Consider the following 56,565-nt stretch of genomic DNA (forward strand, 5'->3'; position numbering starts at 1 on the left):
TCTTGGCGCTGGGGAAGAACGAGTCCATTCCGAAGGTCCGGTACTCGTCGGGGGCGATCAGCACGAACCGCTTGCCGATCTCCTTGTCCCGCATGAGGTCCTTGAGAAGACGGACGAAGGCCATCGTCGTGGCGATCGCCTGCTGGCCCGACCCCTTCTTCACGCTCGCGTAGGTCTTGTCGGCCGGCTGCGGAAGCGGCTTGGCCCGCACCACCCGGGTCGGTACGTACCCGCCGAGCGCGCTCCGGCGGTCGTGCATGTACTGGATCTCCTCCGACTCGGGGCCGGGGTGGAAGTACGGCGGCAGGCCGTCCTCCAGCTCCTTGTCGGGGATCGGCAGGTGGAGCCGGTCGCGGAAGCCCTTGAGGTCGGCGACGGTGAGCTTCTTCATCTGGTGGGTGGCGTTGCGGCCCTCGAAGTTGGGCCCGAGGGTCCACCCCTTGACCGTCTGCGCCAGGATCACCGTCGGCTGGCCCTTGTGGGCCTTGGCCGCGGCGAACGCCGCATAGATCTTCCGGTGGTCGTGGCCACCGCGACCCAGGTGCAGGATCTGGTCGTCGCTCATGTTCTCGACCATGCTGCGCAGCCGCTGGTCGCTGCCGAAGAAGTGCTCGCGAATGTAGGAGCCCGTCTCGGTGGCGTAGGTCTGGAACTGTCCGTCCGGTGTGGTGTTCAACTTGTTGACCAGCAGGCCGTCCCGGTCCTGGGCGAGCAGCGGGTCCCAGGAGCGGTCCCAGACGAGCTTGATCACGTTCCAGCCCGCGCCGCGGAACTGCGACTCGAGCTCCTGGATGATCTTGCCGTTGCCGCGTACCGGGCCGTCGAGGCGCTGAAGGTTGCAGTTGACGACGAAGGTGAGGTTGTCGAGTCCCTCGCGGGCCGCGATCGAGAGCTGGCCGAGCGACTCCGGCTCGTCCATCTCGCCGTCGCCGAGGAACGCCCACACGTGCGAGGCGGAGGTGTCGGCGATCCCCCGGGCCTCCATGTAGCGGTTCATCCGCGCCTGGAAGATCGCGCCCAGCGGGCCGAGGCCCATGGAGACGGTGGGGAACTCCCAGAAGTCCGGCATGGAGCGCGGGTGCGGATAGCTGGAGAGACCGTTCGGCGCCTTCGACTTCTCCTGGCGGAAGCCGTCGAGCTGCTCCTCGGTGAAACGGTCCAGGAGGAACGCGCGGGCGTAGATGCCGGGGGAGGCGTGGCCCTGGAAGAAGATCTGGTCGCCGCCGTCACCCCCGTCCTTGCCGCGGAAGAAGTGGTTGAAGCCGACGTCGTACAGGGAGGCCGAGGAGGCGAAGGTCGCGATGTGCCCGCCGACGCCGATTCCGGGGCGCTGTGCGCGGGAGACCATCGCCGCGGCGTTCCACCGGGTCGCGTTGAGGATCTTCCGCTCGACCTCCTCGTTGCCGGGGAAGAACGGCTCGTCCTTGGTCGCGATCGTGTTGACGTAGTCCGTGCTGCGCATCTCCGGGACGGCGACCCGCTTCTCGCGGGCTCGCTCGATCAGACGGAGCATGAGATAGCGCGCCCGCTGCCGGCCGCGCTCGTCGACGGCGGCGTCGAGGGAGTCCAGCCATTCCTGGGTCTCTTCGGGATCGAAGTCCGGGACCTGGCTGGGCAGGCCGCCAATGATGATCGGGTTGCGATCGGGTCCGGAAGCCACGCTGTTCCTTCGCTGTTCGGTCGTGCACGTCAGGGAGGTCGGGCCGCTCCCCATGGTCCATCGGTGGGGCGGTTCCGTCATCTCTACCCGGCGGTAACCACCAACCGGGGACGCCCGGCCGACGGCGCCCCGAGAGCGGGCCGGTGTGAGCCGACCCAAACCGCAACGATACGCCCGGGGCCTCGACGGATATCGCATGGCCGTTCGGTCCGGGCGCCCCGCTGGGGCCGCCGGGAGCACCGATCCGCGCGCTCGACCGTGACCGGCGGCAGGGACCTGCGTAAACTCGTGGTGTCGGATGCGTCGGGACGGGATGGAACGTCACCGTTTCGGCGGTCTCGACGGCCGGGTACTTGCGCGATCCGTCGCGCCCGTGTGGACTACGGCCAATGCTTCGCGCCCGCGCGTGGCAGCAGCATTTCCCGAAACATGATCAGGAGGCACACCGTGAGCGCGACCGCGGACCACGCGGAGGAGCGGACCAACCCTGCCGCAAGGCTGGGTTTCCAGCCCGAGCAGGTGGTCCAGGAGATCGGCTACGACGACGATGTCGATCAGGAGCTCCGTGAGGCCATCGAAGCCCTCATCGGCGGCGAGCTCGCCGACGAGGAGTACGACGATGTGGCCGACTCCGTCATGCTCTGGTTCCGCGATGACGACGGCGATCTGACCGACGCACTGGTCGACGCCTCGCAGCTCGTCGAGGACGGCCAGCCCGTGTGGCTGCTGACCCCGAAGACGGGCCGGGACGGCTACATCGAGCCGAGCGAGATCAACGAGGCCGCCCAGACGGCGGGCCTCGCCCAGACCAAGAGCATCAACGCCGGCAAGGACTGGACCGGCAGCCGCCTGGTCACGCCCAAGGGCGCCAAGTCCAAGCGCTGAACCGCGTCCGTCGCGACGTGGGTGGCGGACCACCCCCCACCGGCGTCCCGGCGCGGCTGTGCCGTCCGCCAGGCCCCCTCGGCCGTGACCGAGGGGGCCTGGCGCGTTCCGGGTGAGGGAGGCGTGCGTAGGGTGGGCTCACCTTCCTTCGGCCGACCGTGGCCTGGAGGGGGACCGCTCACCGGCTCAGTGAAGGGATGCGTACCCATGGCGATCGAGGTTGGCACCAAGGCCCCGGACTTCGAGCTGAAGGACCAGCACGGCCAGACCGTGCGGCTCTCGGAGTTCCGTGGCGAGAAGAACGTGGTGCTCCTCTTCTACCCGTTCGCGTTCACCGGCGTGTGCACGGGTGAGCTCTGCGCGCTGCGCGAGGAGCTGCCGAAGTTCGTCAACGACGACACCCAGCTGCTCGCCGTCTCCAACGACTCGCCGTTCGCGCTGCGGGTCTTCGCGGAGCAGGAGGGGCTCGAGTACCCCCTGCTGTCGGACTTCTGGCCGCACGGCGAGGCCTCGCGTGCCTACGAGGTCTTCGACGAGGCGAAGGGCTGCGCGGTCCGCGGCACCTTCATCATCGACAAGGAGGGCGTCGTGCGCTGGACCGTGGTCAACGGTCTCCCCGACGCCCGCGACCTGAACGAGTACGTGAAGGCGCTGGACACGCTCTGAACGATCAGGGGTAACGGCCGGTGCGGGCGGGAACCCGTCACTAGTATCCAGACGTTCATCCGACAGCACTGAACGACGACAGGGGCGACGGCGCCCGCGGCACCACCGCACCGCGCCACCACCCCCTCGACACGCGAATGGGAGGACTCGTGGGAGTCAGCCTCAGCAAGGGCGGCAATGTCTCGCTGACCAAGGAGGCGCCTGGCCTGACCGCGGTCACCATCGGTCTGGGGTGGGACGTCCGTACCACCACGGGTACCGACTTCGACCTCGACGCCAGCGCCATCCTGACGAACGCCGACGGCAAGGTCACCAGCGACCAGGGCTTCGTGTTCTTCAACAACCTCAAGAGCCCCGACGGCTCGGTCGAGCACACCGGCGACAACATCACCGGTGAGGGCGAGGGCGACGACGAGCAGATCAAGGTGAACCTGGCCGGTGTCCCGGCCGAGGTCACCAAGATCGTGTTCCCGGTCTCCATCTACGACGCGGAGAACCGCCAGCAGTCCTTCGGCCAGGTGCGCAACGCGTTCATCCGCGTGGTCAACCAGGCCAACGACCAGGAGATCGCCCGTTACGACCTCTCCGAGGACGCCTCCACGGAGACCGCCATGGTCTTCGGCGAGCTGTACCGCAACGGCGCCGAGTGGAAGTTCCGCGCCATCGGCCAGGGGTACGCCTCGGGTCTGCGCGGCATCGCGCAGGACTTCGGCGTCAACGTCTGATCCGAGCAGTCTCCAGGGCTGTTCCCGTCCGGCGCCGCACGTTTCGTGCGGCGCCGGACCTCGTCAAGAATGCGCACGCTGTCACATCGGGGAGGAAAGCGATCATGGGTGTCACGCTTGCCAAAGGGGGAAACGTCTCCCTCTCCAAGGCCGCGCCGAACCTCACACAGGTCCTGGTCGGCCTCGGCTGGGATGCCCGCTCCACCACCGGCGCCCCGTTCGACCTCGACGCGAGCGCGCTGCTCTGCACCTCGGGCCGGGTGATGGGCGACGAGTGGTTCGTCTTCTACAACAACCTCAAGAGCCCGGACGGCTCGGTCGAGCACACCGGCGACAACCTCACGGGTGAGGGGGACGGCGACGACGAGTCCCTGCTGGTCGACCTCGCCCAGGTGCCCGCCCACTGCGACAAGATCGTCTTCCCCGTCTCGATCCATGAGGCCGACGTCAGGGGCCAGACGTTCGGGCAGGTGAGCAACGCGTTCATCCGCGTGGTCAACCAGGCCGACGGGCAGGAGCTGGCCCGCTACGACCTCAGCGAGGACGCCTCCACGGAGACGGCGATGATCTTCGGCGAGCTGTACCGGTACGGGGGCGAGTGGAAGTTCCGGGCGGTGGGACAGGGGTACGCGTCCGGCCTCAGGGGCATCGCTCTAGACTTCGGGGTCAGCGTCTCCTAAAGCCGGGTACGGACGGGGGAGCCTCGTAGTACATACAGGGATTGGGTATCCAGTGGTTCTGAAAACCTTCGGCTGGTCCTTCGCGGTCACCGCGCTCGGACTCGTCGCAGCCGTGCTCTACGGGGGGTGGGCGGGCTTCGGGGTCGTGGCGATCCTGTCCATCCTCGAGATCTCGCTGTCGTTCGACAACGCGGTGGTCAACGCCGGAATCCTGAAGAAGATGAATGCCTTCTGGCAGAAGATCTTCCTCACCATCGGCATCCTGATCGCCGTCTTCGGTATGCGACTGGTCTTCCCCGTCGTGATCGTCGCCATCAGCGCCAAGATCGGCCCGATCGAGGCCGTCGACCTGGCGATGACCGACAAGGACCACTACCAGGAGCTGGTCACCGACGCGCATCCGTCGATCGCCGCCTTCGGTGGCATGTTCCTGTTGATGATCTTCCTCAACTTCCTCTTCGAGGACCGCGAGATCAAGTGGCTCACCTGGATCGAGCGTCCGCTGGCCAAGCTCGGCCGCGTCGACATGCTCTCGGTCTGCATCGCTCTCATCGTCCTGCTCATCTCGGCGATGACCTTCGGCAGCCAGGCACACCAGCACGGCGGTACCCATGCCGACAAGGCGGAGACCGTGCTGCTGGCCGGCATCGCCGGTCTCATCACGTATCTGATCGTCGGCGGTCTCTCCAGCTTCTTCGAGGACAAGCTCGAAGAGGGTGAGGAACGCGAGCACGAGGCCGAGGAAGAGGCCAAGCGGCAGGGGAAGCCCGTCTCCGCGGTGAAGCTGGCCGGCAAGGCGGCCTTCTTCATGTTCCTCTACCTGGAAGTGCTCGACGCCTCCTTCTCGTTCGACGGCGTGATCGGCGCCTTCGCCATCACCAACGACATCGTGCTGATGGCGCTCGGCCTCGGCATCGGCGCCATGTACGTCCGTTCGCTCACGGTGTACCTGGTCCGCGAGGGAACCCTCGACGACTACGTGTACCTGGAGCACGGCGCCCACTACGCCATCGGCGCCCTCGCGGCGATCCTGCTCGTCACCATCCGCTTCCAGATCAGCGAGATGATCACGGGCCTCATCGGCGTGGTGCTGATCGGCGTCTCGTTCTGGTCCTCGGTACGCCGCAACAAGCGGCTGGCCGCCGAGGGCGGCGAGGATTCCAAGGACAAGGCCGAAATTCCCTCCGGAGTCTGACTCCGGGCCGGGCCGCGGGTGTGACCGGGCCCGAACTGAGGAACGCTCCCAGCGGGGCGGTTGTCGAGACGACCTCGGCGCCGCCCCGTCGGCATGGGCGGGACGAGAAACCGAAGGTCTGGGGGTGGCATGTCCTTCTGGGACGGTCTGCTGGGTGGTCGCAACGCGGCGGCGCAGTTCGACTCAGGAAGCGTCGGCAGCAACTCGATACGGCTGACCAAGCGCCAGCCGCAGGTCTCCCTGGTCAAGCAGGGAGCCGCCACCGGCAACCTCCGCGTCAACCTCTCCTGGCAGATGCGCCCGGCCGACTTCGGCAAGCGGTCCACCACGTCCTCGCGGGCCCTGCTGCGTCACCCCTTCAAGGCGTTCCAGCCGGAGGTCGTGCAGGCCCACACGCAGGGCGTGGTCAACGTCGACCTCGACATGGGCTGCCTCTACGAGATGGCCGACGGCAACAAGGGCGTCGTCCAGCCGCTCGGCGAACTCTACGGTGACCTCAACACCGCGCCCTTCGTGAAGCTCAGCGGCGACGACCGGTTCGGCTCGGGATCGGGCGAGACGCTCTACGTCAATCTCGACCAGCGCGAGGAGATCAAGCGGCTCCTCGTCTTCGTCTACATCTACGACAAGACCCCGGCCTTCGACCGCACCCAGGCCGTCGTCACCCTCTACCCGGCCACCGGCCCGCGCATCGAGATCGAGCTGGAGGAGCGGGCCCCGCAGGCCAGGTCGTGCGCGGTCTTCTCGCTCGACAACCGCAAGGGCGAACTGACGGTGCGCCGTGAGGTCAAGTACGTCTACGGGTTCCAGTCCGAGATCGACCGGCTGTACGGCTGGGGGCTCCAGTGGGGCCGCGGGTACAAGAGCACCGGCACCCGCTGACGGGTCTGCGGAGCCCGGCCGCCGCCGGGCCGCCCGTGGCCGGTGCTCACGGACGTGGCCCGGGCGTCAGCCGCTGATGAACTGCGGCCCCTGCGGCGGCAGCCGGAACGACCCGGCGGGGCCGCCGACCGCCTGCGGGTAGCCGTAGGCGGGCTGGTGCGGCGGCGGGGTCTGCGAAGGGTGCGCGGGCGGCGGTCCGGGGTGCGGATAGCCGTATCCGGCCGCCGCGGGCTGCGGGTAGCCGTAGGCGGGCTGCGGGGCAGGGGCCTGCGGGGGCAGTGGTGCCCGGGTCGCGTCCGGGTCCGGAGCCGGGGGCGGGAAGTTCGGCGGCGGCGGCACGGCCGGCTGCGCCGGGGGCTGCGGCCCGGCCGTGGTGGGCGGCAGCGGCTGGGCGGCGAGAGGCGCGGGGGTCTCGGGGGCGGCCGGGAACTCCGGGGCGTCCGGAAGCTCGGCGGGGTCCCCGGGGCCGGCGGCCGCGGGCTCCTCCGAGTCGTCGACGGAGATGCCGAAGTCGGTGGCGAGCCCGACGAGCCCGTTGGAGTACCCCTCGCCGAGCGCCCGGAACTTCCAGCCCTCGCCCCGGCGGTACAGCTCGCCGCAGATCAGCGCGGTCTCGGCGCCGGTCTCGGGCTGCACCTCGAAGGTGGCGACGGGGGCGCCCTCGGTGGCGCCGGTCGCGTCGGCGCCGGAGGTGTCGTAGAGGTCGATGCGCAGGGAGGGGACGCGCTCGAAGGGCAGCTCGTCGGTGGAGGCGACCAGGAGTATGCGCCGGACCTGCGGTTCCAGGCCCGCGAGGTCGGCCTGGAGGGTGTCGGTCAGCCCCTCGGGCACACGCCGCTTGCCGAGCCGCCACACCGCGCCGGACGGGTGCCGGGGCTGGTTGTAGAAGACGAAGTCCTCGTCGGAGCGCACCCGGCCGTCGTCGGCGAGCAGCAGGGCCGACGCGTCCACGTCCGGCACGTCCGGGGCGGCCGTCCAGCACAGAACGGCGCGGACGGCCGTCGCGTCGAGCGGGACGTTGGACCCCTTCAGCATGGCGTGCGTCATGCGGTCATCCTGCCTGTTGCGAGGTACGGCGGACAATGCGGGGGGCGGGTCGGACTTGGCGGGAGCGCTGCGGCGACGCGCCCGGGTTACCAGAAATTCATGGTGGACGGGAACCCTGGATATGCGCTCCTACGTACTATTACCGGCCACATATTCGCGGCCACCCAGGCACTACGGGGGATTTACATGCGTCATTTCGGGCATCTTGCCCCTGAAGCGCGGCGGCGCCTCTTCCACCGGGAGCCCGCCGTCTTCACGGCCGAGTCGCCGGCCCCCATCCTGGCCACCGCCCTGGGGGCGACGCTGTACAGCCCGGCCACGCGCCCCACCCTCGCCGACGACGTCCACAAGCAGGCCGCCCGCGGCGTCGTCTCGATGGTCCTCTGCCTGGAGGACTCGATCGCCGACGCCGACGTCCCCGGCGCCGAGGCCAACCTCGTGGCCCAGTTCGCCGACCTCGCCGCCCGTGCCGAGGCGGGCGAGGCCGAGCCCCCGCTCCTCTTCATCCGGGTCCGCGACCCCGAGCAGATCCCCGACCTGGTGCGCCGCCTCGGCCCAGCCGTCCGCCTGCTCTCCGGCTTCGTCCTCCCGAAGTTCACCGAGGAGCGCGGCGTGCCCTACCTGGAGGCGCTGGCCACCGCCGAGGCCCGCAGCGGGCACCGCCTCTTCGCCATGCCCGTCCTGGAATCCCCCGAGCTGCTCCACGTCGAGACCCGCACCGCCACGCTCACCGGGATCGCCGGCACCGTCGACAAGTACCGCGACCGGGTCCTGGCCCTGCGGCTGGGCGTCACCGACTTCTGCTCCGCCTACGGGCTGCGCCGCCCGCCCGACATGACCGCCTACGACGTCCAGATCGTCGCCTCCGTCATCGCCGACGTGGTCAACGTCCTGGGCAGGGCCGACGGCACCGGCTTCACCGTCACCGGGCCGGTCTGGGAGTACTTCCGCGTCCAGGAGCGCATGTTCAAGCCGCAGCTGCGGCGCAGCCCCTTCCTGGGCCGCGCCGAGGAGCTGCGCGCCTCGCTCATCGAGCACGACATGGACGGCCTGCTCCGGGAGATCGAGCTGGACCGGGCCAACGGCCTGCTCGGCAAGACCTGCATCCACCCGTCCCACGTCCTGCCCGTGCACGCACTCTCCGTGGTCAGCCACGAGGAGTACAGCGACGCGCAGGACATCCTGCGGCCCGAGCGGGACGGCGGCGGCGTGCTGCGTTCCGCGTACACCAACAAGATGAACGAGGTCAAGCCGCACCGGGCCTGGGCGGAGCGCACCCTGCTGCGCGCCGAGGCCTTCGGGGTCGCGGCGGAGGACATCGGCTTCGTGGAGCTGCTGGGCGAGGGGCTCGCCGTCTGACCGGCCCCCGGGCCCGGTGGCCGTCACGACCGCACAAGAGGAACACGGCGCCCGACAGGCGCACCCTGGAGTACGCGCCCCCGGCGCGCCCTGAGAAGAGAGAAGAGACGAACGACGTGGTGTGGACCGGAACCTGGGTCTCCGACCGGCTCGGCATAGAGCTGGCCGGCGACGACGAGCTGCGCGGCCTGCTGGGCCTCGCGCTGCGCCGCAACCCCAAGCGGGCGCACCTGCTCGTCTCCGGCGTCCTCGGCAAACACGTCCCGCAGCTGCCCTCGGTCGTCCACGGCCACGGCGTCACGCTCGGCCGGCGCGTCCGCGCGCTTCTCGGCCCCGAGGAGGCCGCCCGCGCGGTCGTCCTCGGCTACGCGGAGACGGCGACCGCCCTCGGCCACGCCGTCGCCGACGGCCTGGAGACCGCCCCCTACCTGCACTCGACGCGGCGGCCCGTCGCCTCGGTGCCCAGCGCGGGCGGTTTCGAGGAGTCGCACTCGCACGCCACCTCCCACCTGCTGCTCCCCGAGGACCCCGCCTTCTTCGACCGGGGCGGGGAGGCGGGCCGGGGGCCGCTGGTCCTGGTGGACGACGAGTTCTCCACCGGCAACACCGTCCTCAACACCCTGCGGGACCTGCACGCCCGCCACCCCCGCGACCACTACGTGATCGTCGCCCTGGTCGACATGCGGGCCCCGGGGGACGCCGGCCGGCTCGCCGCCTTCGCCGAGGAGACCGGCGCCCGCGTCGACGTCGTCGCCCACGCCCGGGGCACCGTGCGCCTTCCCGAGGACGTCCTCGCCCGGGGCCTGCGACTGGTCGAGGAGCAGGACGGCCGCACCGCCGATCCCCTCGTGCCCTGCGCGCCGGCTGTCGCCCCCGTCCGTCTGGAACTCGGCTGGCCCGCCGGTCTGCCCGACGGCGGCCGCCACGGCTTCACCCCGGACCACCGGGCCCGCCTCCGGGAGGCCCTGCCCGCGATGGCCGCCCGGATCGTCGACGGGCTCGGCGGCCCCGAGCAGGCCGGACGCGTCCTCGTGCTCGGCTTCGAAGAGCTGATGTACGCCCCGCTGGTCCTCGCCAGGGCCCTGGAGGAGGCCGGGCTCGACGTGCGGTTCTCCACCACCACCCGCTCACCGGTGCTCGCCGTGGACGACCCCGGCTACGCCATCCGCACCCGCCTGGCCTTCCCCGCCCACGACGACCCGGCCGACGGGCCCGGCGAGCGGTACGCCTACAACGTCGCGGGCGGCGGCTTCGACACCGTCCTCGCCGTCGTCGACAGCGCCGCCGACACCCCGGCCCTGCACGCCCCCGGCGGGCTCCTCGCCCAGCTCGCCACCGCCGCGCCCCGGGTGGCCCTCGCCGTCGTCCCCGCCCACACCCCCGTACCCCGCACCCCCGACCGGCAGGAGCCCCCTGTGCTGCCCGCGCCCCTGCGTGGCCCCGACTTCTCCTCGTACGAGCCCGACGACGTCGGCTGGCTGCTCCAGGACCTCTCCGCCGTGCGGCTGGAGGCGCCCGTGGAGGAGCGCGAGGAGGCCGTCCAGCGTGGCGGGGCCCACTACGCCGAGTCCCTGCCGGTCGAGTACCAGCCGACCGAGGAGTACCAGGAGCTGTACCGGGACGCCCTCGCCGGGTCGGTCGCGCGGATCGCGCGGGCGGTCGGCACCGTCACCGAGCTGGTCCTCGCCGAGCGCTCGCCACGGCCGGTGCTGGTGTCGCTGGCGCGGGCCGGTACCCCGGTGGGTGTCCTCATGCGGCGCTGGGCCCGTCACCGGCACGGCACGGAGCTGCCGCACTACGCGGTCTCCATCGTGCGCGGCCGGGGCATCGACGCCAACGCGCTGCGCTGGCTGGCCGCGCACCACGACCCGGCGGACGTGGTCTTCGTGGACGGCTGGACCGGCAAGGGCGCCATCACCCGCGAGCTGGCCGACGCCCTGGCCGGGTTCCCCGGCTTCGACCCGGAGATCGCGGTCCTCGCCGACCCCGGCTCGTGCGTGCGCACCTACGGCACCCGCGAGGACTTCCTGATCCCCTCGGCCTGCCTCAACTCCACCGTCTCCGGACTGATATCGCGCACCGTGCTCCGCGACGACCTGGTCGGCCCGCACGACTACCACGGTGCCAAGTTCTACCGCGAGCTGTCCGGTTCCGACGTCTCGCGGGACTTCGTCGCGGCCGTCGAGGCCCGCTTCGACGAGGTCGCCGACGCCGTGGACCAGCAGGTCAAGGAGGCGGCCTCGGCCGACCGCGCCCCCACCTGGGAGGGCTGGGCGGCGGTCGAGCGGATCAGCGAGGAGCAGGGCATCCACGACGTCAACCTGGTCAAGCCCGGCGTCGGCGAGACCACCCGTGTCCTGCTGCGCCGCGTCCCCTGGAAGATCCTGGCCCGCCGGGGCGCCGGCGCCGACCTCGCGCACATACGGCTTCTCGCGGAGCAGCGGGGCGTGCCGGTGGAGGAGCGCGACGACCTCCCGTACACCTGCGTCGGGCTCATCCACCCCCGCTACACCCGGGGCGCGACCGGTGCCGACGGCAAGGCGGTGGGGAGCGCGTGACCACCCTCGTCGCCAGCGACCTCGACCGCACCCTCATCTACTCGGCCGCCGCACTCGGCCTCACCGTGCCCGACGCCGAGGCGCCCCGGCTGCTCTGCGTCGAGGTCTACGAGAGCCGCCCGCTCTCCTACCTGACGGAGACCGCCGCCGGGCTCCTCGGCGCGCTCGCCCGCGAGACGCTCTTCGTCCCCACCACCACCCGGACCAGGGAGCAGTACCGCCGCATCCGGCTGCCCGTGCCCACCCCCGGCTACGCGATCTGCGCCAACGGCGGGCACCTGCTGGTCGACGGGGTCGCCGACGAGGACTGGAACCGTTCGGTCCGCGGCCGCCTCGACGCCGAGTGCGCGCCGCTCGCCGAGGTCAGCGCCCACCTACGGGCCACCGCGGACCCCGCCTGGCTGCTCAAGGAGCGCGTGGCCGAGGACCTCTTCGCCTACCTCGTCGTCGACCGGGCCGAACTCTCCGCGAGCTGGCTGAGGTCCACCGCCGCCTGGGCCGGGGAACGCGGCTGGACCGTCTCCCTCCAGGGCCGCAAGGTCTACGCCGTCCCGCGCCCGCTGACCAAGAGCGCGGCCATGCGCGAGGTGGCCCGCCGTGCCGGGGCGGACACCACGCTCGCCGCCGGGGACTCCCTGCTCGACGCCGACCTGCTGCTCGCCGCCGACCGCGCCTGGCGCCCCGGCCACGGCGAACTCGCCGAGGAGGGCTGGACGGCACCCGGCCTCACGGTGCTGCCCGAGCGGGGCGTCGCGGCGGGCGAGGAGATCCTGCGCCGGTTCCTCGCGGCGGCCAGGGGCGACAGCGGCAGCTGACGGTCAGGGCTTCCGGCAGCGGTCGTGGGCCGCGAGCCAGTCGGTGGCCGCCGCCAGCACGCGGTCGCTGCCCCTGACCCACTCCACCTCCACGTCGGGACGGAGCGGGCCGTCGTGGACCCGGCCCGTGCGGTCGGCCTCGCGAGCCGTGGTCAGGACGACCAGGGCGCCGTCGGACAGGGGGTAGGGGGTGTTGGCGGTGGGGACGCCGAAGGTCGGCTCGCCGAAGGTCCGGGTGTCGGGGCGGCCCCGGAAGGCGATCGCCACCGCCTCGCCCGCGCTCGCGGTGCGCGGCCCGGTCAGCACCGCCACCGGCGGCCTGGGGCGGGCCGGCGGCTCGCCGGAGCCCCACCGGTCCGCGTACTGGCGGGGTGTGCCGTTCTCGATCGTCCACGGGGTCCGTGTGCCGTCCGCCTCGACGAAGGCGCCCACCTCGCCGTCGCCGAGGATCGGGCCGGCGGAGGCGAGCGGCGTCCACATGTCGCCGCCGGTGTTGGTCCGCAGGTCCACGACCCAGCCGCAGGCGCCCGCGCGGTCCACCTCGCGCACGGCGGCGCGGGCGGCACGGAGGTAGGGCCCCGCAGCGGCGTCCGAGCGGATCGGGGGCAGCGTGAGGCGGCCGAGGCCCTCGGGGAGCCGTCGGGCCTCGGGGAGTACCTGGTCGTCGGGTGCCTCGTCCTCGGCCCGCTCGGCCTCCTCGGGGGTGAGGAAGGTGCTGTGGCCGTCGCCCAGCTCCCGCAGCGCCTGCTCGATCGCCTCGTACGTGCCGGCGGGTTCCGTGGCCCCCTCGGCGCGTCCGAGGGCGTCCCGGCGGAGCTTCGGCCAGTCCACCTCGTCGCGGACCAGGGAGTGCCGCTCCATCGTGTCCAGCGCGGAGAGGAGATAGGTCCGGGCCTCGGGCGCCATCGTGGAGCCGGGCCCGGCTCGGTCGCCCGCGGTGCAGGCAGCGGTGGCGAGGAGGGCCGCCGCCAGGAGCAGTGAGCCGCCGCGCCACGGCCTGCCGGGTCCGGTCCTCGTGGTGCGCACCTGACACGCTCCTCTGCTCTGTGGCCTGCGGGCCACGACCGTGCCCCGACAGTGAGAGAGGGCGTCCGCCCCGGGGGTTCCCGGAGCGGACGCCCGTCAGCCTCGTGGGAGAGGATCAGCCGCGCCGCTGGCCCCCGCCGGGCCGGAAGACCCGTACGCCGAGGAAGATCAGGACGGCCAGGGCGGCCACCGCGAGCACCACCTTCGAGTACACCGAGACGTACTCGGTGACCGTCTCCCAGTTGTCACCCAGCAGGTAGCCGGCCATGACGAAGAGGGTGTTCCAGATGGCGCTGCCGAGCGTGGTGAGTCCCAGGAAGATCGGCAGCGGCATACGCTCGATGCCCGCCGGGACCGAGATGAGACTGCGGAAGATCGGCAGCATCCGGCCGAAGAAGACCGCCTTCGTGCCGTGCTTGTTGAACCACGCCTCGGTCTTCTCGATGTCGGCGACCTTCAGCAGCGGGATCTTGGCGGCGATGGCCACCGTCCGGTCCCGGCCGAGCAGCGCGCCCACCCAGTAGAGCGCCACCGCTCCGACCACCGAACCGATGGTCGTCCAGATCAGCACCGCGACCAGATTCATCTGGCCGGTGGCGGCCGTGAACCCGGCCAGCGGCAGGATGACCTCGGAGGGGATCGGCGGGAAGAGGTTCTCCAGCGCGATGGCGATGCCCGCTCCCGGCGCGCCGAGGCTCTCCATCAGGCCGGTGATCCACTGAGGTGCGCTGCTGTCGCTCATGGCGGCCACGCTAGAGCGCCGAAGCTGAAGAGTTCCTGAAGCCCGCCGGGCGCCGTCCGATCACTCCGGCATGCCCCGTACGAGGGGTTTTCGCTTCCGGCGCCGGTGTGTCGGGCCGTCGCGCCGACGGGAAGGGCGTGCCCTCGCGTACGGTGCCCGCCGCCCGGCCGGTGGGACGGGCGGCGCGGCGTCCCGGCGCTCAGCCGCAGCACCCCCCGCCGCAGCAGCCGCCCCCGCCGCCCGAGGGGGCCGGGGCGGGGCCCCCTCGGGCGGGGGAGTCCGCCGAACCGCCCACGGCGACGGTCGACAGCAGCTTCACGGTGTCGGCGTGACCCGCCGGGCAGGACGCCGGGTCGGAGGACTCGGCCATCGGCCGGCTGAGCTCGAAGGTGTCACCGCAACTGCGGCAGCGGTATTCGTAACGAGGCATGGGCACAGGCTAGCCGCAGGGCCGGCGTCGGCGGGGTGCTGATCCCGCCCCGTTCCAGGGAGCCCGGCGCCGGTCAGCCCCCGCCGCGCTCCTCGCGTATCCGGGAGACGACCTCGGCCACGGTGGTCCGCACCGCCTCGGTCTCCGTGAGGAAGTGCCAGTAGTCCGGGTGGCGCCCCTCCAGGCCCGCCAGTGCCTGTTCCAGGCGGGCCACCGAGGCGTCGAGCGGACCGGCGTGACGCGGGTCCGGGGTGTTGCGGCCGGCCATCGCCAGCCGCTGCGCGTCCCGGATGGCGAAGCGGGTCCGCTCCACCTCCTGCTGCGGGTCCTTCGCCACCTCGTTGAGCCGGCGGAGGCGGTCGCCGGCGGCCGAGACGGCCTCGTCGGTGGAGTTCAGCAGCGCGCGCACCGTCGACAGCAGGGAGGTCGCGTCCGGCCAGCGCTGCTCCTCGCGGGCCGTGCGCGCCTCCCGGAGCTTCGCCTCCGCCTGCCGGACGCTCTCCGCCGCCTGCTGGGGGACCGGCTGGAGGTCCTGCCAGCAGGCGGCCGAGAAACGTCGCCGCAGCTCGCTGAGGACCGGCTCGACCTGGCTCGCCCGGGTGGTCAGTGCCTGTGCCCTGGTCCTGAGGCTCACCAGCCGACGGTCGATCTCGGCCGCGCGCTCGGGGAGCCGCTCGGCCTCGGCGCGGACGGCCTCGGCCTCCCGCAGCACCTGGTCGGCGCGGTGCAGGGTCTCCTGGACGCCGTGCCGGCCCGCGCCCTGGTTCAGCTTGGTCAGCTCGGGGCCGAGGGCGGCCAGCCGCGCCGCCAGGTCGTCCGCGCGCAGCCCCGACTCGCGGGTGGCGTCCAGCGCCTGGCTGGCGGCGAGCAGCGCCTGGCGGGCCCGCTCGACGGCGGGGGCCAGCCGCGCCAGCTGCGTCTCGGCCTGGTCGAGCAGGGGGGCCAGGCCGCGCTGGAACCGGTCCAGCTCCTGGCGGACCCGCACCAGGTCGTCCTTGGCGCGGGTCAGCTGCGTCCTGGCCTGGGTGGCGACGGACGCGTCCAGGTCGTCGCGGTCCAGGTCGTGGGCGTCGACCGCCTCGATGTAGAAGTGGCTGACCTCGTCGATGCGCTGCCCCAGCGCGACGAACTCCTCCTGGGCCCGGCGGGCGGCGGGCGAGGGGTCGACCGCGCCGATGGTCTCTATGGAGATCCGCAGATCGCGCTGGGCCGTGTCCAGCTCGTAGAAGGCGGCGGCCGCCGCGTCCTTGGCGGCCTGGGCGTCGGCCCGCTGGCTCTCGCCGCGTCCGCCGAACCAGCGCCGGGTGCCCCCGCCGGTGAACGCGGCGGGCACCGCCGCCAGCAGCAGGGGAAGGGGAAGCAGCGCCAGGGTGAGGGCGTCCCGCAGCGCGGAGCCCCGGCGGGCCCCGTCCCCCGAAGGGGTCCGGCCGCCTGTCGGTGTGTCCGGCTGCGAAGGTGTCGCCGTCATCCCTCTCCCGTGCTGGTTCCGCCCTGCCCGGCATCATTCTCCCACCGGTTAATGACGAACACGGGAGCCGGAAAGTTCGCTCACGGGGCCGCCGGTTCTCCGCTCCGCGCCCTGGCATGCGCCCGGGCGCCCGGAACGGCCCGCTCCGGCGGGGTCAGCCCGCCGGCCGCACGGTGATGTTGCCGTCCTCGGCGGTGACGGAGACCACCCGGGAACTGGCCGGGTCCTCCAGCACGGAGACGTTGGTCCGGCCGTCCTCGACCTCCGTCCGCACGTCGTAGGCGGCCTCCGGCAGCTCCACGGTCACCGAGCCGTCCCTGCTGCCGGCGTCGACGCGTTCGGGCGCCTTCACCAGCGCGAGCACCAGCGAGCCGTCCTCGGTCCGTGCCCGCACCCGGGAGGAGGAGACGGAGCGGGTGGTGATCGCGCCGTCGGCGCTGCGCAGGTCGAGAGGGCCGGAGACGTCCTCGACGGTCAGCGGGGCGTCGGAACCGTGCAGGGTGAGCGGCGCGCTGAAGCCCTTCGCGGTGACCGCGCCGTCCTGGGTCCGCAGGGCCACGGCGGTGTCGGCGGGCACCTCGATCCGGTGCCTGGCGTCGCAGTGCGCCAGGAGACCCGCGCAGCTGACGCGGAGCGTCAGCGCGTCCCCCTCCACCGTCCACTCGGCGCGGGGTGTCGACCCCAGCAGGACCCGCCCGCTGAACCAGCGGGTCACCCGCACCTCCTCGCCGTCCCCCGGCACCAGCTCGATCCGTGAGTCGTCCGAGTCGACGGTGAGGGTGCGCCCGGTCAGGGCGAAGCTCTTGTGCTCCGGCTCCGCACCGCCGTCGGCCGAGGCGTCCTGGCCGCAGCCCGTGGTGAGCAGAACGAGCGCCACCGCGCCCGCGCCCAGTGCCGCCGACCGCCGGGGCCGGGACGTCGTCCGTACGCTCATGAGCCATTCCTCCAGGTCGGACCGCGTCTCGGCAGGCGCCGGCGGTCCGCCCGGAGCTGCCCGGAACCCGGTACGGCCGGGCTTCCTCATGGTGCAGAACCCTAGGAAGCGGCGGCCTGCCCGGACATCCGGCGGACCACCGGACCGGGCTGCGGCGGACCACCCGCGCGAGGTGGGGACAACCCCCGTACGCCGACGTCGCGGGCCCCCTGTCGCCGCCGGAACGGGTTTGCCGGGCAGCGGCGGCGGCAAGGTAGGCTGTCGATTCGTCCCGGGCGCGTAGCTCAGGGGTAGAGCGCTGCCCTTACAAGGCAGATGTCGGCGGTTCGAAACCGTCCGCGCCCACCAGCCCGAGGCAACGAGAAGGCCCGGCTCCCCGGTGTGAAACCGGAGGGGCCGGGCCTTTCTCACGGGGCGAGCCGGACCGGTGGCCGGTTCAGGGCAGGTCCTCGTCCGGCCGCCCGGTGCGGCGCAGCACGTGCGCGCTACGCCTTGGTACGGGCGGAGGACCCCGAACCCCGTACCTCCAGGTCCGCGAGGAGTGCGCGGGTGGCGTCGGTGACGGCCTCGACGGCCGTGTCGAACACCTCCTGGTTGTGCGCGGCCGGAGCCCGGAAACCGGAGACCTTGCGGACGTACTGGAGGGCGGCTGCGCGGATCTCGTCCTCGGTCGCCTCCTCGGGGAGCGCGGGCGGGCGGAGGGTCTTGATGCTGCGGCACATGGTTCCAGTGTCGCGCGGAAGCGCCCGCGCCGCGGAGTCCTCCGGGGAAAGGTCTCAGCGGGCCGTGGCCGGGCGGCGCATCAGGTAGGCCGCGCCCGCCCCCGCGGCGAAGAGAGCGAGTACCGAGACGCCGGTGGCGAGCCAGTTGGCGCCCAGCCAGTGGGCACCGAAGTAGCCGAGGCCCACGCTGTAGCAGGCCCAGGCGACGCCGGCCGCGGCGGACCAGGGGAGAAAGTCGCGGGTGCGCCGGTCGGTGGTGGCGCCCGCGCCGAGCGACATCAGGGAGCGTCCGGCCGGGGCGAAGCGCGCGAGGACCACCAGCGGGCCGCCGCCGCGCGCCAGGGCGCGGCCGAGGCTCTCCTGGGTGTCGCGCAGGCGGCGCGAGCGGGCGAGGGCGCGGTCCAGGCGGACGCCGCCGCGCCTGGCCAGCCGGAAGGCGGCGAGGTCGCCGAGGACCGAGGCGGTCGCGGCGATGGCGATGAGGGCGACGATGTCGGGCACCGTGTTCATCTGCCCGGCGGTCCCGGCCGCGGCGGCGGTGGCCGCGGCGATCACCAGGACACCGCTGGGCAGCAGCGGCAGGAAGACGTCCAGCAGCACGGAGGCCGCCACGACCGCGTAGATCCACGGGCCGGCTGTCAGCGGCCCCATGCTCTCGAACACCCGAAACTCCCCGGTACGGACAGCTCCGCGATGTCGCGGGGAGCGGCAGGAGCGGCTGTCCCTCGGCCGCCCAGGTTACGCCGCGGAGAACTCCTGGGGGCCGTGGGGCGCCCGGTTGTTCGTCACAGAGGTTTCACCCGCCCGCCGTCACCCGTCCGGGTCAGCCGATGCGGTGTACGGACCGGTAGTCCCGTAGCAGTGAACCCGACGCGTACGTGTCCGCAGCGGGCACGGTCGGACACGAGGAGTGAGCGCGATGGGTGCTGGGACCGCGGGACTGCTGGCCGGAGCCGCGCTGGCCGCGCTGGTGACCGCTGCGGGGACGGGCGCCGCCGGGGCGCCCGCGCCGGCGGCGGCACCGGTGACGGGCGGGCTGGTGGCCGCGCCCGGGGGTGAGGGGCCGGGGGCGCGCTGGGTGCGTGACGAGGCACGGTTCGCCCCGGTCGGCGCCTTCGTGCCCTCCGAGGCCGTCACCTACGACCTCGACCTGCTGCCCGCGGCCGCCTGGATCAGGGTCAACCAGGCCGTCTCGCGGTCGGAGACGACGGTCGTCGCCGAGGTGCGCGGGCTCCGCCCGGGACGCGCCTACGGGGCGCACGTCCACACCGGTGTCTGCGGCGCCGACCCGCAGGCCGCCAAGGGCCACTACCAGCACAAGGTGGACCCGGTGCAGCCCTCCACCGACCCCGCCTACGTCAACCCGTACAACGAGGTCTGGCTCGACTTCACCACCGACGCCGAGGGCGCGGGGCGGGCCGTGGCCCGGCACAGCTGGGGGTTCCGGCCCGGGGAGGCGGCCTCCGTGGTGATCCACGACCAGCAGGGCGGGGCGGGGGCACGGCTCGGCTGCTTCAGCGTGCCGTTCGTCTCGCCCGGGGACGCGCCGGGCCGGAGCTGAGGACCGCCCCGGACCGTCCGGTCGGCGTGGGATGGACGGACGGTCCGGGGCGGGGTGAGGGGCGGGATCAGGCCACGCTCGGGGTGCGGTCCCGGGGGCGCGGTCCGGGGACCGCCGCCCGGCCGCCGAGCGCGCGGTCCAGGCCGAGGGCGCCGGAGCCGGTGAAGACCAGGAGCAGCAGGGCCCAGCAGAAGACCGCGGACAGCTCGCCGCCGTTCTGCAGCGGCCAGAGCGCCTCCGGCTGGTGCACCACGAAGTACGCGTACGCCATCGAGCCCGAGCTGACGAAGGCGGCGGCGCGGGTGGCCAGGCCGAGGGCGACGAGGCCGCCGCCCACCAGCTGGATGACGGCGGCGTACCAGCCCGGCCAGGCACCGGCCTCCAGGGTGCCGCCGCCCCGTGCGCCGCCCAGCACCCCGAAGAGGGAGGCGGCGCCGTGGCAGGCGAAGAGCAGGCCGATCACGATGCGGTAGAGGCCCAGGGCATAGGGCTGGGCGCTGTCGAGACGGGACGTCATGGGGAACTCCCTCGGCTGGAGTGGGGTGGAGCCGGGCGGAGGAGCGGTGGAGCGGAGGAGCGGGGAGGCGCGGCGGGACCGGAGGCCCGAAGAGAGGGCCGGTGAGTGAGGCCGGATGCCGCCGGAAGAACCGGAGAACCAGGAAGGGGACCGGAGAGGGGGAAGGCTGGATTCCGGGCGGGTACGGGCGTCGTCGGCCGTACGGGCGCCGGGCGGGGCCTCTGGGGGCCGCCGGTACGGCGTGGGGTGGGGCGGGGCGCAGGAGTGCGGACCGGAGCGGGTGGTGCGGGGACGGAACGCTGTTGACCAGCGGGGACTGTTATTTGTCTAGACCAAGTCCGCAGGGCCGTCAATCATCGGGGGCCGACATCGGCCGCCCCGCATCCGGAGTGGCGTGGACGCGTGCCCTCTGCACGGGCCGGGTGGCCGGCTGCCGTCCGGTACGGCGCCCGGTGGCCTCCCGGGGCCGTCAGCTGCGGGTTCCCTGCCGGGACGCGGTCCCCGGGGCGCGGCCGCGCCGACGTCCGCGCGGGGTGTGCGGGGAGCGTGGGAGCGCGACCGCCGAGAGGGTGCGCATGGCTGAAAAGTGCCGTCGGGAAGCGGCGGGGAAAGCCCCGGAGAACGCCGGGGAAACCGAGGCCGGGACGGCCCCTCAGCCGTCCAGCCGTCCCTCCCACACCCGCTCCAGGCGGGCCGGGCCCCGGCCGGTGCGGGCCTGGTCCAGGTGGAGGTCGGCGCGGCGGCCCCGCAGGGTGAGGGTCATGAGCTGGTTGCCGAACCAGGGGCCGCCCGAGCGCCGCCAGGTCACCGGTGCCCGGCCGGTGCGCCCGTGCCGGGCGAACACCCTCCCGAGCAGGCCGCCCGCGCGGCTCCAGCCGAGCCGGAACCCGGCCCGTATCGGCAGGGGGATGGCGTTGTGGACCGGCGAGCAGGTCAGCTGGTGGACCCGGCCCCGGCCGGCGGGCAGGGCTGTGCGGGCGGTGCCGGCGGGGCGGCTCTCGGCGGCGTAGGCGTGGTGGACGTCGCCGGAGAGGACGCAGACCGTGGCGGGACCGCCGGGGGCGGTGGCGGCTTCCTCGGTGAGGTGGGCGAGCCGGTCGAAGGAGGCGGGGAAGGCCGCCCAGTGCTCCAGGTCGGCGGCGCGCCGCAGCCACTCGCCGAAGCGGGCCCAGCGGGGCCCGCGCTCGCCCCCGCAGAGCGCGGCGTTCCACCGCTCCGCCTCGTGGACCAGCCCCGGGAGGAGCCAGGGCAGGGAGCTGCCGATCAGCAGGTGGTCGTGGCCGCCCGGGTCGCCGAGCGCCTGCTCGCGCAGCCACGCCTCCTCGTCCGGGTGCAGCATGGCGCGCTCCTCCTCGGCGAGGACCCGGGCCATGCGGGTGTCGACCATCAGCAGGCGGACCCGCCCCAGGTCGCGGCGGTAGCTCCAGCGGGTGCCCGGCCGGTCGGCGTCGGCCCGCGTGGCGAAGGAGCGCAGCGCCTCGGTGCCGTCGGGGGCCGAGCGGACCGCCTTGTACAGGGGGTCCGTGGCGAGCTCCGCCGGGCCCAGGTTCCCCAGGTGCTGGTAGATCCAGTACGACATCAGGCCGCTGACGATGCGCTCCTGCCACCAGGGGGTCTCGCGCATCTCGGCGAGCCAGGAGGCGCTGGTGTTCCAGTCGTCGATGACGTCGTGGTCGTCGAAGATCATCAGGCTGGGCACGGTGGAGAGCAGCCAGCGGACCTCGGGGTCGGTCCAGGACTCGTCGTAGAGCCGGGTGTACTCCTCGAAGTCCGCGACCTGCTCGCCCGGGGGTTCGGCGAGGTCGCGCCGGGAGGCGAGCCAGCTGCGGGTCTGGGGGGAGGTCTCGTCGGCGTAGACCTGGTCGCCGAGGAGGAGGAGCAGGTCGGGGCGGTCCGCGCCGGTGTCCCCGGCGATCCGGGCCGCGAGGGCGTCGAGCGCGTCGGGCCCCACCGGGCTGTCCTGGCCCGACGGGGGTGAGGACCAGCGGCAGGAGCCGAAGGTGACGCGGACGGGGCGGTCCCCGTCGCTCTCGCGCGGGGCGGTCCTGATGGTGGAGGGCGGGAAGGGGGAGTCCGGCGGGGGCCAGACCGGCTCGCCGCCCAGGTGCACCTCGTAGGGGGTGTCGCTCCCCTCGGGCAGGCCGGTGACCGGGATCAGTGCGTAGTGGTGGCCCGCGACGGAGAAGGTCGGGGCGGAGCCGCCTCCCTCACCGCCGGGGCAGCGGACCTCGGCGGTGCACGGACGGTCCGCCTCCACCCACACGGTGGCGGAGTCGGTGTCGGCGTACCGCAGTACCGGTCCCAGGCGCAGCCCGGCCACGATGGCTCCCTTCGTCAGCTCGCCAGGGTACGGAACGCCCCGGGGTGGGTGCGAGGTTCCCGGTTCCGTTTCCGTTCCGGCGGGGAGCCGTGGCCGGCGGCGGAGTCCGCCGCCGGCCACGGGGAGGCCGTGAGGGTCAGCAGCTGTTGAGGGCCGTCTGGAGCGCGGACTTCTCGGCGGAGTCCACGGAGAGCCCGTAGTGGTGCTTCACGTGGACCCACATCCGCACGTACACGCACTTGTACGAGGCGAGCGGCGGCATCCACTTGGCCGGGTCCTTGTCGCCCTTGGACTGGTTGACGTTGTCCGTGACGGCGATGAGCTGCGGGCGGGTCAGGTCGTTGGCGAGCTGCTCGCGCTGGGCGTTGGTCCAGCCGCTGGCGCCGGAGCGCCACGCCTCGGCGAGCGGCACCACGTGGTCGATGTCGACGTCGGACGCCTGGGTCCAGGTGGCCCCGTCGTAGGCGGACTTCCAGGTGCCGGAGACGGCCTTGCACGCGGAGTCCTGCTCGACACCGGTGCCGTCGCGCTTCAGGACGACCTCGCGGGTGTCGCACTGCCCGCTCTGGGTGGACCAGTGCGGGAACTTGTCCCGGCTGTAGCCGCTGGAGGAACCTTCCGCCTTCTCGGTCAGGCCGGAGAGGTACGTCTTGGCGGTGGCGACGCTCACCGGGGTGGGGGGAGCGGCCTGGGCCGGGGAGCCGGTGAGCAGGACGGTGGAGGAGACGACCGCCGTGAGCGTGGCGAGAGCGGCGGGACGCATCCGGCGACGCGCGTAGATTCCTGACATGCGAACTCCCTGTGGTGTGGGGGACGACAGCCGCTACCGGCCCGTCGGGCCCGGCCATCCTGGCGCCCGTGGGTTTCGTGAGGGTGGGTGCCAGGTAACAGAGTTGCGTCATGCGCACGACACATCAAGAGGTCTGGCGGAAGGTCATCCTCCTTTCGGAGCAGCATCATTGGCGTACGTGGTGGTGTGTCCCGGCATGGGGGAGTGGGTTCCGCGCGGTGGTGAGCGCGGGCGCCCCGGCGCGTACGACGGGGCGCGCGGAGGGCGCGACGAGGGCGCGGCTCCCGTCCGCGCTTGACCTGAAGCGGAGTTGAGGCCGGAGCCTGGGCGGAAGAGGGCGGCCGGTGCAGACGGCGGCCCGCGTCGTTCCAGGAGGACCGGCATGTTCGGCACACCGGCACAGGAGGCCGGCGTCCGCGAGGTCGTCGCGGACGCGGGGAAGTACCAGAGCGACCCGGAGCACTTCCTTCCGCTGCACACCCCGGATGTGGAGATCGTCAACTTCGGTGGCCGGCGGGTGGCCGGGCGCGAGGCGTTGGGCGAGGCGATGCGTGCCGCGCTCGCCTCACCGCTGGCCGAGGTCGCCACCACCGTGGAGATCACCGGGGTGCGCTTCCCGCGCGAGGGCGTCGCCGTTGTGGCCGCCGTCAAGCGGGTCCATGACGCCCGCAAGGAACCGGACGGGGGCGGTCCGGCGCTTCCCGCCACCTCGGGACAGCTCACCTACCTGCTGGTGGAGGAGGCGGACGGGGCTTGGCGCATCTCGCTCGCGCAGACCACTCCGGTCACCTTCTGACGGTGCGCCGGGTGCCCGGCGGGGGTGCCGGTGGCGTCTGGCGGTTTTGTTTTGTATGGTGAAGAAACAAAGTGATCCCGTCCGCACTCCCTGACCGGCGGACGGGGTCACTTGTTCACCGAGCCACGCTGCGGGGGGCGTCCGCGACCGTCGGGCGGGCCCGACCTCTGGAGCTGCCCGATGACAGCGACCCGTACCGTGCTGACCGCCCGCGCCCTGCTGCTGGACATGGACGGCACGCTCGTCGACTCCGACGCCGTGGTGGAACGCTGCTGGCGCCGCTGGGCCGCCCGGCAGGGCCTGGACGAGGAGCACGTACTCGCCGTCGCCCACGGCCGCCAGGGGTACGCCACCATGGCCGAACTCCTCCCGGACCGGCCGATGGAGCTCAACCACGCGGACAACCGCGTCCTGCTCGCCGAGGAGACCGCCGACACCGACGGCGTCGTCCCGGTCCCCGGCGCCCCCGCCTTCCTCGCCTCCCTGACCGCTGTCCCGCACGCCGTCGTCACCTCGGCCGACGACGGCCTGATGCGCAGCCGGATGGGGGCCGCCGGGCTGACCCTGCCCGAGCTGCTCATCACCGCCGAGCAGGTCTCCGCGAGCAAGCCCGACCCGGAGGGGTTCCTGAAGGGCGCCGCCGCGCTGGGCGTCGACCCGGCCGACGCCGTCGTCTTCGAGGACTCCGGCGCCGGGATCGCCGCCGGTCTGGCCGCCGGGATGCGGGTGGTCGGAGTGGGGCCCCGCGCCGCCGCGTACGGCCCGACGGCGCACGTCGCCGACCTGCGCGCGGTGCGTGTGGAGACCGGCGACGACGGGGTGGTCCGGCTCCACCTGGGCGGCTGACCGCCCGTCACGCGGCGCAGGGCCCGTCCAGGTGCGGGCGGGCTCAGGCCGTCACGGCCGCGTGGTCTCGCTCTCCAGCTGCCTGCGGGTCGGCTCGTCGTAGACGCCGAGGTTGTCGCGGAGGCCGCGCGCCCACTGGTACATCCGCAGCGAGTCCTCCAGGCTCCGGTCGAATGTGCCGTCGGCCTGGCCGCGGTAGAGATGGAGCTGCTGAAGGCGCTGCTGGAGCTCGCGGACCTGCGGGCCCGAGTCGCCCCGGCGCAGCACCGGGTCCTCCTGGGGCGGCTGGTCGGGGGAGGGCTCGTCGGAGGGTTCGGCCGGGGGCCGGGACGCCGAGGGTTTCGGGGCGGGCGGGCCGTCGGGCCCCGCCGCCGGAGTGGGGGAGGTCGCGGGCTTGCCGTCGCCCGAGGAGGCTGTCGGGGGCGCCGAAGGAGCCGTGGGCGAGGGCGCGGTGGACTCCGGGGAACCGGAGGCGGAGGCCGAGGGGGTCGCCGGGCCGGGGGCGATCGTGTGGGGCGCGGTCGCCGAGGGCGTCGGAAGGGCGCGTTCCTCGGGCTTCTCGTCCGGGAGGGAGTCGGTCGCGACCGCGCCTGCCAGGGCCACCACCACGACGGCCCCCACCGACACCCCGAGGATCGCCGCCCGCCGCCTGCGCGCCGAACGGGCCGCCGTCCGCTTGGGCCGGTCGGCGGAAGGGGGCGGCGTGATGTCGGGGGCGTCCGGGTCGTCCTCGCCCTCGGCGGCCTGACCCCGCTGGTGAGGAGGGAAGAGGTCCAGGTCGGAGACCTTGGGCAGGGGTGCGGTCGTGTCGTGGGCCTGACCCGGCGCGCCGACGGGGCCGATGACCGGCGGGGGCGTGGCGCCCTGGGGGTCGGCCGTGGGGAAACGTTCGCTCCCGGACGGGTGGGAGGCGTGGCCGTGTCCCGCCGCCCCCTCGTCGGCATGACCGGGGGAGGACCCGTACGCCTGCCCCGGCGGGGCGGGCGGAGCGCCTGCCACCTGCGGGCCGAGATACGGACGGACCCGTTCCCGGTGGCCGCCCTCGGCGCCGTTCCCGCTCCCGGGGGCGCACTCGCAGGCGGGACTCAGCCCCGTCCCCGGTCTCCCGCCGCCGCACTCCGTGCACCGTTCGCTCATCGCTGCCCCCTCCTCGGCCGCCCCGACTGACGCGATTATGCCGACGCGGGCGCCGTTCGCGCGCAGTGCCCCGCGCAACGGAACGTCCCGACAGGCCGTAACGGGACGCAACGCCCAGGATGGAGGCAGGCGACGGCCGGTCGCCGGAGCGGCGGACGGGCGCGGAGCCCGGGCGGGTCGCCGTACGTGAGGAAGCCGGGAGGACACGATGGCGCAGGAGGCGACCGGGCCGGCGGCCACCGGGCCCGGGGCCGCGGCCGACGGGCAGTCACCGCCCGGCGTCCTGGTCTCCATCGGGGCCCTGCTGCTGGGCATGCTGCTGGCCGCCCTCGACCAGACCATCGTCGCCACCGCCCTGCCGACCATCGTCAGCGACCTCGGCGGGCTCGACCACCTCTCCTGGGTGGTGACCGCCTACCTCCTCGCCGCCACGGCGGCCACCCCGCTCTGGGGCAAACTCGGCGACCAGTACGGGCGGAAGAAGCTGTTCCAGCTGGCCATCGCGATCTTCCTGGCCGGCTCGGTGCTCTGCGGCGTCGCCCAGGACATGCCGCAGCTCATCGGTTTCCGCGCCCTGCAGGGACTGGGCGGCGGCGGGCTGATGGTGCTCTCCATGGCGATCGTCGGCGACCTCGTGCCACCCCGCGAGCGCGGCCGCTACCAGGGGCTGTTCGGCGCCGTCTTCGGCGCCACCAGCGTCCTCGGACCGCTGCTCGGCGGCGTCTTCACCGAGCACCTCAGCTGGCGCTGGGTCTTCTACGTCAACGTGCCGCTCGGCGCGGTCGCCCTCGTGGTCATCGCCGCCGCCCTGCACATCCCGACCCGACCGGCCCGGCACGTCATCGACTACCTGGGGACCTTCCTGATCGCCGCCGTCGCCGCCTGCCTCGTGCTCGCCGCGTCGCTCGGCGGCACCACCTGGGCGTGGGGCTCCCCGCAGATCATCGGTCTGGCGGTGCTCGCCGTCCTCCTCGGCGCCTGGTTCGTCAGGGTGGAGCGCCGGGCCGCCGAACCGGTGCTGCCGCTGCGGCTCTTCCGCGTCCACACCTTCACCCTGTCGGCGGTGATCAGCTTCATCATCGGTTTCGCCATGTTCGGCGCGATGACCTACCTGCCGACCTTCCTCCAGGTCGTGCGCGGCATCACCCCCACCCTCTCCGGCGTCCACATGCTGCCGATGGTCGCGGGGGTCCTCATCGCCTCGACCGTCTCCGGCCAGCTCATCACCCGCACGGGCCACTGGAAGGTCTTCCCCGTCGCGGGCACCGGCATCACGGCCGCCGGGCTGCTCCTGCTGCACCGGCTGCGGCAGGACACCGGCGACCTGGAGATGAGCCTCTACTTCTTCACCTTCGGCGTCGGCCTCGGCCTGGTCATCCAGGTCCTCGTCCTCGTCGTGCAGAACGCCGTCCCCTACGAGGACCTGGGCGTCGCCACCTCCGGCGCCACCTTCTTCCGCTCCATCGGCGCCTCCTTCGGCGTGGCCGTCTTCGGCACCATCTTCACCAGCCGCCTCGACGCGAAGATCACCGCCGTCCTCGCCGGCCGCCCCCTGCCGCCCGGCGTCGACGCCGCCACCCTGGAGGCCGACCCGCGCACCGTCGCCGCCCTGCCCCCGCGACTCCGCCAGGAGATCCTCGGCGCCTACTCCACCGCCATCACCGACGTCTTCCTCTACGCGGCACCCGTCGTCCTCGTCGCCTTCGTCCTCGCCTGGTTCTTCCACGAGGACCCGCTGCGCGGCGCCGTCCTCGCCCCGGACCAGTCCCAGACCTACGCCGGCAACCCGGTCGAGCGCACCTCCCGCGACGAGGCCGAACGCGCGCTCTCCCTGCTGGGCACCCGCGAGGGCCGCCGCGAGGTCTACCGCGACCTCACCGCCCGCGCCGGCGAGGACCTGCTGCCCGCCGCGAGCTGGCTGCTGCTGCGCATCCGGCTCCACGGCACCGTGGAACCGGCCCGCCTCGCCGAGCACCACGCCGTCCCCCTCCACCTCGTCAGCGCCGCCGCGCGCCAGCTGGAGGAACGTCACCTCGCCGACCGGCAGGGACTCGGACTGCGCCTCACCCCGGCGGGCGAGCGGAGCGCCGAGCGCCTCGCCCGGGCCAGGGAGGAGACGCTGGCGGAACTCCTCGGCGACTGGTGGGGCCCCGAACGCCCCACCGACCTGGCCGAGATCGTGCACCGGCTGAGCACCGAACTCTGCGGCTCCGACGGCGAACGACCGCACGACGGGGGAGTGGGCGGCAAGCCCTGACGGGCAGCGAGCACCGGTCAGCTCTCGGTGGAGGCCGGCTGCTTGGCGTACCAGCGTTCGGCGTACGGACCCTCGTTGTACGCCTCGATGCGGGTGAAGCCGTGCCGCTCGTAGAGCCGGTGGGACTCGACCAGGTCGTGACGGGTGTCCAGGACCAGCCTGGTCGCGCCCAGCTCCCCGGCCGCCGCGTCCACCGCCGCCATCAGCGCGGAGCCGCCCCGCTCGCCCCGGGCCGACGGGTGGACGAAGACGCGCCGGAGCTCGGCGATCCCGGGCTCCAGCAGCGCCAGACCGGCCGAGCCGGCCGCCCTGCCCGCCAGCCGCGCCACCAGCAGCAGGCCGCGCGGCGCCACCAGTTGCTCCGGCCCGTCGTCGGCGGCGATGCCGCGCTCCAGCTCGCCGGGCGGCGTGTCACTCCCGTGGTGGAGCCGGAACCACCGGTCGCTGACCTCGGTGTAGTACGCGGCCCAGAGCGTCCGGGCGTCGGGCGAGCCGGCCGGTTCGGGGGCGACGGTCCACGGGCCCGAGGTCACCGGGGCCATGGTCCAGGGGGTGAGTGCGGTCATGGGGGCATTGTGGTGCGCGGGCCAGGACACCGCCCCGTCATTTCCGCCCGGGGGGACGGCTGCCCGGCGCCGCGGGCGGTGGGCCGGGTGCCGCGGTCCCGCCGCCCGCCGGAGCCGGGCCGTGGGTCAGGACTGCTTCGGGGCCGCCTGCTGGACCACGTCGAAGGACCACAGGGTGGAGCCGGAGGCCGCCGGACGCGGGCGCTCGCCCTGCGGGGCCTCGCCCTGCGCGGAGTCGCCACCGGGGCGGCCCTGCTGGTGGGCCGCCTTCATCGGGCCCTCCATCCACGCCTGGAAGGCGGCCTCGTCACGCCAGCGGGTGTAGACGAGGTACTGGTCGGTCCCCTCGACCGGACGCAGCAGCTCGAACCACTCGAAACCGTCGGAGTTCTCCACCGCGCCCGCGCGGGAGGCGAAGCGCTTCTCCAGGACCTCGCGCTGCTCGGCCGGGACTTCGAGCACATTGATCTTCACGATACTCATGACGCCCATCCTGCCGCACCGCTCCGACAAGCCGGACACCGCGCCCTTACGGCATTGCGGCGCGGAGGCATTTCCGCAGCCTGGCCCGTACTGTCCGGAAGGGGGGCGCCGGGCGGGCCGGACGGCCTCGCGCGCAGCGGCGACGGTGACTGTCAGTGAGGGGTCCCATACTGGTCCACAGATCGCGGGCGGCACCGGCCGGCGGAAGCGAAGGGGGAGCGGCATGAGGTGGACGGCGCGAGGGACGCGGGCGACGGGCGGGACGGCCGGGGCGGGGGAGCGGCCGCCGGGGTGCCCCGAGAGCGAGACGACGCGGTGGGCGCGCGGGGTGCGGGAGCTGGCCGAGCGCTGGCTGCCACGGGCGGGCCACGGCGACTTCGTCCTCTCCCCGGTCGGCCTCTGGACGGCGCTGGCCGCACTCTCCGTCGGCGCGCGGGGCGCCACGGCCGCCGAACTCGGGCGCCTGCTCGGGGTCGACCGTGCCACGGCGGCCCGCGCGGTGGCCGGGATCGCCGCCACGCTGGACGCCACCGGCGCGCTGCGCCACGCCACCGGGATCTGGAGCCGGGTCCCCCTGGAACCGGAGTACGTGGCCGCGCTGCCCGGCGTCACGTGCGGCCCCATGGACCCGGTGGCCGTCGACGCCTGGGTGCGTGAGGCCACCGACGGAATGGTGCCGGGACTGCCCCTGGACATCACCGATGCGACCCCGCTCGTCCTGGCGGACGCGCTGGTGCTCAAGGCCCGCTGGGCCGACCCCTTCTCCGGCTCCGCCACCCGCTCCCGCCCGTTCACCGCCGCCGACGGCACGACCCGCGCCGTCCCCACCATGCACCGCACCTTCCCGGCCACCCAGTCCTGGACCACCCCCGACGGAGTCCGCGTCCTCGACCTGGCCTGCGTCACCCCGGACCCCGGGCAGCGGCCCGCCCGGGTCCGTCTCGCCCTCGGACCGTGCCGCGCCCGGCCCGCCGACGTCCTGGCCGCCACCTGGGCTCCCGCCGCCGGGCGGACCCCGGTCGACGCCGACCTGGTGGCCGTCGCCCTGCCGCGCCTCACCCTCCGGACGACGCGCGACGCCACCGGGGACGTGGCCGCGCTCGGCGCCCCCAGGGCCCTGACCGACGCGGCGGAGTTCGGCGGACTCTCCCCCGTCCCGCTCGCCCTCTCCCAGGTGGTCCAGGAAGCCGTGGTGCGGGTGGCCGAACGAGGCGTGGAGGCCGCCGCGGTGACCGCCGTCGCCATGCGGTTCGGCGCGCCCCCGCCCGACCGCCTCGCACCTCTCGTCTTCGACCGCCCGTTCGGCCTCAGCGTGCTCGACGGCTCCGGCACGCTCCCCCTCTTCACCGCCTGGCAGTCCGGCATACCCGAGGACCCGGGTTCCGGGACGGAGGACGACGGCGACCAGGATCCCTGGTGAGGCGCATTACCGGGCGAACGGGCGGAGCGGCACAACCCGCCCGCCGGTTGCGCGGTCCTGTCTGGCGGGACCGAGGGGTACCAGGAGGCGCCGGGGACGGACGGGTCCACGGAGCGGTGAGCGGCGGAAGAGGCGACGGAGCGTGGTGGAAGTGAAGAGAGAGGGCGGCGGCCTCGCGACGGCCGGGGCGGCCCCCGTGGCCGGGGGCGGCGGAGCGGGCACCGCCCGGCTCCTGCTGTGGCTGGTCGTGGCGGTCCTCGGCGTACGGCAACTGGTGACGCTGCTGCGCCTGCCGCCCGGTGAACGCTTCCTCGACCTGGGGGCCTGGGCGGCCTTCGGCGGCGTCCAACAGCCCGGCGAGCTGTACGCGGAGGGCGGCTACACCGGTACGCCCTTCGCCGCCCTGGTGCTCAGCCCGCTGAAGCGCGCCGGTGAGCAGGGGCTCGGTGTGGGCTGGGCGTGCGCGACGCTGCTGCTGGTCGTCGCGGTCGGCGTGGTCGCCGCCCGGGCGCTGCCCCGGCCCGTGCAGGGGCGGACGGTGCTGCTCGCGGTGCCGGTGGCGGTGGCACTGCTCCTCCTCTCGCTGCCGGTCCGCAACACCTTCTTCCTCGGCCAGACCAGCGTCCTGCCCGTCCTGCTGGTGCTCCTCGGCTGCTGCGTGGCACGGGACCCCCGGGCCCGGGGCGCGCTGACCGGCCTGGCCGCCGCCTTCCAGCCGGCCCTGCTCCTCTTCGCCGTGCTCCTCTGGTGCACCGGCCGCCGCCGCGAGGCGGGGTGGACCCTCGGCACCTTCGCCCTGGCCGCCGCCGTGGCGTGGGCCGCCCTGCCCGAGGACTCCGCCGTCTACTGGCTCCGGCACCCGGCCGGGTTCGGCCTCGGTGACCCGGCGGACGTGGCCAACCAGTCGCTGCACGGACTGGTCCTGCGGCTCGGGCTGAGCGGCCCGGTCGCCCTTCTGCTCCTGCTCGCCCTGGCCGGGGCGGTCTGTTACGCCGGACTGCGGCGGGCGGTGCGGTACGCCGAGGACGGGCAGGTGCTGCTCGCGGTCGCCGTCACCGGCTGCGTGGCCGTGGCCGTCGCCCCGGTCTCCTGGCAGCACCAACTGCTCTGGGTGCTGCTGACCGTGGCCGGGCGGGCGGGCCGCAGAGCCTCCGACCGGTACGTCTGGCCGGTCGCCGTGGTCCTGGTGATGACCCTGCCCGCCAAGATGCTCCTGCCCAACCTGGAACTGCTCTTCCCGGTGCGGGACAACATCCTGCTGCTCACCGCCGTCGCGGCCGCCTGCTGCGTGCCCTTCCTGAGCCGCGCCGACGAGGAGTTCGCGCGCCCCCGCCCGGCCGTCCACGCCCCGCCCGGCCCCTCGAAGCTGGGCTGGGTGCCGCTGCTGCCCTTCTGGAGACGGGTGCTGACCCGGCCCAACCTCCTTCTGGAGCTGCTGCTCATCCGGGTCGGCTACTCCGCGTACTCCCAGGTGCGGATGGCCGCGGCCGGCAGCCGGAGTACCGCCGAGGCGCACGGTGAGCAGATCCACGCCATCGAGCAGTTCCTCTTCCTCGACATCGAGCACTGGGTCAACCACGCCGTGGTGCGCGCCGGGTGGCTGGAGGATTTCCTCAACTTCTACTACACCTCCTTCCACTTCCTGATCCCGCTGACCGTGCTCGGCGTGCTGTACGTCCGCAGACCCGACGCCTACCGGTGGGCGCGGACGGCGCTGGGCTTCGCCACCGTGCTGGCCCTGCTCGGCTTCTGGCTCTACCCGCTGGCGCCGCCCCGGCTCATGCCGGAGCTGGGGTTCGTCGACACGGTCCACGGCGTCCAGGACTTCAGCCGGCCCGACTACGGCTCGCTGACCGCCTTCACCAACCAGTACGCGGCGATGCCCTCGCTGCACTTCGGCTGGTCGCTGTGGTGCGGGGTGGTCGTGGTGGCGCTGGCGCCGAGACTCTGGATGAAGCTGCTGGGGCTGCTGCACCCCTTCTTCACCGTCTGCGCGATCGTCGGCACGGCCAACCACTGGGTGCTCGACGCCGTCGGCGGGGCTGCGGTCGTGGCCGCTGGCTTCGGCTTGGTCCACGTCCTGGCGGGAGCCCGGCCGTGTACGGAGACGAGCCCGCCGGCGGATTCCGCGCCCGAGGCGGCAGCCGGGACGGTGACCGGGCCGGACCCGAGAGCTGAGGTCGTGGCCGAGGAAGGGGCCGGGGGCGCCGAACCCGAGGCGGCCGGAGAGGGGGACCGGGTGCCCAGCCCGGGGTGAGGGGCGGCACGCGGATGAGGACGGGTTGTCCTCGGACATGCCGAAGGGCGGTATCCCTCGGTGAGGGATACCGCCCTTCGGGACCGGCGTGGGGGACCCGGTGTGGGGGACCGGGGCGCCACCGGGGTGGCGCGGGAGCCGGAGGGGGGATGGCTCAGTGCTGGCCGGCTCAGTACCAGCCGTTGGCCTGCCAGAAGTCCCAGGCGGCGGCCGGGCTGCCGTAGCGGTCGTTCATGTAGTTCACGCCCCACTCGATCTGGGTGGCGGGGTTGGACTTCCAGTCCGAGCCGGCGGAGGCCATCTTGTTGGCAGGCAGGGCCTGGACCAGGCCGTAGGCGCCGGACGACTCGTTGGTGGCGTGCGGGTCCCAGCCGCTCTCACGCTCGACGATGTTGCTGAACGCCTGGTACTGCGCATCGTCCCCGATCATCTGCTGGGCGATGGCCTGCGGCGATCCTTCGGCGGCCTGGGCCGGAGCTGCGGTGAAGGCGAGGCCGGCCGCGGAGGCGGCGAGGGCGGTGCCCACAGCGATCTTCTTCGGGGTGGCCAGGCGACGCATCATGACGAAGGACAAAGGAGAACCTTCCAACGGGGATCAGGACTGTCGCCGGCTGTCCGGGGGCGGTTCGCGGGAGTGCGTTCCGGCCGGTGCGTTCGGCGACATCACCAGTGATAGCCGGGGCGCCGTTCGCCTGGCAATGCCCCTATTTACTACGGATTCTCGGAGGAAGGGGAAAAGTTCCTTTCACGAAGTTTGGGAATTTGTGCAGGTGGGGAGCGCATGGCCCGGGGTGGAGGCGGCCGGTCCGGCTACTAAGGGGCGTAGGGGAGGGGTGAGGGGCTGTGGGGCGGCTCACCCGCGCACCCCCGCGTTCTCACGCAGGGTTGAGCGACGACTACGAGGATGCGGGGGTTTCGTCCGGGTTCCTCCGGGAAGCGGTGGGCGTCTCGCCGCTCTCCGCGGACGCGTCGTCACCCTGGGGCGCGGTCGCCGGTCCGGCGTCGGCGAACCGTACCGGGGTGTCGAAGGCGGCTCTGCGGGTGGCGCGGCGCAGGGCGCGCAGGACCGAGGGGCCCAGCGTCAGCGCCAGCACCACCGTGAGTGCGGCGCGTGGCAGGTCCCAGCCCAGCGAGGTGGCCAGGCAGTAGACGAGGAAGCGGCCCAGATTGTCGGCGACCGGGTCGCCCGGCACGAAGGAGACGCCGGTCGACAGGCCGCCCAGGTAGGTCCAGCCCTGGAGGTTCATGACCGTGCCGTACAGGACGGAGGCGACGGCGCCGTAGGCGGCGATCAGCAGCAGTTCGCCGCGGCCCCGCAAGGTGTCGCGGCCCGGCAGCAGCCCGGCGCCCATGCAGACCCAGCCCATGGAGAGCATCTGGAACGGCATCCAGGGACCGACCCCGCCGGTCAGCAGCGCCGAGGCGAACATCGACAGAGCGCCCAGCACGAACCCGAACCCGGGCCCGAGCACCCGCCCCGAGAGCACCATCAGGAAGAACATCGGTTCGATGCCCGCGGTCCCCGCGCCCAGCGGCCGCAGCGCCGCGCCCGCAGCGGCGAGCACGCCGATCATGGCGATGGCCTTGGAGTCGACCCCGTTGTCCGAGAGGGTCGCGACCACCACCGCCAGCAGCAGCGGCAGCAGGGCGGCGAAGAGCCACGGGGCGTCCTGGGCGTGGGCCAGCCCCGAGTCCGGCGCCGCCAGCAACGGCCACCCGAAGGCCGCCACGCCGACCGCGCTGACCAGCACCAGCGTCAGCGCCGACCGGAACCCGATCCGCACCGCCCGTGCCTGTCGCTGCACACCGTCGGCCCGTTCGCGATCCCCGGACTGGCTCCGGACCGGCCGGCCGGTCTCCCGCGAGGAGCCCTTCAGCGTTGCGAGGCGCCGGCTCACCGCTCCTCCTCGGGACCCGGGTCCGTGCTGTCCCGGCCGGGGGCTCGGCCCGGGCCGCCGCTCGCGTCCGGGGGCGTGACCAGGGCCCTCTCCACCTGGGAGACCGTGAGCCACGGCTGCGGGGCCATGATCTTGGTGACCTGGGGGGCGAAGGAGGGGGAGGAGCGGACGACGTCGGCGGTGGGGCCGTCGGCGACCGGTTCGCCCTCGGCGAGGATGACGACGCGGTGGGCGAGTTCGGCGGCCAGTTCCACGTCGTGGGTGGCGAGGACCACCGCGTGGCCCTCGGCGACCAGGTCGCGCAGGACCTCGACCAGCCGGGCCTTGGCCGCGTAGTCCAGGCCGCGGGTCGGCTCGTCCAGCAGGATCAGCGGCGGGCGGGCGGTCAGGACGATCGACAGGGCGAGCGTGAGGCGCTGGCCCTCGGAGAGGTCGCGGGGGTGGGTGGCGTCGTCGATGCCCGGCAGCAGGCGGGCGACCAGAGCCCGGCAGGTGCCCGGTTCGGCCGCCGCGTCGGCGTCGGCGGCGGCGCACTCGGCGGCCACCGTGTCGGCCGAGAGCAGGTCCCGGGGGTCCTGCGGCACCAGGCCGACATGGCCGATCAGTTCCTGCGGGCGGGTCCGGTGCGGGCTGAGCCCACCCACCCGGACCGTGCCGGAGAAGGGCTCGACCATGCCCACCAGGGAGCCGAGCAGGGTGGACTTGCCGGCGCCGTTGCGGCCCATCAGCGCCACCGTCTCCCCGGCGGCGACCGAGAGCGACACCTCCCGCAGCGCCTCGACCCGGCCCCGCCGCACCGCCAGTCCGGAGACCCGGGCGTACGGCTCGTCGGCGGCGGGCTCCGGGTGCTGGTGGCGGCCGGAGCCGAGGAGCCCGCGCAGCAGGCCCCGGCGGCGTTCCCGCCGGGGCGCGGCCAGGTCGCCCGGCACCCCGGCCGGAGCGGTCCCGCCCGGCGGCGGCACCGGCACCCCGGCCAGCCGTTCGCGCAGCCCGGCCGCACGGCGGCGGGCGTCGCGGACGGTCAGCGGCAGCGGGTCCCAGCCGGCCAGCGCGCCCAGCGCCACCACGGGCGGCCGGACCGGCGAGACGGCCATGACCTCGGCCGGGGGACCGGTGACCAGTTCCGCGCCCGGGGCGGCCAGCAGGGCGACCCGGTCGGCGTACTGGACCACGCGCTCCAGCCGGTGCTCGGCCAGCAGCACGGTGGTGCCGAGGTCGTGGACGAGGCGCTGGAGCACGGCCAGCACCTCCTCGGCGGCGGCCGGGTCGAGTGCGGAGGTCGGCTCGTCCAGGACGAGGACCCGGGGGTGCGGGGTGAGCACCGAGCCGATCGCGACGCGCTGCTGCTGGCCGCCGGAGAGGGTGGCGAGCGGGCGGTCGCGGAGTTCGGCGAGACCCAGCAGGTCGAGGGTCTCCTCGACGCGGCGCCGCATCACCTCGGGGGCGAGGCCCAGCGACTCCATGGCGTAGGCGAGTTCGTCCTCGACGGTGTCGGTCACGAAGTGGGCCAGCGGGTCCTGGCCGACGGAGCCGACCACGTCGGCGAGTTCGCGCGGCTTGTGGGAGCGGGTGTCGCGGCCCGCGACGGTGACCCTGCCGTGCAGGGTGCCGCCGGTGAAGTGCGGGACGAGGCCGTTGACCGCGCCCAGCAGAGTCGACTTGCCGACTCCCGACGGGCCGACGAGCAGCATCAGCTCGCCCTCCTCGACGGTGAGGTCCACCCCGCGCACCGTCGGCTTCGGCACGCCGTCGTACCGCACCGAGACGTCCTCGAACCTGATCACACCGCACCTCCACGAGAGCCCTGCCACCGCGCCACCCGACTGCCCCGGACCGCTCCGCCGCCGCTCACGTGGACTCCGGGGGCCGGGGCGCCACGAACGCCGGGACCAGCCCGAGCAGCACCGCCGCCGCCGGCCAGAGCGGCAGCTCCGGCGCGGTCAGCGGCACCGTCGGCGGGTTGAGCTGGGCCGGCGCCAGTGCGCCGAGACGGATCAGGAGCGCCGCGACCGCCACCCCCGACCCGGCGACCACCCAGGCGCGCACCCCCCACCGGTCCGGCCGGTAACGGCTGCGCACACTCCGCCGCCCGCCGAGCCACAGCCCGGCCAGCGCCGCGGCGAGACCCAGCGCCAGCACCGGCACCCCGAACCCGCCGCCCTGGTCGGCGAGGAGCCCGTACGTGCCGAGGCAGACGCCGATCAGGCCGCCCACCGTGAGCACGGCCGTGGTGCGGCGGACGGCGGGTGGGACGTCGGCGGTGCGGCCGTACCCGCGTGCGTCCATGGCGGCGGCCAGCGCCACCGAGCGTTCCAGCGCCCCTTCCAGGACGGGCAGGCCGACCTGGAACAGGCCGCGCAGCCCCCGGTCGGGACGGCCGCGCAGCCGCCGGGCCGCACGGAGCCGGCGGACGTCGGCGACCAGGTTCGGGGCGAAGGTCATGGCGACGACCACGGCGACGCCCGCCTCGTACAGGGCGCCCGGCAGGGACTTCAGCAGCCGTGCCGGGCTTGCCAGCGCGTTGGCCGCGCCGACGCAGATGAGCAGGGTCGCCAGCCGCAGCGCGTCGTAGAGCGCGAAGAGCATCCCCTCGGCAGTCACCCGGCCGCCGAGCCGTACCCCGCGTGCCCACTCGGGCAGCGGGACCTCGGGGAGGGTGAACAGGACGTGGGTGCCCGGCACCGGTGAGCCCAGCAATATGGCGAAGAGCAGGCGGATGGCGATGATGACCAGGCCGAGCTTGACGAAGGCCCCGTAGCTGCGGGCCCACGGCGAGTTGGTGCGGCGGGCCGAGACCACGTACCCGGCGACGCCGATCAGCAGGGCGAGCAGCAGCGGGTTGCGGGTCCGCGAGGCGGCGGCGGCCAGCCCGAGCGCCCACAGCCACCACGCCCCGGCGTGCAGCGCGTTGGAGCGCGTCGCGAGCGGGGCGAGCAGCGCCGGGCGTACCCGGCGCGCCTGCTGAAGAGGGCCGTGCGCCATCGTGACCAGCCGCTCAGCCGCGCCGGCGGCGGGACTGCCAGAGGGCCGCCACGCCCAGCACGGCCACCGCGCCCACCCCGACGAGCAGCCCGGCCGAAGGCCCGTCCCCACCCGGAGCGGAACCGGAGTCCGACTCCTCGGTTCCGGGGGAGGCGGAGGACTCCCCGGCGGACGGCTCGCCCGAGACCTGCTCGCCGCACCCGGTCCTCGGGTAGCCGTCGATGGCGCAGAGCATCGCCGAGGAGTCGTACCGCAGCGGCGGGGCGACGGCCGCCAGCGCGTCGGCGGCACTCGCCTCCTCCGCCACGCTGGCACAGGCGGTACGGGGCTTCGGCGGGCGCTCGCCCTCGGGGGCGTCGGCCGGGGTGCCGAAGTCGAGGACGAGCGCGATCCGCTTGCGCCCCGCGCGCTCCCCGGTCTCCTCGCAGATCTCCGCGAAGGCCGCCTCCGAGCGGGGCGCGGCGGAGTCGTCCGCCTCCGCGCTCACCGCGAACCGGAATCCCTGCACCGAGCCGTCCTCCGGACGGAGCTGGGCCGGTCCCTGGGTGGCGTAGTTCCAACCGGAGCCCTCGCGCTCCCAGAACGACCAGTACCGGTAGCCGGCGGCCTGCGCGGGCGCCGCCAGGAGCACGGCCAGCAGCAGGCCGAGGAGCAGTGCGAACCCCGCCCGCAGGGTGGTGCGGGCGGGGCGGGACGCGGTGGGGCCGGGGGTCACTTGCGGCCGGACTTGTTGCGCAGGCTGATCATCAGGCCGACGCCCGCGCCGACGAGCAGGCCGACGCCGACGATCCACCAGACGCTGATCTGCGGGCCGTCCTCGTCCGCCGCCTGCTCCGCGGAGTCCTGGGCGCTCGGGGTCTGCTCCGTGGACTTCGGCGCGGGGCCGGTGGCGTTCAACCCGGCGACCAGGTCGGTTCCGCCGAAGGCGCGCGGGTCGGTGCCGGTGGCGTGGGCGGTGAGGACGAGCTGGGCCCAGGCGGAGGGGCCGGACTGCTTCGCCCAGGCCGGGCCGTTCTTCTCCAGCCAGGCCAGCGGCTTCTTCGCGGCGTCGGTCAGCCCGGCCGCGTAGAGGGCGGTCACCGCGTCGGCGGTGTTGCCGGTGTCGGGCTGGTCCTCGGCGCCGGGCATGGCTGAGGTCAGGTGGCCGTCCTTCTCGAGGACGCCGGCGAGGTGGGCGGCGCCGTTGGCGGCGGCCGCGCGGGCGTCGGCCGGCTTCTCGCAGGCGGTCCGCGCGGCGGAGTCGCCCTTGGTGACGACGAGGGAGGAGCCGAGGCCGCCGAGGACTCCGGCGGCGGTGGCGTCCTCGTTGGCGGTGAGGTCGCCGTTCTTCTCCGGCTGGAAGGCGAAGGCGCCGCCGTCGGCGCACTTCAGGCTGAGGCCGAGCAGCGCGTCCCCGGGGGTCTTGTCCTTCTTGGAGGTGACCGCGTCGGCCTTCGTGCCGGTGGCGGCGAGGGCGCCGATCACCAGCGAGGTCGAGTTGGTGTCGGTGTCGCCGCCGGGCACGTACCCCCAGCCGCCGTCGTCGTTCTGCGCCGACTTCAGCCAGTCGACGGCCTTGCCGACCACCTCGTCGTGACCGCCGAGCGCGGCGAGCGCCTGCACGGCGGTGGCGGTCTGGTTGGTGTCGACCGGCGTCTTGGCGTCGCAGTCGGCCGACGGGTCGGCGCGGAACGGGGCGAACGAGCCGTCGGCGCACTGCTGGCCGGTCAGCCAGTCGACGGCCTTCGCGGCCGGCTCGACCCCGGCGGTGTGCTGCGCGAGCAGCGCGAGGGACTGGCGGTAGACGCCGTCGTAGGTCGGGTCGCTGTCGCCGTACAGGCCCGAGGGCAGCTTGGCGGAGGGGGCGGGGGAGTCCTCGGCGACAGCGGCCGGAGCGAAGGCGGCCGACGCCGCCGTCAGTGCGGTCAGCGCGGTGAGCGCCAGGGCGCTGCGACGGACGGTCATGGGTGGGGTGCCCTCTCCTGAAGGAAGCCGGGCACGGGCGCGCGAAGGCGCCGGGCTCCGGCTCCGTATGCCTCGACGGTGCCGGCCGCCGGAGGGGTCCGGCGGCGTGAGCCGGTCATGAGTCCGAGGAGGCATTCCGGCTGCGCCACCCCTCGCGGGCGGCTCACGGCTGCGGGTCAGCGCCGGATTCCCACCGGCTTCCCCTCACACGGTCCTGACGACGACCCGGTCACTGTACCGGTGCGGGCGCGGGCCGGGCCGGGGCCGCCGTCCGGGCCCGTGCCAAGGGCCGGGAGCCGTACGGCCCTCCTTGGCCCGCCGTGGTGCGAATCACCTGTTCCGGGGGTTCTGAACGAGCTACCTGCCGGTAGATTCGATGCTTCGTGAACGATCAAGACCGACCGCGGTGAAACTTGTTGCGGATCGGAGTCCCGGCGTAACCTCCCGGGACCATCGGGCTGGCAGAAGGGGACCGGGTAGTGACCGCTGAGGCCATGGAGGCGGACCCCGCACGCGAGGAAGCCGCCCCGGAACCGGCCTCGGGCGGCTCCCTCGCCGACGGCGCCAGGCCCCTGCGCATCGCCCTCCTCACCTACAAGGGCGACCCCTTCTGCGGCGGCCAGGGCGTCTACGTCCGCCACCTCTCCCGCGAACTGGCCCGCCTCGGCCACCACGTCGAGGTCATCGGCGCGCAGCCCTACCCGGTCCTCGACGAGGGCGTCCACCTCACCGAGCTGCCCAGCCTCGACCTCTACCGCCAGCCCGACCCGTTCCGCACCCCTGGCTGGGGCGAGTACCGCGACTGGGTCGACGCGCTGGAGGTCGCCACCATGTGGACCGGCGGCTTCCCCGAGCCGCTCACCTTCAGCCTGCGCGCCCGCCGCCACCTCGCGGCCCTCGCCGGCCGGTTCGACGTGATCCACGACAACCAGACGCTCGGCTACGGCCTGCTCGGCGGCGACCGCGCCCTCGGCGCCCCGCTCGTCACCACCGTGCACCACCCCATCACCGTCGACCGGCAGCTGGAGCTGGACGCCGCGCCCTCCTTCATCCGCCGCCTCTCGGTCCGGCGCTGGTACGGCTTCACGCGGATGCAGAAACGTGTCGCCCGGAAGCTGCCCTCGGTCCTCACCGTCTCCGGCACCTCCCGCCAGGAGATCGTCGACCACTTCGGCGTCCGCCCCGACCGCGTCCACGTGGTGCACATCGGCGCCGACACCGACCTCTTCTCGCCCGACCCGTCCGTCGCCGAGGTGCCCGGCCGGATCGTCACCACCTCCAGCGCCGACGTTCCCCTCAAGGGCCTCGTCCACCTGGTGGAGGCGCTCGCCAAGCTCCGCACCGAGAACCCCGACGCCCACCTCGTCGTCGTCGGCCGCCCCGCCGAGGACGGGCCGGTCGCCCAGGCCATCGAGCGGTTCGGCCTCACCGACGCCATCGAGTTCGTCAAGGGCATCAGCGACACCGAACTGGTCGACCTGATCCGCTCCGCCGAGATCGCCTGCGTCCCCTCCCTCTACGAAGGCTTCTCGCTGCCCGCCGCCGAGGCCATGGCCACCGGCACCCCGCTGGTCGCCACCACGGGCGGCGCCATCCCCGAGGTCGCGGGCACCGACGGCGACACCTGCCTCGCCGTCCCGCCCGGCGACGCCGGCGCGCTCGCCGCCGCCCTCGGCAAGCTCCTCGCCGACCCGGAGCTGCGCCGCCGCCTCGGCACCGCGGGGCGCGCCCGGGTCCTCGCCAAGTTCACCTGGCGCCAGGCCGCCCTCGGCACGGTCGCCCACTACCGCCAGGCCCTCGTCGGGAGCCCGGGTCGCCCCGCCGCCCCGGCCACCACCGCCCGACCCGACCGCGAAAGCAGGTCCACGTGCTGACCGTCGACTTCACCCGCTTCCCGCTCGCCGCCGGCGACCGCGTGCTCGATCTGGGCTGCGGAGCGGGACGCCACGCCTTCGAGTGCTACCGGCGCGGCGCGCAGGTGGTCGCCCTCGACCAGAACGGCGAGGAGATCCGCGAGGTCGCCACCTGGTTCGCGGCGATGAAGGAGGCCGGTGAGGCCCCGGCCGGCGCCACCGCCACCGCGATGGAGGGCGACGCCCTCAACCTGCCGTTCCCCGACGAGTCGTTCGACGTCGTCATCATCTCCGAGGTGATGGAGCACATCCCCGACGACAAGGGCGTCCTCGCCGAGATGGTCCGCGTCCTCAAGCCGGGCGGCCGCATCGCCGTCACCGTGCCCCGCTACGGCCCCGAGAAGGTCTGCTGGGCGCTCTCCGACGCGTACCACGAGGTCGAGGGCGGCCACATCCGCATCTACAAGGCCGACGAACTCCTCGCCAAGATGCGCGGTGCCGGACTCAAGCCCTACGGCACCCACCACGCGCACGCCCTGCACAGCCCCTACTGGTGGCTCAAGTGCGCCTTCGGCGTCGACAACGACAAGGCGCTGCCGGTCCGCGCGTACCACAAGCTGCTGGTCTGGGACATCATGAAGAAGCCCGCCCTGACCCGGGTCGCCGAGCAGCTGCTCAACCCGGTCGTCGGCAAGAGCTTCGTCGCCTACGCCACCAAGCCGCACACCCCGACGGCGGCCGCCAAGTGACCGCTCCCCGGACGGAACACCTCGTCCTGCCCGGGGTCCTGACCGAGCAGCAGGCCCGCGCCACCGTCGCGGGCCTGCTCGCCGTGCAGCGCGCCGACGGCGCCATCCCGTGGTTCCGCGGCCACCACCTCGACCCGTGGGACCACACCGAGGCCGCCATGGCCCTCGACGCGGCCGGCGCGCACGAGGCCGCCGCCCGCGCCTACGAGTGGCTCGCCCGCCACCAGTTGCCCGACGGCTCCTGGTACGCCGCCTACGCCGACGGCGAGGCCGGGGAGCCCACCGACCTCGGCCGCGAGTCCAACTTCACCGCCTACGTCGCGGTCGGCGTCTGGCACCACTACCTCGCCACCGGCGACGACGCCTTCCTGGACCGGATGTGGCCGGTGGTGGTCGCCGCCGTCGAGCACGTCCTCGCCCTCCAGCAGCCCGGCGGGCAGATCGGCTGGAAGCGCGAGGCCGACGGCACCGCCGTCACCGACGCCCTGCTGACCGGCTCCTCCTCCATCCACCAGGCGCTGCGCTGCGCGCTGGCCATCGCCGAGCAGCGCGAGGAGCCCCAGCCCGACTGGGAACTCGCCACCGGCCTGCTCGCCCACGCGATCCGCCGCCACCCCGAACGGTTCCTCGACAAGAACCGCTACTCGATGGACTGGTACTACCCGGTCCTCGGCGGCGCCGTCACCGGGGCCGAGGCCAAGGCCCGCATCGACGAGGGCTGGGACCGCTTCGTCGTCCCCAAGCTCGGCGTGCGCTGCGTCGTGCCCAACCCGTGGGTCACCGGCGGCGAGAGCTGCGAACTGGCCCTGACCCTCTGGGTGATGGGCGAGTCCGACCGGGCCCTGGAGATCCTCCAGTCCGTCCAGCACCTGCGCGACGCCCAGAGCGGCCTGTACTGGACCGGGTACGTCTTCGAGGACGAGGCGATCTGGCCGCGCGAACTCACCACCTGGACCGCCGGATCGCTGCTCCTCGCGGTGGCCGCGCTCGGCGGCGACGAGCCGACCTGCGCCGTCTTCTCCGGCTCACGGCTCCCGGCCGGCCTCGACCCCGAGTGCTGCTGACCCGTACACGCGAAAGCGGCCCCGCTCCCGGATTCCTCCGGAGGCGGGGCCACTTCGTCGGTCCGCGCGGTCAGCCGCGCTGGATGCCCGTGGTGTCCTGGAGGACGCCGCGGCGGCCCTCCTGGGTCTGCGCGATCAGTGCCGCACCGCGCTGCTCGACCGCCAGGTACCAGTTGCCCGGGGCGAGTTCGGCGATCGGCGTCGGCGCGCCGTCCTCGCCGTAGAGCGGGCGGGCCACCGGCACCGCGAACCAGAACGGGGCGAACTCCCCGCCCTGCGACGGCGCCTGGGGCTGCTGGGCCTGCTGCTGCGCCTGGGGCTGCGGCGCCTGCTGGGCCTGCGCCTGCTGGGCGTCGAAGGGCTGGCCGGGCTGGCCGCCGTACGACTGGGGCTGGCCGGGCTGCGCGCCGTAGGGCTGCTGCTGGGCGCCCGGGTAGCCGTAACCGCCCTGCGGCTGGCCGCCGTACGGCTGCGGGGTCTGCGGCTTGGGGGCGCCGATGAGGGCGCCCTTGAGGGCCGGGACCAGGGGGGTGGCGACGGCGGCGCCCGCCAGGATCAGGGCGGCGATGAGGCCGAGGATGAGGCCGGCGCCCGCGTCCGGACCCGCGCTTCCGGTGTCCAGCGAGCCGCCCGGGTCGAAGATGGCACCGAGCGCGCTCCACGCGGCGAAGACCGAGATGACGATCCCGGCCTGGCCGAGGTCGATCCCGGCGACCTTGAGGGGGTTGGGGAGCATCCGGGCGACCACGATCAGCGCGGCCCCGATGACGCCGGCGAGGTAGACACCCATCACGAGGGCTCCGTTGTCCCACGCCATCGGGAGCTTCACGCCCGCGCAGGCCGAGCCGTCACAGCTCCAGGTGGAGAGGAACGAGGCGACGAACAGCAGCACCGCTGCCACGATCACCACGCCGTCGCCTCGTGTGAGAGAGCGGATATTCACTTCAGGTCCTTCGTCAGTCGTCTCGTGGTCAAGTGGGCGTCCGCTGTCGCCCTGGCGCAGTGCCGGTGCGAAGCGTGGGGGGTGACCCCCCATCGTACGGAGGACACTACCGTCCGTCCCCGTGGGGTGTCTGCCGGGAAAGGAGGTCTGTCAAGACCTGCACAGCCTCCCCCCGAACGGCCTGCCGGGCACCTACCCCCGCAGGTGGAGCGTGATGCCGTCGGCCATGCCGAGCGCCGCCTTCTGACGCCAGCCCGCGTCCTTCAGCAGGGCGGCGTCCTGGGCGTCGCGCATGTTCCCGCACTCCACGAAGACCTTCGGGACCGTGGAGAGGTTGAGTCCGCCGAGGTCGTCGCGGACGTCGAGGCCGGTGCCGCCGCCGATGTAGTTGGAGGGCGCGGAACCGGTGCGCTGCACCAGCTTGCCCGCGATGCGCTCGCCGAGGCGCCGGGAGTCGGCAACGATCGGGCGGGTGTCGGCGCCGCCGCCGTGGACGGCCGCCGGGAGGATCACGTGGAAGCCCCGGTGGCCCGCGGCGGTGGAGCCGTCGGCGTGCACGGAGACGACGGCATCGGCCTTCGCCTCGTTGCCGATCCGGGCCCGCTCGTCGACGCACGGCCCGAACGGCCGGTCGCCGTCCTGGGTCAACGTGACGGTGGCGCCCCGCTCTTCGAGCAGATCACGCAGCCGGTGCGCCACGTCGAGGGTGAACTCCGCCTCCGCGTACCCGTCGTCGGTGGAGGTCCCGGTGGTGTCGCACTCCTTGCGGTGCGTCCCCACGTCCACCTGCCGGTTGATCTCGGCCGTGTGGTTCCGGTTCCCCGGATTGTGGCCCGGGTCCACCACCACGGTCTTCCCGGCCAGCGGGCCCGAGGCGGGCTTTCGGGAGGACTCGGTGCCGGAGGAGGGCTTTCCGGACGGTTCCGCCGGGGACTTCTCGCCCTCCGGCGACGGCTCCCCGGAGGGCGAGACGGGCGCGCTCACCGAGGGCGCGGCCGCGCCCCGACCGTCCCCGCCGTCGCCCCCGTCCGCGCCGAGCGCCTGCCACAGCAGCCAGCCGGCCAGCGCGGCGGGCACCACGGCCGCCGCGGCCACCAGCTTCCACCGGCGGCCCGCCGGACGGCCTCCCTCGTCTGCTTCCCCGTCGTACGACACGCCCGCGATGCTATCGGCGCCCGGCGTCCGGCGCGGACTTGCGGAGCACCCGCAGCGAACCTGTCACCGAGACCTCCGCGAACCGGCCCGACTCCAGCGCCCGCAGATAGATCCGGTAGGGCGCCTGGCCGCCGTCGGCCGGGTCGGGGAAGACGTCGTGGATCACCAGCAGGCCCCCGTCCGCCACCTTCGGCGCCCACCCCTCGTAGTCGCCGCTCGCGTGCTCGTCGGTATGGCCGCCGTCGACGAAGACCAGGCCGAGCGGGCCCTGCCACACCGCCGCCACCTGCGGGGAGCGGCCGACCAGCGCCACCACGTGCTCCTCCAGGCCCGCCGCGTGCAGCGTCCGTCGGAAGGTCGGCAGGGTGTCCATCCGCCCGACCACCGGGTCCACCACCTCGGGATCGTGGTACTCCCAGCCGGGCTGCTGCTCCTCGCTCCCCCGGTGGTGGTCGACGGTGAGCGCGAGCACGCCCGCCCGCCGGGCCGCGTCGGCCAGCAGCACCGTGGAGCGCCCGCAGTACGTGCCGACCTCCAGCAGCGGCAGCCCCAGACCGGCCGCCTCGACGGCCGCCGCGTACAGCGCCAGCCCCTCGTCGACGGGCATGAAGCCCTTGGCGTTCTCGAACGCCGCGAGGACGGCGGGTCCGGGGGCGGCGACGGCCTGCTGTTCCATGCGGGACGCTCCAGTACGCGAGGGGGTCGATGGCCGCCCCATCGTGCCGTACGCCCCCGGTGCGCGGACCGGCGGGGCGCCCCGGCCGCAGGTCAGGGCGCCAGCGCCGCCCCCGCCCTGGCCAGCCCGGTCACCAGCTCCACGGGGGCCGGTGCGGTGGCGCCGCCGGTGTGCACCGGTACGGCCTGCGGGGTGTGCCCGCTCGCCGAGGCGACCAGGAGGTGCCGGCCGGGGCCCGGCGCGGTCAGCCGGAACGCCCCCGCCTCGTCGGCGGTGGTCCGGGCGGTCTGGACGCCGCCCGGGGTGAGCAGGGTGACGTTGGCGTGGGCGACGGGCACCCCGCCGGCATCGCGGACCCGCCCGGTCAGCGCGTACGGGTCCTCTCGCGGCGCGGCGGGCTCCCCGAGGGGCGCGATGAGGGCCTGCTCCGGCCGGGCCGGCAGCCCCGACGGCAGGAAGAAGGCGAGCACCACGCCGACCGCGACCGCCCCCGTGGCGATGAGGAAGGCCAGCCGGAACCCGGTCATCGACGGCAGCTCCACCCCGCCGAACGGGACGGCCGTCCCGGCCAGCACCATGCCGATGACGGCGCTGGACAGGGAGGTGCCGACCGACCGCATCAGCGTGTTCAGGCCGTTGGCCGCACCGGTCTCGCGCGGGTCGACGGCGCCGATGATCAGCGCGGGCAGCGAGGAGTAGGCCAGCCCGATCCCCGCGCCGAGGACCGCCGCGATCACCGCGGTCTGCCAGGCCGCCGTGAGCAGCGCCTGTCCGCCGCCGTAGCCCACCATGATCACCGCCATGCCCAGCAGCAGCGTCGAACGGGGCCCGTAGCGGGTGGACAGGCGGGCGTAGAGCGGGGAGACCAGCATCATCGTCAGGCCGAGGGGGGCCATGCACAGGCCCGCCACGATCATCGACTCGCCCAGGCCGTAGCCGGTGGCGGTGGGGAGCTGCACCAGCTGGGGCAGGACCAGGGAGACGGCGTAGAAGGCGACGCCGAGCATGACCGAGGCGAGGTTGGTCAGCAGGACCGTGCGCCGGACGCTGGTGCGCAGGTCGACCAGGGGCGAGGAGGACCGCAGCTGGTACAGCCCCCAGCCGGTCAGCACCAGCAGGCCCGCGCCGAAGAGGCCGAGCGTCGCCGGGGCCGTCCACCCCCACTCGGTGCCCTTGGTGACCGGCAGCAGCAGGCAGATCAGGCCCGCCGCGAGCCCCACCGCCCCCGGCAGGTCGAAGCGGCCCTCGGCGCGCACCGGGCTCTCCGGGCAGATCCACCAGGCCAGGGTGAAGGCGGCGGTGCCGAGGACGGCGGAGGCGACGAACAGGGCGTGCCAGTCGGCGTGCTGGGCGATCAGCGCGGCGGCGGGCAGGGCGAGGCCGCCGCCGACGCCTATGGAGGAACTCATCAGCGCCATCGCCGAGGGCAGCCGCTCCGCCGGCAGCACGTCCCGCATGATGCCGATGCCCAGCGGGATGGCGCCCATCGCGAACCCCTGGAGCGCCCGGCCCACGATCATCGGCACCAGCGCGGAGGTGAGGGCGCAGAGCACCGAGCCGCCCACCATCACCGCGAGGCAGAGCAGCAGCAGCCGCTTCTTGCCGTACAGGTCGCCGAGCCGCCCCATGACCGGCGTCGCCACCGCGCCCGCCAGCAGGGTCGCCGTCATCACCCAGGTCGCGTCGGCGACGCCGGTTCCCAGCAGCACCGGCAGATCCTTGATGACCGGCACCAGCAGGGTCTGCATCACCGCCACCGTGATCCCCGCGAAGGCGAGAACGGCGACGATGCCCCGGCCGCCGCCGGAAGAGGTGGGCGGAACCTTCGGGGTGGGTGCCGGACCGGGGACCTGCGGCAAGGGGGACCTCCTGATGAGCTGTGGGGACGGGCGGGCAGGGGGCATCACCCCGCCGCACCAACTACATGTACGGAGAAGCTGGTTGACGGCTCCACTATTCCCCGTCGCCGCGCGCTCCGGGCGGGCGCCCCGGAGGCACGCGCCCCCGCACGGGACGCGTCAGGGGGCGCACCGGGGGAGCGCGGAGAGGCCCGGACACGGCCCGGACCCGGCCTCCGTCATGGACCTGACCCGACCGGCTCGGGCAGAGTGATCCCGTCGCGCGACGCACCACGCCACCCGCCGCGGCCGGGACAGCCCCCGCCGCCCACCAGTGGAGGACGCATGCAGCAGCCCGCTCCCGGGCCGGCCCCCGAGCGCCCCGGCCCGCTCGCCGGAATCCGCGTCGTCGACCTCTCCAAGATCCTCGCCGGGCCCTACCTGACGATGTCCCTCGCCGACCTCGGCGCCGAGGTCGTCAAGGTCGAACACCCCGACGGCGGCGACCCCACCCGCCGTTGGGGCCCGCCCTTCCAGGGCGACGACGCCACCTATTACCTCGCCGCCAACCGGAACAAACGCTCCCTCACCCTCGACCTCACCACCGAGCGGGGCGAGGAGGCCGCCCACCGCCTCCTCGCCCGCGCCGACATCGCCGTCGAGAACTTCCGCCCCGGCTCCTCCCTCTCCCGCACCTTCGCCTACCAGGAACTGAGCGCCCGCCACCCGCACCTGGTCGTCCTGCACCTCTCCGCCTTCGGCGAGCAGGGCCCCCTCGCCGGAGAACCCGGCTACGACATGACCGCCCAGGCCGCCGCCGGCCTCATGTCCCTCACCGGCGAACCCGACGGCCCCCCGGTGAAGGCCGGTTACGCCATCGGCGACCTCGGCGCCGCCCTCTTCGGCCTCGCCGGAGTCACCGCCGCCCTCGTCGAGCGAGCCCGCACCGGAAAGGGCCAGTACCTCACCACCTCCCTCTACGAGTCGCAGCTCGCCCTGCACGTCAACTGGGCCACCGCCCACTTCGCCACCGGCGAGCGCCCCACCCGGCTCGGCTCGGGCCACCCCAGCCTCGTCCCCTACCAGGCGTACGCCACCGCCGACGGGCACCTCGTCGTCGCCGTCGGCAACGACGCCCTCTTCCGCTCCCTCGTCGCGGCCCTCGGCCTCCCCGCCCTCGCCGACGACCCGCGCTTCACCACCAACAGCGCCCGCGTCACCCACCGCGACGCCCTCAACGCCCACCTCGAACCCCTCCTCGCCACCCGCCCCACCGCCCACTGGAGCGCCCTCCTCCGGGAAGCCGGGGTCCCGGCCGCCCCCGTCCGCCACCTCGACGAGGTCTACGCCTCCCCGCAGACCGAGGCGCTCGGCATGGTCCGGACCGTCGACCACCCGGCCACCGGCGGCCCACTGCGCCAGGTCGCCTTCCCGGTCAGCTTCCAGGGCGTCCGCCCACCGGTCCGCACCGCCCCGCCCGCCCTGGGCGAGCACAGCGCCGAGATCCTCACCGAACTCGGCTACGACGAGGCCGAGTTTGCCCGCATCCTCGGCGGGCCCGCCTCCTGACCCGCCCCCCTCCGGAACCGCTGCGTCCGCACCACTGCCGTACCCATCCCCGACCCTCAGGGAGACCGCATGTCCGCCAGCACCCGCCGCGCCCCGCTCGACCCCGTCGACCCGCTGGGCCTCGAAGCGCTCCTCGGGGACGAGGACCGGGCCGTCCGCGACACCGTCCGCCGGTACTGCGACGACAGGATCGCCCCGCACATCGGGGACTGGTTCGAGCGCGGGGACATCCCCGACCTGCCCGGACTCGCCCGCGACTTCGGGGCGATGGGGCTGCTCGGCATGCACCTGGAGGGGTACGGCTGCGCGGGCACCAGCGCCCTGGCCTACGGCGTCGCCTGTCGCGAACTGGAGGCGTGCGACTCCGGGCTGCGCTCCTTCGTCTCCGTGCAGGGCTCGCTCGCCATGTACGCCCTGCACCGGTTCGGCTCCGAGGAGCAGAAGCAGGAGTGGCTGCCGCGGATGGCCGCCGGAGAGGCGATCGGCTGCTTCGGCCTGACCGAGCCCGACCACGGCTCCGACCCCGCCTCGATGCGTACCCGCGCCCGGCGCGACGGCGGCGACTGGGTCCTCGACGGCCGCAAGATGTGGATCACCAACGGCGCCGTGGCGGCCGTCGCCGTCGTCTGGGCCCAGACCGACGACGGCATCCGGGGTTTCGCCGTCCCCACCGACACCCCCGGCTTCTCCGCCCCCCTGATCAAGCGGAAGATGTCCCTGCGCGCCAGCGTCACCAGCGAACTCGTCCTGGACGGCGTCCGCCTGCCCGCCTCCGCCGAACTCCCCGGCGCCCGAGGCGTCTCCGCACCTCTGACCTGCCTCAACGAGGCCCGCTACGGCATCGTCTGGGGCGCGCTGGGAGCCGCCCGCTCCGCCTGGCAGGCCGCCGCCGACTACGCCGGACAGCGCGAGCAGTTCGGCAAGCCCATCGCCGCCTTCCAGCTCACCCAGCAGAAGCTGGTCGACATGGCCCTCGAACTCCACAAGGGCACCCTCACCGCCCTCCACCTCGCCCGCCTCAAGGACAGCGAGAGCGGCGTCCACCCCGCGCAGATCAGCTTCGGCAAGCTCAACAACGTCCGCGAGGCCATCGAGATCTGCCGCACCGCCCGCACCATCCTCGGTGCCAACGGCATCTCCCTGGAGTACCCGGTCATCCGCCACATGAACAACCTGGAGTCCGTCCTCACCTACGAGGGCACCACCGAGATGCACACCCTCTCCCTCGGCCAGGCCCTCACCGGCCACGCCGCCTTCCGCTGACCGCGGACCCCCTCCCCGCATCGGGCTGATAACGGTCCGGGCTCTCCCTCTCCCCCTGCCGCTGACCTGCGGATACGTTGGCAGCTCCGGGGGGGCGCGGGGGAGCGTGACGGGGGAGTGCGACGCAGGGCGCCCGCCGGCCGGACAACCACCGGCGCGGTCAGGGGACGCGCGCCGTCGACAGGGGGGACCCACATGACGTACGGACAGCCAGGACCGGGGCCGGGTGGCCAGGGCGGCGGGCAGGGCCCGGGACAGCCCGGCGGACCCGCGTGGGGACCGCCGCCCCCGCCGCCGTGGGGCTGGGGGTGGCCGCCGCCCGCGCCGAAGCCGGGCGTCATCCCGCTGCGTCCGCTCCAGGCCGGCGACATCTTCGGCGGCGTCTTCGCGACGATGCGCCGCTACCCGGGGGGCCTGTTCGGGGTGGCCGGCGTGATCTACGGCGTGTACGCCGTGGTCGGGGCCGGCGCCCTGTTCGCCGGCTGGTACGCCCAGCGGGACACGATCGACCGGCTCTTCGACAGCTCCGCCGACGGGCTGCCGTCCAGCTCCGAGCTGACCGCTGTGGTGGCCTCCTTCGGCCTGATCTGGGGCACCCTCATGGTGCTCGCGCTGGTCGTCAACGCGGCCGTCGCCGTGGCCTGCACCACCGTCACCCGCGAGGCGGTGCTCGGCCGCCCCGCCCGGTTCGGCCAGGTCCTCAGGTCGGTGAAGCGCTTCCCGGCCGTCCTCGGCATCCAGCTGCTGAGCGGGCTGATCGTGGCGATCCCGGTCGCGCTGATGGCCCTCTTCATGGTCCTGACCATGGTCGCGCTGCTCTCCCGGGGCGATGCGGGTCCCTGGCTGGTGCTGATGCCCTTCCTGTTCCTCGGAGTGGCCGCGCTCGCGGTCTGGCTGGGGATCAGGCTGGCCCTCGCCACTCCGGCGGCCGTGTTCGAGGGCCAGCGCCCTGTCGGTGCCCTCCGCCGCTCCGTCCGGCTGGTCCGTGACAACTGGTGGCGCACCTTCGGGCTGTTGCTCCTCGCGGCCCTCATGGCGATGGGGCTGAGCCTCGCCCTGCAGATCCTCACCGGCGCGTTCCAGAGCCCCGCCGACTCGCTCGTCGTGGACAACACGGACACGGGATGGTTCGGCAGCGCGGAGGTACGCGCGCTCCTCGCCGACATCCTGGTCGGCTCGGTGATCGGTCTGCTGGTGGGCTCGGTGGTCCAGATCGTCGGCATGACCCTCACCCACCTCACCGCCGCCCTCGTCTACGTCGACCTGCGCATCCGCAAGGAGGGGCTGGCCGACGCCCTGATCGGCGAAGTGGGGCAGGGCGGCCCGGGACCGCAGGCGCCGCCCGCGACGGGGCAGGGCGGCTGAGCCCACCAGGTCTCCGGCGCGTGGCCGGCCCGCCGCACGGGCGGCCCGGTCACGCGCCGCCTCGGCCGATGGACCTACGTCCCTCCGCCCACCGCGTGGTCCCTTGTCCCGGTCTCCCCCTTTCTCGGTGTACGGGCCACGCCCGGCCTGCGACCATGACAGGTATGGCCGACCACCCTCTCCCCGATTCCGCGCGTGCCGCGGGCCGCCGTACCCCTCCGACCTGGGCGGTTCTCCTCGCCGTCTGCGCCGGGCAGTTCCTCGTCGTGCTCGACGTCTCCGTCGTCAACGTCGCACTGCCCTCGATGCGCGAGGACCTGGCGCTGAGCGCCACGGGCCTCCAGTGGGTGGTCAACGCCTACTCCATCGCCTTCGCCGGGTTCATGCTCTTCGGCGGCCGGGCCGGGGACCTCTTCGGCCGCAAGCGGATGTTCCTCGTCGGCCTCGCCGTCTTCACCGCCGCCTCGCTGGCCGGGGGAGTGGCCCAGGAAGGCTGGCAACTCCTCGCCGCCCGCGCCGTCCAGGGTCTGGGCGCCGCCGTCCTCGCCCCGTCCACCCTGACGCTGCTCACCTCCGCCGTTCCCGAGGGGCCCGCCCGGGCCCGCGCCATCGGCACCTGGTCGGCGGTGGGTGCCGGCGGTGGCGCGGCCGGGGGCCTGGTCGGCGGGGTGCTCACCGACGGCCTGTCCTGGCGCTGGGTCCTCCTCATCAACGTCCCGATCGGCATCGCCGTGCTCGCCGCCGCGTCCCGCTGGCTCACCGAGAGCCGCGCCACCACCGGCCGCCGCCTCGACCTGCCCGGCGCCGTCCTCGTCACCGCCGGACTCGCCGTCCTCGCCTACGGCATCGCCGAGACCGAGGCCCAGGGCTGGGACGCCCCCGGCACCCTGGTCGCCCTCGCGGTCGCCGTCCTGCTGATCCTCGGCTTCCTGCTGGTCGAGGCCCGTTCGCGCGCCCCGCTGATGCCGCTGAAGCTCTTCCGCGTCCGCTCGGTCTCCGCCGCCAACGCCGTCATGATCATCAGCGGCGCGGCGATGATGGGCATGTGGTTCTTCATGACCCTGTACGCGCAGAACGTGCTCGGTTACTCCCCGCTCCTCGCCGGTCTGGCCCTGATCCCCAGCTCCCTCGCCGTCGTCTCCGGCGCCAAACTGGCGCCCGTGCTGATGCGCTCCCTGGGGGCCCGCCCGGTGGTCCTCCTCGGTACCGCCGTGGCCGCCGCCGGGTTCGGCTGGCAGTCGACGATGCGGGCGGACGGCACGTTCCTCGGTGACATCCTGGGCCCCGGCATCGTCATGATGGCCGGCGCCGGCCTCGCCGGAACCCCGCTCGCCTCCCTCGCCGTCTCCGGCGCCGACCCGCGCGACGCCGGACTGGTCTCCGGCCTCATCAACACCTCCCGCACCATGGGCGGCGCTTTGGGCCTGGCCATCCTCTCCACCGTCGCCGCCTCCGCCACGGCGGGCGCCGACGCCCCCGAGGCCCTCACCGACGGCTACGCCCTCGCCTTCCGCACCGCCGCCGTCATGCTCGCCGGCGCCTTCGTCCTCGGCCTGCTCTGGCTTCCCCGCGAACGCCGCCGCACCTCCACGGCCCCCACCGCCTCGGGCCCGCCCTCCACGGACCACCCGGCCAAGGAGGACCCGCCCGGCATCAACCCCACGGCCGCCCGCGGGGACACCCCGGGAGCCGCGCCCCTCCGCCAGGAAGGCTGACCGGCCGGGGACCTCCCTCGTCTTCCTCCGCACCCGTCCGTGCGCCTGGTCCGGGGTGGCGTCCTGGCGGGAGCCACCCCGGCCGCCGTCAGAGCCACCCCTGGCGGCGGGCCTCCCGGACCGCCTCCATGCGGTTGCGGGTCGAGGTCTTGCCGATCGCGGCGGAGAGGTAGTTGCGCACCGTCGACTCCGAGAGCCGCAGCCGCACCGCGATGTCCGCCACCGTCGCCCCGTCCGCCGAGGCGTTCAGGGCGTCCCGTTCGCGGCCCGTCAACGGATTGGGGCCGGCGCTCAACGCGGCCGCCGCCAGCGCCGGATCGATCACCGTCTCCCCGCGCAGCACCCGCCGCACCGCCTCGGCCAACTCCTCCACCGGCCCGTCCTTGACCACGAACCCGGCCGCCCCGGCATCCATCGCCCGGCGCAGATATCCCGGTCGCCCGAAGGTCGTCACCATCACCACCCGGCACCCCGGCAGGTGATCCCGGAGTAACGCCGCCGCTTCCAGACCGCTCAGCCCCGGCATCTCGATGTCCAGCAGCGCCACGTCCGGGCGCTGGTCCAGGGCCGCGCTCACCACCTCGTCCCCGGACCCGACCTGGGCGACGACCTCCAAGTCCGGCTCCATCCCCAGAAGCAGGGCCAGCGCACCGCGCATCATCCCCTGGTCCTCGGCGAGCAGCACCCGCACGGACTTCCCCAGCCCGCCCGCCCCCGTCGTCCCGTTCACGAAGGCACCCCCGCCCCCGGACCGGCCCCGCCCACGGCCTCCGTGCCCTCCTCCACCGCCACCAGCTCCACCTCGAACCCCTCCCCGTTCTCCAGATACGCGGCCCGGTGCCCCGGCCCGCCGGCGAAGGGGTGCCGGTCGGTGAAGAGCAGCCGCCACCCCCGCTCCAGGGCCTCCGCCGTCACCTTCTCCCACTCCTGCTCACCCGCGACATGGAACGCCAGATGGTTCACTCCCTGCCGCCGCCGGTCGTACGCCCCGCCCCGGACCGCCGGAGAAGCCTCCACGACCAGATAGGTCCCACCCAGCCGCCAGCTCCGCCCGCACTCCCAGCGCTGGTACGGAACCCAGCCCAGCCGCTCCAGCAGCCATCCCCAGGACGCCACCGCCGCCTCCAGGTCCCGGACCCACACCTCCACGTGGTGCAGCGTGCCGCCGACGCCGCCCGGGATGTCCCGGGAGCCCGCGGGCGCCGAACCCCTCGCCCCATTGCCCGCGTTCACGACCCCACCACCGTCCGCCCTTCCGTCTCCCCGGTACCTCGGTCCCCTTCTTCTCCCGGCCCGGCGGACGCGGTGTACTCGGCGTACTCCATGAACATCGGCAGTTCGGCCCGGACGGAGAAGCCGCGCCCCTCCGGCCCCGGCCCGGTCCGCAACCGTCCGCCCGCCGATCCGATCCGCTCGGCCAGTCCCGCCAGGCCGCTTCCCGGGGCGTCGCCCGGCTCCTGCCGGCCCCGGCCGTCGTCGGTGACGTCCAGCCGGGTCGTGCCCTCGGGGTCCGCCGACACCGTGAACCGGCAGCGCGAAGCGCCGCTGTGCCGCACCACGTTGGTCGCCGCCTCCCGGACCACCCAGCACAGCAGGGCCTCCACCCGGAGCGGGAGCGGCGGTCCCTCCCGGCTGACCTCCATCGCGACCCCGGCCGCCGCCAGCAGACTGCGCGCACGGTCCAGTTCTGCGCCCAGGCTCTCCTCCCGGTACCCGGAGACGGCCTCCCGCACCTCGGTCAGGGCGTGCCGCCCGACCTCCTCGATGTCGAGCATCTGCGCACCCGCCGCCTCCGGGTCGTGCGGTGCCAGCCGCCGGGCCGCCTCGGCCTTGACGACGACCACGGAGAGGGTGTGGCCCAGCAGATCGTGCAGGTCGCGGGAGAACCGCAGCCGCTCCCGCTCGACCGCCGTCCGCGCCAGCTCCTGGCGGGTCCGCTGCAGCTCCACCACCATCCGGGACAGGCTCAGGAGCGTCGCCGTCACCAGCCCCGAGAGGTACGTCCCGTACCCGATCGACACGGCGTTCCACAGGTTCCCCTCCCAGGCCGCTATCGCGGCGCCCGACCCGCTGAGCACCGCCAGCACCACGGCCAGCCGGCGCCCCCGCAGCACGGTGCCGCAGGCCAGGGAGAGCAGCGGGATGAACATCAGCCAGCTGCCGCCGTAGGTGACGGCCACCAGGTAGGTGGCGGCCGTCATCGCGCCGAGGAGCCAGAGGGTCGACGGGCTGGAGCGCTTCAGCTCGTCGAAGGCGCGGAAGACGACCGCTATGTACAGGGTGTTGAAGACCAGCAGGTGCAGCCCGCCCAGCCACGGGTTGGGTGTCCCGCCCTGCACCAGGTGGGACAGGGCTCCCGCGCCCAGGATCAGCCAGGGCAGGAAGGTGTACCCCCGGTGCCGTCGCGGCCGCAGCCTCGCCGGCAGCGGCCTCCTCGCCTCGCAGCCGTCCGCCTCGTCCGTCCGCATCGCAACCCCCTCCACTCGCCTCGCCATGCCCCCGCCCGCCCCCGTCAGACGGCGCGTGCCGACCGACCGTACGAGGCCACGGCGTACGTGCCGAACACCACCGCCCAGCCCGGCAGGACGGCGAGCGCCCAGCCGTCCGTCGGGATGCCGAGCACCGCGCGGCCCAGCGCGGCGAACGGCGAGGCCGGGGTGTACGCGGCGACCGGACTCAGCCAGGCGGGAAGAGCCTCGGCGGGGAACCAGAGGCCGCCCACCACCGAGAGTCCCAGCACGGTGACCATGTTGACGACACCGGTCGCCTGGGCGGTCAGGCGGTAGCCGTTGCCCAGTCCCAGCAGG

Annotated in this window: 51 protein-coding genes, 1 tRNA gene and 1 riboswitch (2 of these 53 running past the window's edge); of the genes, 23 read left to right on the plus strand and 29 right to left on the minus strand. The window is 74.0% G+C overall.

The window, feature by feature from the left end; genetic code table 11:
- Positions 1–1,660 carry the 5' portion of a pyruvate dehydrogenase (acetyl-transferring), homodimeric type gene (gene aceE, locus IF45_RS0108585; protein ID WP_010637642.1) on the minus strand. Its footprint begins 1,073 nt before the window's first position, so 1,660 of the gene's 2,733 nt are visible here — the first part of the coding sequence; its start codon is at positions 1,658–1,660; its stop codon lies off the left edge, out of view.
- A 447-nt stretch (positions 1,661–2,107) separates the two neighbouring features.
- Here aceE and IF45_RS0108590 point away from each other — a divergent pair, with 447 nt between their 5' ends.
- The 6 genes from IF45_RS0108590 to IF45_RS0108615 all read left to right on the plus strand — a co-directional run bounded on the left by IF45_RS0108590 (position 2,108) and on the right by IF45_RS0108615 (position 6,693).
- Positions 2,108–2,545 (plus strand): DUF3052 domain-containing protein, encoded by a 438-nt coding sequence (locus tag IF45_RS0108590; protein ID WP_008405485.1) that lies wholly within the window; start codon positions 2,108–2,110, stop codon positions 2,543–2,545.
- Positions 2,546–2,752: 207 nt separating this feature from the next.
- Positions 2,753–3,211, plus strand: coding sequence for a peroxiredoxin (locus tag IF45_RS0108595; protein ID WP_003947849.1), 459 nt, complete (start codon positions 2,753–2,755; stop codon positions 3,209–3,211).
- A 149-nt stretch (positions 3,212–3,360) separates the two neighbouring features.
- On the plus strand, positions 3,361–3,936 hold the full coding sequence (locus tag IF45_RS0108600) for a TerD family protein (RefSeq protein WP_003947848.1): 576 nt from the start codon (positions 3,361–3,363) through the stop codon (positions 3,934–3,936).
- Between the two features lie 104 nt (positions 3,937–4,040).
- A complete protein-coding gene (locus IF45_RS0108605; protein WP_003947847.1) occupies positions 4,041–4,616 on the plus strand; it encodes a TerD family protein in 576 nt (191 codons plus the stop codon).
- Between the two features lie 52 nt (positions 4,617–4,668).
- A complete protein-coding gene (locus IF45_RS0108610; protein WP_003947846.1) occupies positions 4,669–5,811 on the plus strand; it encodes a DUF475 domain-containing protein in 1,143 nt (380 codons plus the stop codon).
- A 129-nt stretch (positions 5,812–5,940) separates the two neighbouring features.
- Positions 5,941–6,693, plus strand: coding sequence for a TerD family protein (locus tag IF45_RS0108615; RefSeq protein ID WP_008405486.1), 753 nt, complete (start codon positions 5,941–5,943; stop codon positions 6,691–6,693).
- 66 nt (positions 6,694–6,759) lie between these two features.
- On the opposite strand, the gene IF45_RS0108620 is transcribed toward IF45_RS0108615, so the two are convergent.
- Positions 6,760–7,740, minus strand: coding sequence for a TerD family protein (locus IF45_RS0108620; protein WP_030306588.1), 981 nt, complete (start codon positions 7,738–7,740; stop codon positions 6,760–6,762).
- Between the two features lie 186 nt (positions 7,741–7,926).
- Here IF45_RS0108620 and IF45_RS0108625 point away from each other — a divergent pair, with 186 nt between their 5' ends.
- The 3 genes from IF45_RS0108625 to IF45_RS0108635 all read left to right on the plus strand — a co-directional run bounded on the left by IF45_RS0108625 (position 7,927) and on the right by IF45_RS0108635 (position 12,472).
- Positions 7,927–9,099, plus strand: coding sequence for an HpcH/HpaI aldolase/citrate lyase family protein (locus tag IF45_RS0108625; RefSeq protein ID WP_003947843.1), 1,173 nt, complete (start codon positions 7,927–7,929; stop codon positions 9,097–9,099).
- Positions 9,100–9,215: 116 nt separating this feature from the next.
- Positions 9,216–11,657 carry a phosphoribosyltransferase gene (locus tag IF45_RS0108630; protein ID WP_030306590.1) on the plus strand — a complete coding sequence of 814 codons (2,442 nt, stop codon included), beginning with the start codon at positions 9,216–9,218 and terminating at the stop codon, positions 11,655–11,657.
- Positions 11,654–12,472 carry an HAD family hydrolase gene (locus IF45_RS0108635; RefSeq protein WP_030306592.1) on the plus strand — a complete coding sequence of 273 codons (819 nt, stop codon included), beginning with the start codon at positions 11,654–11,656 and terminating at the stop codon, positions 12,470–12,472. The genes IF45_RS0108630 and IF45_RS0108635 overlap by 4 nt, the downstream gene beginning before the upstream one ends.
- A 3-nt stretch (positions 12,473–12,475) precedes the next feature.
- On the opposite strand, the gene IF45_RS0108640 is transcribed toward IF45_RS0108635, so the two are convergent.
- The 5 genes from IF45_RS0108640 to IF45_RS0108660 form a co-directional block, all read right to left on the minus strand.
- Positions 12,476–13,498 carry a S41 family peptidase gene (locus tag IF45_RS0108640; protein WP_030306594.1) on the minus strand — a complete coding sequence of 341 codons (1,023 nt, stop codon included), beginning with the start codon at positions 13,496–13,498 and terminating at the stop codon, positions 12,476–12,478.
- Between the two features lie 115 nt (positions 13,499–13,613).
- A complete protein-coding gene (locus tag IF45_RS0108645) occupies positions 13,614–14,240 on the minus strand; it encodes a DedA family protein (protein WP_008409256.1) in 627 nt (208 codons plus the stop codon).
- A 199-nt stretch (positions 14,241–14,439) separates the two neighbouring features.
- The gene (locus tag IF45_RS32175) at positions 14,440–14,670 is read right to left on the minus strand and encodes an FmdB family zinc ribbon protein (protein ID WP_030306595.1); all 231 of its coding nucleotides are present in this window, start codon (positions 14,668–14,670) and stop codon (positions 14,440–14,442) included.
- A gap of 73 nt (positions 14,671–14,743) precedes the next feature.
- The gene (locus IF45_RS0108655; protein ID WP_008409255.1) at positions 14,744–16,138 is read right to left on the minus strand and encodes a coiled-coil domain-containing protein; all 1,395 of its coding nucleotides are present in this window, start codon (positions 16,136–16,138) and stop codon (positions 14,744–14,746) included.
- 154 nt (positions 16,139–16,292) lie between these two features.
- On the minus strand, positions 16,293–17,072 hold the full coding sequence (locus IF45_RS0108660) for a DUF4097 family beta strand repeat-containing protein (RefSeq protein ID WP_003947835.1): 780 nt from the start codon (positions 17,070–17,072) through the stop codon (positions 16,293–16,295).
- Between the two features lie 273 nt (positions 17,073–17,345).
- Here IF45_RS0108660 and IF45_RS0108665 point away from each other — a divergent pair.
- A tRNA-Val gene (locus tag IF45_RS0108665) sits at positions 17,346–17,420 on the plus strand.
- Positions 17,421–17,557: 137 nt separating this feature from the next.
- Here IF45_RS0108665 and IF45_RS0108670 read toward each other — a convergent pair.
- Positions 17,558–17,794, minus strand: a complete 237-nt coding sequence (locus IF45_RS0108670; protein WP_003947834.1) for a DUF2277 domain-containing protein — start codon at positions 17,792–17,794, stop codon at positions 17,558–17,560.
- A 54-nt stretch (positions 17,795–17,848) separates the two neighbouring features.
- Positions 17,849–18,457: a DedA family protein gene (locus IF45_RS0108675; protein ID WP_003947833.1), complete on the minus strand. Its 609-nt coding sequence runs from the start codon at positions 18,455–18,457 to the stop codon at positions 17,849–17,851.
- A 256-nt stretch (positions 18,458–18,713) separates the two neighbouring features.
- Between IF45_RS0108675 and IF45_RS0108680 the strand changes: the two genes are divergently transcribed.
- Entirely contained in the window at positions 18,714–19,355 is a 642-nt protein-coding gene (locus tag IF45_RS0108680; protein ID WP_015507951.1) for a superoxide dismutase family protein, read from the plus strand.
- A 67-nt stretch (positions 19,356–19,422) separates the two neighbouring features.
- Here the strand turns inward: IF45_RS0108680 and IF45_RS0108685 are convergent, their stop codons facing one another.
- The 3 genes from IF45_RS0108685 to IF45_RS0108695 all read right to left on the minus strand — a co-directional run bounded on the left by IF45_RS0108685 (position 19,423) and on the right by IF45_RS0108695 (position 22,982).
- Positions 19,423–19,872 (minus strand): DoxX family protein, encoded by a 450-nt coding sequence (locus IF45_RS0108685; RefSeq protein ID WP_003947831.1) that lies wholly within the window; start codon positions 19,870–19,872, stop codon positions 19,423–19,425.
- A 652-nt stretch (positions 19,873–20,524) separates the two neighbouring features.
- Complete coding sequence (locus tag IF45_RS0108690) at positions 20,525–22,192, minus strand: alkaline phosphatase D family protein (protein WP_030306598.1); 1,668 nt, start codon at positions 22,190–22,192, stop codon at positions 20,525–20,527.
- Positions 22,193–22,328: 136 nt separating this feature from the next.
- Positions 22,329–22,982: an HNH endonuclease family protein gene (locus IF45_RS0108695; protein ID WP_003947829.1), complete on the minus strand. Its 654-nt coding sequence runs from the start codon at positions 22,980–22,982 to the stop codon at positions 22,329–22,331.
- Between the two features lie 382 nt (positions 22,983–23,364).
- On the opposite strand from IF45_RS0108695, the gene IF45_RS0108700 reads away from it, so the two are divergent.
- Both IF45_RS0108700 and IF45_RS0108705 read left to right on the plus strand, forming a co-directional pair.
- A complete protein-coding gene (locus IF45_RS0108700; RefSeq protein ID WP_003947828.1) occupies positions 23,365–23,778 on the plus strand; it encodes an SgcJ/EcaC family oxidoreductase in 414 nt (137 codons plus the stop codon).
- A 180-nt stretch (positions 23,779–23,958) separates the two neighbouring features.
- Positions 23,959–24,624 (plus strand): HAD-IA family hydrolase, encoded by a 666-nt coding sequence (locus IF45_RS0108705; RefSeq protein ID WP_030306600.1) that lies wholly within the window; start codon positions 23,959–23,961, stop codon positions 24,622–24,624.
- A 51-nt stretch (positions 24,625–24,675) separates the two neighbouring features.
- Here IF45_RS0108705 and IF45_RS0108710 read toward each other — a convergent pair whose 3' ends face one another.
- Positions 24,676–25,761, minus strand: coding sequence for a peptidoglycan-binding domain-containing protein (locus tag IF45_RS0108710; RefSeq protein ID WP_015507953.1), 1,086 nt, complete (start codon positions 25,759–25,761; stop codon positions 24,676–24,678).
- A 208-nt stretch (positions 25,762–25,969) separates the two neighbouring features.
- Between IF45_RS0108710 and IF45_RS0108715 the strand changes: the two genes are divergently transcribed.
- The gene (locus IF45_RS0108715) at positions 25,970–28,018 is read left to right on the plus strand and encodes an MDR family MFS transporter (protein ID WP_003947826.1); all 2,049 of its coding nucleotides are present in this window, start codon (positions 25,970–25,972) and stop codon (positions 28,016–28,018) included.
- A gap of 17 nt (positions 28,019–28,035) precedes the next feature.
- Here the strand turns inward: IF45_RS0108715 and IF45_RS0108720 are convergent, their stop codons facing one another.
- Both IF45_RS0108720 and IF45_RS0108725 read right to left on the minus strand, forming a co-directional pair.
- Positions 28,036–28,584 (minus strand): GNAT family N-acetyltransferase, encoded by a 549-nt coding sequence (locus tag IF45_RS0108720; RefSeq protein ID WP_030306602.1) that lies wholly within the window; start codon positions 28,582–28,584, stop codon positions 28,036–28,038.
- A 126-nt stretch (positions 28,585–28,710) separates the two neighbouring features.
- On the minus strand, positions 28,711–29,067 hold the full coding sequence (locus IF45_RS0108725; RefSeq protein ID WP_003947822.1) for an antibiotic biosynthesis monooxygenase family protein: 357 nt from the start codon (positions 29,065–29,067) through the stop codon (positions 28,711–28,713).
- A 328-nt stretch (positions 29,068–29,395) separates the two neighbouring features.
- Between IF45_RS0108725 and IF45_RS0108730 the strand changes: the two genes are divergently transcribed.
- On the plus strand, positions 29,396–30,487 hold the full coding sequence (locus IF45_RS0108730) for a serpin family protein (RefSeq protein WP_030306604.1): 1,092 nt from the start codon (positions 29,396–29,398) through the stop codon (positions 30,485–30,487).
- Between the two features lie 151 nt (positions 30,488–30,638).
- Positions 30,639–32,744, plus strand: coding sequence for a bifunctional glycosyltransferase 87/phosphatase PAP2 family protein (locus tag IF45_RS0108735; protein WP_015507956.1), 2,106 nt, complete (start codon positions 30,639–30,641; stop codon positions 32,742–32,744).
- A 169-nt stretch (positions 32,745–32,913) separates the two neighbouring features.
- Here IF45_RS0108735 and IF45_RS0108740 read toward each other — a convergent pair whose 3' ends face one another.
- From IF45_RS0108740 to IF45_RS0108765, 6 genes are all read right to left on the minus strand, one after another.
- Positions 32,914–33,318: an aggregation-promoting factor C-terminal-like domain-containing protein gene (locus IF45_RS0108740; protein WP_018467980.1), complete on the minus strand. Its 405-nt coding sequence runs from the start codon at positions 33,316–33,318 to the stop codon at positions 32,914–32,916.
- 322 nt (positions 33,319–33,640) lie between these two features.
- The gene (locus IF45_RS0108745; RefSeq protein ID WP_030306606.1) at positions 33,641–34,642 is read right to left on the minus strand and encodes an ECF transporter S component; all 1,002 of its coding nucleotides are present in this window, start codon (positions 34,640–34,642) and stop codon (positions 33,641–33,643) included.
- Complete coding sequence (locus IF45_RS0108750) at positions 34,639–36,426, minus strand: ABC transporter ATP-binding protein (RefSeq protein ID WP_030306608.1); 1,788 nt, start codon at positions 36,424–36,426, stop codon at positions 34,639–34,641. Before IF45_RS0108750 ends, IF45_RS0108745 begins: the two co-directional genes overlap by 4 nt.
- Positions 36,427–36,490: 64 nt before the next feature.
- Complete coding sequence (locus IF45_RS0108755; RefSeq protein WP_030306609.1) at positions 36,491–37,624, minus strand: CbiQ family ECF transporter T component; 1,134 nt, start codon at positions 37,622–37,624, stop codon at positions 36,491–36,493.
- Positions 37,625–37,637: 13 nt separating this feature from the next.
- Positions 37,638–38,339 (minus strand): SCO2322 family protein, encoded by a 702-nt coding sequence (locus IF45_RS0108760; protein WP_030306611.1) that lies wholly within the window; start codon positions 38,337–38,339, stop codon positions 37,638–37,640.
- On the minus strand, positions 38,336–39,568 hold the full coding sequence (locus IF45_RS0108765; protein ID WP_030306613.1) for an SCO2321 family membrane protein: 1,233 nt from the start codon (positions 39,566–39,568) through the stop codon (positions 38,336–38,338). Before IF45_RS0108765 ends, IF45_RS0108760 begins: the two co-directional genes overlap by 4 nt.
- A 109-nt stretch (positions 39,569–39,677) precedes the next feature.
- A riboswitch (cobalamin riboswitch) is annotated at positions 39,678–39,812 on the minus strand.
- Positions 39,813–40,047: 235 nt separating this feature from the next.
- On the opposite strand from IF45_RS0108765, the gene IF45_RS0108770 reads away from it, so the two are divergent.
- From IF45_RS0108770 to IF45_RS0108780, 3 genes are read left to right on the plus strand one after another with little or no spacing between them, the layout of a single operon-like run.
- Complete coding sequence (locus IF45_RS0108770; RefSeq protein WP_030306615.1) at positions 40,048–41,442, plus strand: glycosyltransferase family 4 protein; 1,395 nt, start codon at positions 40,048–40,050, stop codon at positions 41,440–41,442.
- A complete protein-coding gene (locus IF45_RS0108775; protein ID WP_018894467.1) occupies positions 41,436–42,170 on the plus strand; it encodes a class I SAM-dependent methyltransferase in 735 nt (244 codons plus the stop codon). Before IF45_RS0108770 ends, IF45_RS0108775 begins: the two co-directional genes overlap by 7 nt.
- On the plus strand, positions 42,167–43,234 hold the full coding sequence (locus tag IF45_RS0108780; RefSeq protein WP_010637581.1) for a glucosidase family protein: 1,068 nt from the start codon (positions 42,167–42,169) through the stop codon (positions 43,232–43,234). Before IF45_RS0108775 ends, IF45_RS0108780 begins: the two co-directional genes overlap by 4 nt.
- Before the next feature lie 70 nt (positions 43,235–43,304).
- Here IF45_RS0108780 and IF45_RS0108785 read toward each other — a convergent pair whose 3' ends face one another.
- The 4 genes from IF45_RS0108785 to IF45_RS0108800 form a co-directional block, all read right to left on the minus strand.
- Positions 43,305–44,177 (minus strand): hypothetical protein, encoded by an 873-nt coding sequence (locus IF45_RS0108785; RefSeq protein WP_030306617.1) that lies wholly within the window; start codon positions 44,175–44,177, stop codon positions 43,305–43,307.
- A gap of 192 nt (positions 44,178–44,369) precedes the next feature.
- Complete coding sequence (locus tag IF45_RS0108790) at positions 44,370–45,272, minus strand: N-acetylmuramoyl-L-alanine amidase (protein ID WP_003947809.1); 903 nt, start codon at positions 45,270–45,272, stop codon at positions 44,370–44,372.
- A 70-nt stretch (positions 45,273–45,342) separates the two neighbouring features.
- Positions 45,343–46,008: a class I SAM-dependent methyltransferase gene (locus IF45_RS0108795; protein ID WP_003947808.1), complete on the minus strand. Its 666-nt coding sequence runs from the start codon at positions 46,006–46,008 to the stop codon at positions 45,343–45,345.
- Between the two features lie 92 nt (positions 46,009–46,100).
- Entirely contained in the window at positions 46,101–47,867 is a 1,767-nt protein-coding gene (locus IF45_RS0108800) for an MFS transporter (protein ID WP_030306620.1), read from the minus strand.
- A 324-nt stretch (positions 47,868–48,191) separates the two neighbouring features.
- Between IF45_RS0108800 and IF45_RS0108805 the strand changes: the two genes are divergently transcribed.
- The 4 genes from IF45_RS0108805 to IF45_RS0108820 all read left to right on the plus strand — a co-directional run bounded on the left by IF45_RS0108805 (position 48,192) and on the right by IF45_RS0108820 (position 53,758).
- Entirely contained in the window at positions 48,192–49,415 is a 1,224-nt protein-coding gene (locus IF45_RS0108805) for a CaiB/BaiF CoA transferase family protein (protein WP_030306622.1), read from the plus strand.
- A 69-nt stretch (positions 49,416–49,484) separates the two neighbouring features.
- Positions 49,485–50,678 (plus strand): acyl-CoA dehydrogenase family protein, encoded by a 1,194-nt coding sequence (locus IF45_RS0108810; protein WP_003947805.1) that lies wholly within the window; start codon positions 49,485–49,487, stop codon positions 50,676–50,678.
- A 195-nt stretch (positions 50,679–50,873) separates the two neighbouring features.
- Positions 50,874–52,043 (plus strand): DUF7847 domain-containing protein, encoded by a 1,170-nt coding sequence (locus IF45_RS0108815; protein WP_234344617.1) that lies wholly within the window; start codon positions 50,874–50,876, stop codon positions 52,041–52,043.
- A 164-nt stretch (positions 52,044–52,207) separates the two neighbouring features.
- A complete protein-coding gene (locus IF45_RS0108820) occupies positions 52,208–53,758 on the plus strand; it encodes an MFS transporter (RefSeq protein ID WP_030306626.1) in 1,551 nt (516 codons plus the stop codon).
- An 88-nt stretch (positions 53,759–53,846) separates the two neighbouring features.
- Here the strand turns inward: IF45_RS0108820 and IF45_RS0108825 are convergent, their stop codons facing one another.
- The 4 genes in view from IF45_RS0108825 to IF45_RS0108840 are tightly spaced (at most 44 nt apart) and all read right to left on the minus strand, a layout consistent with a single transcriptional unit that may run on beyond the window.
- Positions 53,847–54,488, minus strand: a complete 642-nt coding sequence (locus IF45_RS0108825; protein WP_030306628.1) for a response regulator transcription factor — start codon at positions 54,486–54,488, stop codon at positions 53,847–53,849.
- Entirely contained in the window at positions 54,485–54,991 is a 507-nt protein-coding gene (locus IF45_RS0108830; RefSeq protein ID WP_030306629.1) for a VOC family protein, read from the minus strand. Before IF45_RS0108830 ends, IF45_RS0108825 begins: the two co-directional genes overlap by 4 nt.
- On the minus strand, positions 54,988–56,226 hold the full coding sequence (locus tag IF45_RS0108835; RefSeq protein WP_030306631.1) for a sensor histidine kinase: 1,239 nt from the start codon (positions 56,224–56,226) through the stop codon (positions 54,988–54,990). The genes IF45_RS0108830 and IF45_RS0108835 overlap by 4 nt, the downstream gene beginning before the upstream one ends.
- A gap of 44 nt (positions 56,227–56,270) precedes the next feature.
- Positions 56,271–56,565 carry the final stretch of an ABC transporter permease gene (locus IF45_RS0108840; RefSeq protein WP_030306633.1) on the minus strand. It continues 431 nt past the right edge of the window, so the window shows 295 of its 726 coding nt (coding positions 432–726); the start codon falls outside the window, past its right edge; the stop codon is at positions 56,271–56,273.

It is taken from the genome of Streptomyces albidoflavus (assembly GCF_000719955.1).
Taxonomy (GTDB): domain Bacteria; phylum Actinomycetota; class Actinomycetes; order Streptomycetales; family Streptomycetaceae; genus Streptomyces; species Streptomyces albidoflavus.

What these genes read in the sequence shown, in the direction of transcription:
- IF45_RS0108595 (WP_003947849.1), top strand. Translation starts at nt 2,753, where the DNA reads ATGGCGATCGAGGTTGGCACCAAGGCCCCGGACTTCGAGCTGAAGGAC.
- IF45_RS0108605 (WP_003947847.1), top strand. Translation starts at nt 4,041, where the DNA reads ATGGGTGTCACGCTTGCCAAAGGGGGAAACGTCTCCCTCTCCAAGGCC.
- IF45_RS0108615 (WP_008405486.1), top strand. Translation starts at nt 5,941, where the DNA reads ATGTCCTTCTGGGACGGTCTGCTGGGTGGTCGCAACGCGGCGGCGCAG.
- IF45_RS0108620 (WP_030306588.1), bottom strand. Translation starts at nt 7,740, where the DNA reads ATGACGCACGCCATGCTGAAGGGGTCCAACGTCCCGCTCGACGCGACG.
- IF45_RS0108625 (WP_003947843.1), top strand. Translation starts at nt 7,927, where the DNA reads ATGCGTCATTTCGGGCATCTTGCCCCTGAAGCGCGGCGGCGCCTCTTC.
- IF45_RS0108645 (WP_008409256.1), bottom strand. Translation starts at nt 14,240, where the DNA reads ATGAGCGACAGCAGCGCACCTCAGTGGATCACCGGCCTGATGGAGAGC.
- IF45_RS32175 (WP_030306595.1), bottom strand. Translation starts at nt 14,670, where the DNA reads ATGCCTCGTTACGAATACCGCTGCCGCAGTTGCGGTGACACCTTCGAG.
- IF45_RS0108655 (WP_008409255.1), bottom strand. Translation starts at nt 16,138, where the DNA reads ATGACGGCGACACCTTCGCAGCCGGACACACCGACAGGCGGCCGGACC.
- IF45_RS0108660 (WP_003947835.1), bottom strand. Translation starts at nt 17,072, where the DNA reads ATGAGCGTACGGACGACGTCCCGGCCCCGGCGGTCGGCGGCACTGGGC.
- IF45_RS0108670 (WP_003947834.1), bottom strand. Translation starts at nt 17,794, where the DNA reads ATGTGCCGCAGCATCAAGACCCTCCGCCCGCCCGCGCTCCCCGAGGAG.
- IF45_RS0108680 (WP_015507951.1), top strand. Translation starts at nt 18,714, where the DNA reads ATGGGTGCTGGGACCGCGGGACTGCTGGCCGGAGCCGCGCTGGCCGCG.
- IF45_RS0108685 (WP_003947831.1), bottom strand. Translation starts at nt 19,872, where the DNA reads ATGACGTCCCGTCTCGACAGCGCCCAGCCCTATGCCCTGGGCCTCTAC.
- IF45_RS0108695 (WP_003947829.1), bottom strand. Translation starts at nt 22,982, where the DNA reads ATGTCAGGAATCTACGCGCGTCGCCGGATGCGTCCCGCCGCTCTCGCC.
- IF45_RS0108700 (WP_003947828.1), top strand. Translation starts at nt 23,365, where the DNA reads ATGTTCGGCACACCGGCACAGGAGGCCGGCGTCCGCGAGGTCGTCGCG.
- IF45_RS0108705 (WP_030306600.1), top strand. Translation starts at nt 23,959, where the DNA reads ATGACAGCGACCCGTACCGTGCTGACCGCCCGCGCCCTGCTGCTGGAC.
- IF45_RS0108710 (WP_015507953.1), bottom strand. Translation starts at nt 25,761, where the DNA reads ATGAGCGAACGGTGCACGGAGTGCGGCGGCGGGAGACCGGGGACGGGG.
- IF45_RS0108715 (WP_003947826.1), top strand. Translation starts at nt 25,970, where the DNA reads ATGGCGCAGGAGGCGACCGGGCCGGCGGCCACCGGGCCCGGGGCCGCG.
- IF45_RS0108720 (WP_030306602.1), bottom strand. Translation starts at nt 28,584, where the DNA reads ATGACCGCACTCACCCCCTGGACCATGGCCCCGGTGACCTCGGGCCCG.
- IF45_RS0108725 (WP_003947822.1), bottom strand. Translation starts at nt 29,067, where the DNA reads ATGAGTATCGTGAAGATCAATGTGCTCGAAGTCCCGGCCGAGCAGCGC.
- IF45_RS0108755 (WP_030306609.1), bottom strand. Translation starts at nt 37,624, where the DNA reads ATGGCGCACGGCCCTCTTCAGCAGGCGCGCCGGGTACGCCCGGCGCTG.
- IF45_RS0108765 (WP_030306613.1), bottom strand. Translation starts at nt 39,568, where the DNA reads ATGACCGTCCGTCGCAGCGCCCTGGCGCTCACCGCGCTGACCGCACTG.
- IF45_RS0108795 (WP_003947808.1), bottom strand. Translation starts at nt 46,008, where the DNA reads ATGGAACAGCAGGCCGTCGCCGCCCCCGGACCCGCCGTCCTCGCGGCG.
- IF45_RS0108805 (WP_030306622.1), top strand. Translation starts at nt 48,192, where the DNA reads ATGCAGCAGCCCGCTCCCGGGCCGGCCCCCGAGCGCCCCGGCCCGCTC.
- IF45_RS0108810 (WP_003947805.1), top strand. Translation starts at nt 49,485, where the DNA reads ATGTCCGCCAGCACCCGCCGCGCCCCGCTCGACCCCGTCGACCCGCTG.
- IF45_RS0108815 (WP_234344617.1), top strand. Translation starts at nt 50,874, where the DNA reads ATGACGTACGGACAGCCAGGACCGGGGCCGGGTGGCCAGGGCGGCGGG.
- IF45_RS0108820 (WP_030306626.1), top strand. Translation starts at nt 52,208, where the DNA reads ATGGCCGACCACCCTCTCCCCGATTCCGCGCGTGCCGCGGGCCGCCGT.
- IF45_RS0108835 (WP_030306631.1), bottom strand. Translation starts at nt 56,226, where the DNA reads ATGCGGACGGACGAGGCGGACGGCTGCGAGGCGAGGAGGCCGCTGCCG.